Source organism: Wolbachia endosymbiont (group A) of Limnophora tigrina, assembly GCF_964263225.1.
GTDB lineage: Bacteria > Pseudomonadota > Alphaproteobacteria > Rickettsiales > Anaplasmataceae > Wolbachia.
The window spans coordinates 634388-692058 of sequence record NZ_OZ181654.1; the positions used below are offsets into that span (position 1 = coordinate 634388).

The window sequence follows — 57671 nt, forward strand, 5'->3', positions numbered from 1 at the left end:
GTAAATACAATGCTATTAGCAATTCAAATCCACCTTGTTGGCAACATATTAGCTCTAATTATCCAAAGTGCAGTTTATCTGCCTGTGGAACTGATGTTGGATTACCAGAAGGCCAAATAGGCAATTCAGAAGTTGGTCACATGAATATTGGTAGCGGTAGAGTGGTAATGCAAAGCCTTCAGCGTATTAATCAAGCAATCGAAACGATAGAAAATAATACAAATCTACAGAATTTTATTAATGATCTAAAAAGTAAGAATGGCATATGCCATATAATGGGATTGATATCAGATGGCGGTGTTCATTCGCATCAAAAGCACATTTCAGCTTTAGCAAACAAGATATCACAGCGCGGAATTAAAGTTGTAATACACGCATTTTTAGATGGCAGAGACACACTGCTAAATTCAGGGAAAAGATGCATTCAAGAATTTACAGAAAGCATAAAGGAAAATGATATAAGAATCGCCACTCTCTCTGGGCGTTATTATGCTATGGACCGTGATAATAGGTGGGAAAGAACAATTGAAGCTTATGAAGCCATCGCATTTGCAAAGGCGCCTCGTTATGATGATGCAGTATCGCTTATTGATGAAAATTATCAAAATAATATAACCGATGAATTTATCAGGCCCGCAATAATAGGCGATTATCAAGGTATAAAACCAGAAGATGGATTGCTATTGGCTAACTTTCGTGCTGATCGAATGATACAATTGGCAAGTATTTGTCTTGGTAAAGCAGGCTATACTGAAGTGGCAAAATTCTCTTCAATTTTAAGTATGATGCAATATAAAGCGGACTTAAAAATCCCTTATCTCTTTCCTCCTGAATCTTTTGCCAACACTTTGGGACAGATAATAGAAGACAATAAATTACGGCAACTGCGCATTGCAGAAACTGAGAAATATGCGCATGTGACTTTCTTTTTTAATTGTGGAAGAGAAGAACCTTTTTCTGGTGAAGAAAGAATACTCATTCCTTCACCAAAAGTTAAAACTTATGACCTGCAGCCTGAAATGTCAGCCTTTGAGCTCACAGAAGAGCTTGTAAAAAAAATTCATTCTCAAGAATTTGCGCTGATAGTTGTAAACTACGCTAACCCTGATATGGTGGGACACACAGGTAATATAAAAGCAGCCGAGCAAGCTGTGCTCGCTGTAGATGATTGCCTTGCAAAAGTACTCAGCGTTGTCAAAGAAGTGGGTAATACTGCACTCATTGTTACAGCAGACCATGGTAATGTGGAATGTATGTTCGATGAAGAAAATAATACACCTCACACAGCTCACACTTTAAATAAAGTGCCATTTATTATATCTTGTGACAATTTAAAACTAAGAGATGGAAAATTATCTGATATTGCTCCTACTATTTTACAGCTACTTGGGCTCAAAAAGCCAAACGAGATGACAGGTAGTTCGTTAGTGCGTTCCATGTTGCTATAACTCTATTGTTAAGGGTTGAGGAAATAAAACACTGTGTATAGAAGATAGCATATCTATTTGCTGCTCTAAATGATCATGCTCAGCTTCCACATTAGAGTACCGAATATTATTCTTCCCTACATATACAGATAAAGAACCATCATCTTCAACTGCTTTGTTATTTTGCAATACTATATTAAAAATTTCTTTCTGTTTTAAAGCATCGAACCAATCTTCAACTGTCGTATAGAAAAACTCACCCGTTCCACTTTCCGGACACACTTCTGGAGAAATCTTTAGCACATCATGAGAAAGTGGTGGAGAAAAATAGCTCTTGAATGAGTAGCTGGGAGAATTGTAGTTATTGTGCAGAGCGATAACGTGATCTTGACCAGGAAGTAAAAAATCTAAAATTCTTTCTGCAAAGTTTCTAACAGCTCTCAAAGCATCTTCTGAAACACTGCCAAACTCTCTTAAGCTAGCTTCTGCACCTACATCATCAAACATGCGATTGGGATCGAATTCATACCGCTCACCATTTAAGTAAAATTCTACATTACGCGGAGTACCATCACCATGAGTAATGTATAGCATTCTTCCACCAAACTGCTGGAGTATATGCTCACCAGCCCCTTTTGAAGTTACTTCATTTTGATGCACATTAATAAAATTGATCCCACTTGTATCGCTACTTTTAATAAAAAGCTTAACCGTGGTATCACCCAACGCTAGATCATATTCTTTAGTGTCGATGTTTGACATTCCGCTGCTATCAATAATCAAAGCAAAAAATAGTACAAATTTTACTTTATGTTAGTTATAAGCTTTTATTTTTAAATTTTTTGCTGTCAACATTAATGATTCATCAAAGAAGCTATTAATATCACCAATACTATCTATATTTTTCACACTGATAGATTGGTCAATTCTTTTAACTAGATTAGATAAAACTTTGTTAGGGCCAACTTCAACAAACTTATTAGTGCCATGGCTTATCATATATAAAACCATCTCTCTCCATCTTACTCTACTTACAACTTGCTTAGCGAGCAAAGCTCTTATGATCTCTGGATCACTTTCTTCCTTAGCTGTAACGTTTGATACAAAAGGAATCGAAGGGCGAGTTATGTTGATGCTTTTTAAAAATTCCAGAAGTTTTTCATCAGCAGGTTTCATAAAAGATGAGTGAAAAGGCCCACTAACTTGTAATTTTATCATTTTCTTGACACTTGAGTTTTTGAATAAATCAGGTAAGACCTCAAGAGCCTCTGCAGTACCACTCACCACTACCTGCCCACCACCATTATCGTTTGCAATTTCACAATCAATTTGAGCTGATTTTAATATACCTTCTACTTCACTTATTTCTGCTCCAAGTAGAGCAAACATTCCACCTTTGCATTTTAGTGAAGCTTCATGCATTGCTTCGCTACGAACTTTTAGCAATTTGACCGCAGACTCAAGCGTCAATGCCCCTGCAGCACACAGCGCTGTATACTCGCCAACTGAATGCCCACAAACATACTGAACGCTGTAAAGAGATTCACCAAATACGTGCTTCATAACACGTAGCGTTGCAATTGACACTGCCATTATAGCTGGCTGAGCGTTTTCCGTGATGGTTAATTTCTCAATAGGGCCATTGAAAATCAAATGAGACAGCTTTCTACCCAATATGTCATCTACTTCATCAAATACGTTCCTTGCAACTGAAAATTCATCATATAAGCTCTTTCCCATTCCTACAAATTGGGAGCCCTGACCAGGAAAAGCAAAAATCATAAAAAATTTTTCATTCTTCATTGAGAATACTACTTTATTTATTTTTTGTCAATATTTCACAATAATGATTGACCAAATGAACCAGATTCACTAAAATCTTAGCTGGTAAGAAATTTGTAAGAACAATGGCAGAAATCGACTATCACAAAGTTACTATAGTTATGACAGATGGTCAAGAGTTTGAAACTTATTCCACTTATGGAAAAGAAGGTCAAAGAATAAAGCTTGATAGAGATCCTCTTACTCATCCTGCATGGACTGGAAGTTTGACAAGCGGTTCAGGGGAGAAGGATAGTAAAATAGCTAAGTTTAATGATAAATACGGGAGTCTTTTTTAGTTCCTCCCCTCTTTATTTAACATGTATAAATATAAAAATGTAGGCTATATTGCTTCTTCGCTACCCAAGTCTCAGGAAGTATCTAAACTACTACAGAAACTCAATTTTATCAATATAGCAGAAGCAGGTAAGCATGAAGTTGATCTGCTGATAGTTGTTGGTGGCGATGGTTTTATGCTACGCACCCTACACAACTACGTCATAGGAAATAAAGATATACATGTGTATGGAATAAATACCGGTAACGTCGGATTTTTGATGAATAAATGCTTTGAAGATCTAATTGATCATATAGAACATGCAGTTCCTACTCAGCTAACTTTACTAAAAATGGAAGCCACAGACATAAGTGGCAAAAAACACCATTACATCGCAGTAAATGAAGTGTATGTCTTTAGAAATGCAAATCAAATAGTGGAGATGAATATTACCATTAATGATAAGCTAAAAGTAGAAAAATTCAGAGGAGATGGAATTATATTGTCTACCCCCACAGGTAGCACTGCATATAACTTCTCTGCCGGTGGGCCAATCTTACCACTTAATTCAAATTTACTTGCACTGACTTCCATTAATAGCTACTACCCAAGGCGTTGGAATGGAGCGCTAATCTCAAATGATACAATAGTGCAAACTGATATCAATGATGTGAAAAATCGTCCAGCACTTGTAGTATCAGATTACAAGGAATTTCACGACATATCGCAGGTAAAAATACAGAAAGATCACGAAAATACAGTCACTCTACTTTTTGACAAAGATTGCCCTTTGAATGAAAGGATCTTTGATCAGCAGTTCTTATACTAATATTTATTCTTAAATTAGTATTCACTATATCTTAATAACTATAGCGTAATCAACATAACATTGTAATTAATTTTGGAGCGAATATGCCTGGATCAGGAAATAAAGATAACGTCACACTGGTTTCTCATACAACGGAAGGTGAAAATAGTGCAGCAACTCCACCAATACCATCACCTAGAAAGACAGCGTTACAAACAAATTCGGCTAGCGAATCAAGTTCTGATGAAGAAAGGCAAAAAGAATCGAATGTTGCAAATACAGAAACTATTTATGCATCCATAGAGCCAAATACAAAATCTTCAAAAAAGAGTTCAGATAGTGTATCAGCTAGCAGATCATCTTCTCCTCTACCATCATATCAAACAGACGGCTCTGAAAATTCTTTGCTTGGAGATAATAAAAAAACAAACAGATTTTTACAGAAAGTAAAATATACGATGCAAAAGAAGAAAGTTACAATGCCTTTCGTAGGTCTTATTACGGCATGTTGTATTACGTCAATCGTTTTAGCTGTGAAGCAAAGAGAATTCATTGGATTCATCGGCAGCATAAATCCTGTTACTATATTTGTCGGAGTATTAGCGTCTTGTTTAGTCTTGGGAATTACGTGGGAACTTATGCAAGCAGTCCGTACTAAGGAGCACAAGATTACAAAAAGAGACACTCAAGAAGTTTTAGGTGAGATATTAGATACACTTAAGCAAGATGAGAAATGCATCAAGTCTTTGGTATTAAAATATAGCAACGGTAATCGTGTTTACTTTACGTTTCACTCTCTTCCAGAAAAAGCAAAAAGTAATTCAAACATCGTAGAACTTACAGGCCAGCCAATCTATTACAAGAGTAAAGTAAATTCATTAATCAATGATAGAATATGGCTTCCTATCTTAGGAACAGTTCTTATTACTGGAAACATAACCTTCCCTTTAGCACTTTATTCAACAGGTGGTTTGAGCAATATAGTAAATTCATACACAAATCCTACTATTTACTGGCCAATCGTTGCAATTTCAGGCACTCTACTGCTTTTCACTTTAGCTTGCACAATTCATCATTGGAGCAAAACTGATTTTAAAGATTATTTGTTATTACATAAACAAAATGCTAATAGTGAAAATCCTAATGAAACAGCTATTAAAACTGTAAAAAGCAGTCAAGAAAAGATTAGTTCAAAATTGTTACAAGTAGTTGCTGAACGATGTGGCCATCCAGATATTACTTATATTATTAATTAAATCTGGCTCGTACTTCTTTTTATCGCTATTCCAGTACTGTAACTGCAACGTTTTGAAGATTTACACTTGCTAAGACCTTGCTATTTTGATAGCTTGAGATGATGAAAAGGAAGGGGTTTGTTTATGAAAAAAGGTTTAATATTTATATCTTTAGTAGCGGCTTTATTGATAGTCGTTAATTTTTTATATAAAAATAGCGGAATTGATGATTCACAAGTAGTAAACGTTTATTCATCTCGTAAAGAAGAATTAGTACATAGTTTGTTTGATGATTTTACAAAAACCACTGGCATCAAGGTACGTTATATCATTGACGATTATTCCCAATTGCTTTCACGTATGGAAAATGGCGGTGAAGCTGATTTGTTTTTAACTGCAGATGCAGTGAATTTGATTTTAGCCAAAAAAAGAGGGCTCTTATCTCAAGTGGATTCAGAGACTCTAAAAAATGCCATACCTGCAAAATTTAGAGATAATGAAGATTATTGGTTTGGTCTCACAAAAAGAGCTAGAATATTGGTTTACAATAAAGAATCAGTAGATCCTAAGGAATTAAGTACCTATGAAGATTTAGCGAATGAAAAATGGAAAGGGAAAATATTAGTACGCTCTTCCACAAGTCCATATAACCGATCATTGATCGCTTTTATGATTGCAAAAAATGGTTTTGAAAAAACAAAAGAATGGGTGAGTGGAATTGTAAGCAACATGGCAAGAAAACCAAGCGGTGGTGACACAGATCAAATTTATGCTGTAGCCGCTGGTGAAGGCAATGTTGCAATAGTAAATAGCTACTACTTTGCAAGAATCCTTTCATCAGAAAATAAAAAGAATATCACAGAAAAGTTAGGAGCTTTCTTTCCGAGTGATGGTGTAATGGTGAATATTAGTGGTGCAGCAGTAACAAAAAACGCAAAACACAGAGAAAATGCCATAGCTTTATTGGAGTTTTTTGTAAGCAAACAGGCTCAAGAGCTATATGCTAAAAAAAATCAAGAATATCCTATTGTTGAAGGTATTGAAACTTCTGATGTGTTAAAATCTTGGGGAAATTACCTACAAAGTACTCTGCCTATAAGTGAGCTTGAGAAGCATCTCTTTGAGGCTGTTATGATAGCAGATGAATGTAAGTGGAAATAAAATTTTATAGCTTCCTTCTACTTTACTTTAGAGTTGTGTAATTGAAATTAAGAAAGTAGAATAAGCTCAAAAAAGGAGCTATGGACAAGAGAAGGAATTTATTAAATATCTCAGACCTCACAATCGGTGATGTAGAAAATATAACTAAATTAGCCAACCAATACCTTGAAGAAAAAGTTGAAAATAGTCATGTTCTGAAAAATAAAATAGTCATAAACCTATTCTTTGAAGATTCAACACGTACGCTCGCATCTTTTGAAATAGCAGCAAAAAGCCTTGGAGCAAATGTTATAACTTTACCAATAAAATCTTCTTCTATTAACAAAGGGGAAGATCTAAAAGATATGATAAAAACACTAAATACAATGAATCCTGACTATATGATAATCAGGCATAAAAGTAGTGGTATTATTAATACATTGGCAAAGCATGTCAACTGCTCGCTAATCAACGCAGGCGATGGAAGCAGTGAACACCCAACTCAAGCTCTTGCAGATTATCTCGTAATTATCAGTCATAAAAAGCAAATAAAAAACCTCAAAATTGTGATATGTGGAGATATTTTGCACAGTAGAGTTGCAAGATCAAATATAAGATTGCTAAAAATGTTTGGAGCAAAAATAAGCTTAGTTGCACCACCAGCTTTGATTTGCAAGCATCTTCCTGAAGTAGATTCACTTCACTATTCATTAATCGAAGGTATAAAGGATGCTGACGTAATTATGCTTTTAAGATTGCAAAAAGAGCGCATGAATAATAATTATTCAGAAAAAGAATATTTTCACTTGTATGGACTTGATGCACAAAAACTATCGCACGCAAAACCAGATGCAATTGTTATGCACCCAGGACCAATAAATAGAGGTATCGAAATTAGCAATGATATAGCAGATTGTGTTATTTTACAGCAAGTAAAGTTTGGATTAGCAACGCGTAAGGCAGTACTGCACTATTTAATAAATGTTTAAGTTAAAAATTAATGTTTAAGGAATTTTAGACATAATGACCCTCCTATAAAGAAAAGATTTAGAAAAATATAACACACCTTATGACAGAAATTAAGCGTACGTGTACGCACTGAAGTAGACTGTGCTATATTTTTGTATCCGTTCAGCAGAGTGGTTTAAGAAACGATAGATAGAAGATTGTGAAAAGGGTTTAGCCTCCTCTGTTTCCATGTTAAGTATAACGAAATTATTTGCTCAAGGAATGAGTTTCCTCGTTCTGATTGTGTAAAATATGAATTTTTGCGATAAACGACATAATGCCGTATTTGCCGTTCAGCGTGATTATTTGTCAGCGGAGTATTTTCTGGGTCATCTAAAAATTTCCACATCATTCTTTCAGATTTCAAAATATTCTTTGCAACTCGAGACGCTCCAATTGCTTCAGGTAAGCGAGATATTTCCTTCAAATAATACCTTGTACGTTTTCGCAATTTCTTGGCACGTCTAATAAATCTTGAAACATCTATCTCATTTTTTAGTAAAGCTTTTTTCAGTGCAAATAACTCAGTGGCTACATTTCTCAAGTAACAGCCCAGAACTTTAACTTCAAATTTCCAACTATGCGCTAATCTTTCAAAATCCCTTGCTAAGTGTGCCCAACAGATTTGCCTTCTTTCATCAGCAAAGTAGTTGTATGCTGCATATCTGTCGGTTACTACCAAGCTATTACGATTGCAGCATACACTATTTTTTAAAACTTTCATTCCCCTTGACTCTGTCAACTTCACAAAACTTGCCGTATTGCTTGCAAACATCCAACACCAAGCGAGTTTACCTTTGTTATAATGGCTCGTTTCATCAATATGTAGAACTTTACTCCTACTTATCTCTTGTTCGATCTGCTCATACATTTTTTTGCATTTTGAAGCAACTCTATGTTCACTATTTGATATGCTACCGACGCTTATGTTCAAATTGAAGATATCATTTATGATGCTAGCTACTTCGCGCTTTGAATTTTTATAAAACCCACTGAGTGCTGCAACTACTGACTTAACCCTTGGGCCAAATGTATCTGGCGTAACACCCTCTGGTAACTTGCTACTTCTTCTTTTTCCGCATCTCTGACAACGGCCATGTTCCAACTGATATTCCATTACATAAGCCTTAATCTCCGGAAGATCTACTTTCTGATGAATATAAGGTTTTTCGCATATTGCAATCTTCCCTCCGCATTCGCAAGTAGGTGACAACTCTATCTTTATCACCTCATCTGCTTCCATTTTAGCACGATAATTACCCTTATGCCCAACTTGACCACCAATCTTTCTTTCGCTTTTTGGCTTTTCCTTTTTCATTTTGTATAATTCTTTTGAATTGGGAATTGATGAGTTTTTTGAATTTAAACCTAGCCTTTCCTTTAATTCAGCGTTCTCTATCTTTAAAGCCTCATGCTCTGCTTTTAAACTTTCATTCTCTCTTTCCAATCTTTCTATTTTTGCTTCTAACTTTTCTATTTTTTGCTGTAAATTTTTGCAGAGTTCTAAAAGGTTTACCATATTACCTCATATTTACCCTATGATTATCTTTATTATCTTGCTTTGTCTACCTTATTTTGCCGCTCTGCTGAACGGACACATATTTTTTATTGAGAAATTAATTGAAAAGTCTGCAGACTTGAATAAGGTGGATTTCGAGCTCTAAAATACCCTCATTTTTACTGATAATAATCAACTTACCAAATGTGTCAAGTATTTTTTTGCATTTAATTTACAACTACGAACGTTTATTTGCAAAAAATACTATAAACATAAAATGATAGATGTCATAAAAGTAGCCAGCACTGGCATCCAGTTAAATTTGTGAGTTAAAAGTTATGCTAAAATATAACGTTTCTAATGATGATGGAAAATGGATCCCAGTGTCGGAGCACTGGGATGACATTGTTTAGTACGCAAATTACCACAATGTTCATACAGCTGTATACTGATTTCTTTAATGTCCGTACAGTTGTATGTCAGCTACTCGAATGACAATTTCAGATAAAACCTAGATAAAAGAGAAAAATAAATTTTTACATAATCATACTTGTACAATAACTAAAGCACTTTTTACTGTAGATTAATCATTTGATTATAGTATCATTTTAATTAAGCCTATATTTGCAATGTTTATGAAATATAAAGCATTCTTCATACTATTAATTGTTATATCTAACCTGCTTGCTGCAGAACAGCCTGAAGAAAATAAAAATGAAAGCAGTATAAATCAAGAAGACGTATCGAAAAGCAACACTGATGCTGAAAAAACTTCTCCGCTTCTGAGCGAACTCAAAGAAATCACAGACCCAACAAATGTAATCAATGAAGAAGTACCTTCAAGTAATCAAACAAACCTACAGTCTGAAGAGGAGACTAATATAAAAGATACCAAAGCTCTAACAAGTCCTTTATCAGAAGAAAAAAAAGAAGAACCTGAAGAGAAGAAAATCAGTCACAATAATCAAACAAACCTACAGCCTGAAGAGGAGATTAGCAAAAAAGACACCGAACTTTCAACAAGCCAATTAACAGAGAAAAAGAAAGAAGAACAGCCTGACAATATAACACCTGTGAACAAAAAAAATGAAAAAAGCGAAAAATGGACAAAGCTAAACAAAGAAATAAAAAAACATAAAAGCAAGTCTATATATAAAAGACAATATGATAGCCTAAATGAGCACCTTCCTAAAACTATATTTACTGATGATTACAGTAAGCAATTTTTTTACTGCATCAAGAAGGGCAACTTAATTTGTCTAAGAGGAGTAATAAATAAGCTAGAAAAAATTGGATTAACAATTCAAGAAATACTAAGATTTAGAAATAAATTGGGTGATACTCCTCTAATTTATGCAGTGAAACAAGGTGAAATAGACACAGTTCGCTTTCTCTTATTACAAGGTGCTGATCCTAGAGTAGTTGATAATAATTTTAAGTCCCCTATTGAAATAGCAATCGAAAGGAATCAGATCAACATAATAAACGCAATTGCCGAAATGATGCCATACCTTTTAGAGGATAAAGAAATAAACAATCAAGAAAACTCAGAGATGTATAACTTTGCTATAAAAATAAAAGAAAACACGTGTGATGCAAAAGATAATTAGACTTTTGATATTAATTTTAGTTGGTCATTTATGCTATGGAGATGATGCAATCAATGATTTTTTAAGCGCTCTGCATGATGTAAAATACGTATCTTACAATACAAAAGATTTTGCTAAATTTTTAGTACAGTGTAATAAAGCCAGCATACCACAAGATTTTAAGAAAGGTTTTGGTCCTAATTTAAATGGTGCTAATTTTAGTCAATTGTATTTAAGCAAATCTATTTTTGATGGAGTAAGTTTAATTGGTGCCGATTTTTCTAACACCGATTTATCAGATGTGTCTTTTATCGATGTTGATTTACGTGGTGCCAATTTTTCCAATGCTAATTTACATGGCGTTAAAATAAAAGGCACAAATTTAAGTTTTTCAAAATTTGCTTCTACAAATTTAACAGATATCATATTTGATCAGTCTAATATCAGTTATGCTGATTTTATCAATTCTAATCTCAACAAAGTAAGTATGCGTAATATAATTGGTTTGCATACCAAGTTTTTGAATGTAAAAATGAATTTCTCCAATTTATCAAACTCAAGTGCCAGCTACATCAATTTTAGTGATAGTGAAATAAACGACACTGTTATGCAGAAAAATAATTTCGACAACGCAAGTTTCTTTGGAGTGGATGCACATAAGCTCAAGGTACAATTTTCTTCATTAAAAAATGCTAACATATATGGTGCAGAAATAAAAAAATCGGATTTTACAGGTAGCAATCTTTCAAACGCCTATTTTAATTCTTCCATTATAGTCAACAGTAATTTCGAAAAAGCCAATTTAAGCAATTCACAAATTTCCTATGTGAAAGGGGATAATTCAAACTTCATTAAATCTATACTAAATGGTTCCAAGATAAAACATGCATATGTTTTCGAATCAGACCTTCAGGATGCTGACTTATCTAATATTGATTTTAGTTTTAGTGAATTGTATAAAGTTAACGCCTATGATGCTAACATTTGTCACGGAAAGTTTCATAATACTAAAGTTGTGAATTCTGACATGAATGGTTCGTTCTTTGACCATTCATTGTTTACCTCTGCAAAAATAGAAGATTCAGATCTTTCCACAACTTCAATGTATAAGACAAAAATTCAAGACTCTCAAATTTATAATAGTACTCTTTCCCACCATAATATGGATTCGAGTGAGATAGAAAATTCAATATTCTTCAAATTATTAGCTGATAATTCGAGCTGGTCTAACTTAAAAGTCACTAATTCAAATTTTATTGAAAGTGATTTCAAATCCTCCGTGTTTTATGATAATACCTTTAGAAAGACTAGTTTTTTTCTTAGCAATTTGAGTGATTCGACAATAAGTGATATGTCTTTTCTCTCTTCAAGCATATATAAAAGTTCAATTGCTGATATTCATTTAACAGATTGCAAATTTGATAATTCAATTTTGATTGACAATCAGGGACAGAGCAAAATTACAAATCTAGAGAATGCCATAACTTCAATTAAAGATCTGCAAGAGAAAATATCGCAGGGCAAAAAATTTGATGTAAATTATTCTTACTTTGAGTTTAAGGATATGAATTTAGAAAATGCTAATTTTTCTAATTCAATATTAAGTAGAGCAAAGTTTGTAAACGTTAATTTGAATAAGGCAAATCTTGAAAAAGCCGATTTACGTTATACTGTCTTTGATAATTCCTCTCTTATTGATGCCAATTTATCAAATTCTAATTTAGAGGGCTCTAGTCTTTTAAACTTTGATTCAAAAAATACAAAGTCTTAAAAAAGCTCTATAATGTACTTGTTAAATAAAGAAAAATGACCGTAAAAAATGAGGGCATACTACTGATTCTATCCTCTCCTTCTGGAGCTGGAAAAACTACTATATCAGAAAAATTACTTGAGCAATCAACTGATTTAGTTATGTCTGTTTCTATGACTACACGCAAACCTCGTCCCGGTGAAGTAAACGGAAAAGACTATTTTTTCGTTACTGAAGAAAAGTTTCACGAACTATGTAAGGCTGGTCAAATGCTTGAATATGCCAAAGTTTTTGAGAATTTTTACGGTATACCAAAAGATTTTATAGAACAAAACCTGAGCAGTGGAATAAGTGTTTTACTGAATATAGATTGGCAAGGAGCATTTCATTTGTTTGAAATCTTAAGAGAAAAAGTTGTAAGTGTTTTTATACTACCTCCCTCAATGGAAGAGCTTAGACTGCGTCTACAAAGGCGTAATAGTGATGATGAAATTGAAATAGAGCGTAGATTAGCCGAAGCGCAAAAAGAGATAAGTAAAAGTAATAAATATGATTACGTAATAATTAATGATGATCTTGATAAAAGCGTAGAAGAGATAAAATCAATACTAAGTAAAGGAATGCTTAAAAAATTAGAAGAAAAATCAAGTTTGAAAGATCTATAAAAATATTTGTTTATCTCTTTTAGCAGCATTCACGCTTCACAGTTTAGCCACATTTATTATTTTTTAAGATAAAATAGTTAAAATAGTAGACAAGTGCTAAAGTGGGGATTTGACTATGACAATAGATTTTCTAATAGAAACTAGTTTTCTGCCTTTTCACCTATATTTCGATAACATCTAGCTCAATTTAAAAGTTTAATACAATTCGTTAACGCCAAATAGCTTTTAATATTGAGGTTTTAATATGAGTATAGATCTAAGTGTATCAGTTACTAATGCAAACAAACTAGATAAATATATAAACAAAAATGAAAAACAAGATAAAAAAGACAAGCAATTGTATAATATTATAGAGAGAAAGGTAAAAAAAGAAAAACATCAGCATGAAAAACCAGGAAGTCGAGATGGAACACTCAAGGAATGTAAAAGGTTATTTAAGGAAGGCGCTAGTCCTGAAGTATTAACTAAATTAGAAGAATCGCTTAGAGAACAGGAAAAATATCACAGATATTATGTCCAATGTTTCCTTCCAGTGCTAGGTGAAGTAATAGAACGATCGAAAAGAATATCAAATGAAACAAAAAAACAAGTAATTTCTGAAGTCACTAAAAGTTGTTTTAGTAGGCACAGCGAACAAGACAGTGGCTACGGTAGCGATTTTGAAGATGAAATAAACGGAATATCAGATTCTGATAGCGATTTTGAAGATGGAATAAACGGAATATCGGATTCTGATAATGACGTTCAATTACTAAATGCAATCCAAAATGGAAACAACAGGAAATTTAGAAAATACCTAAAAGATTGCACAAATGTCAGTGGCATAACAGATGAAAAAGGAAATAATATTTTACACCTTATTGCATCGCTCAAAAAGAAACAAAAGCTTAAGTTTCTAGATACCTTGATAAAAATAGCTAACGAGAAAAATTTAGTACAACTTGTTGATAGTGAAAATCAAGAAGGAAAGACTCCTTTTCAGGTAGCACTAATTAACAAGATAATAAAAGGGAAACATGAGTCTAATACAGTTAGAAGTAGCGATAATACACTTAAGTTTCTTGCAAAATTGTTAAAGTATGGAGCCAAGCTAAGCTTACCTACAGAGGATTTAGAAAAATTATCTAAAAAGCAAAATGAATACTATCTTAAATTTTTAGAGAAATTGGCTGAGCGAAAACCAGAAATAAAAACAAAAGTTGAAGAAGTTATAGCCCATACCATAAATACTCCAGATAGTAATGATAATTATCAATTACATTTAGCAATTAAAAATAAAGATGAGAAATCCTTTAAGGAGTTATTGCAAAAAGGAGCAGATATTAGCCTGAAAGATACAGATGGTAATAATGCTTTACATCTAATAGTTTTAGAATTAAAGCAAAAACGAAAGTTTGAATTTTCAAATATAATATTAAATGTAAGTAAGGAGGAAGAAAAAGAGTATCTTAAAGCACAGTTTAAAAAAGCTATAAATGCTGAAAATACAGCAAAACAAACACCTCTTTATTATTTATTCCAGCATATAAAAGAAAAAAATGAGGATCGATCATGTACAGATAAAAAATTTGAAAAAACAAATAGATATAAAGCCTTAGAGTTATTTCTCCAAAATAGTGCAGACATTACTGCTCAAGACAAAGAGGGTAATAATGCTTTGCACTATATTGCTTCGCTAAAAGGAGAACAAAAGGTTGCATGCTTGGAGTTGATTTCCAGTTTAGTAAAAGAAAAAGAAATATCTGAAGATCAGTTAGGTAAGGCCATAAAGGCCATTAACGAAGAAGGAAGAACACCGCTACAAGTATCATTAACAAAAAAAGCAGAAAAAGGCAACCACCTTTCGCAAATGAAAACAATTTTTGATCTAGGGAAAAAGTACGACAATACAACAAAGTTTTGTGCAAAGCTGCTAGAAATAGGTGCTGATTCCCGTTCTCTGAAACTAAAAGATCGAGAATTTCATACTGAAAAATATTATTGCACTTTACGTAATTTAGAAAATTACTCAAAAACTCCACAAGAAGGAAAGGTAAAAGCTAAAGAACTAAGGAAAAAACTTGAAAAAAAATATAACGTTAGAACTTTTTCAAAAAAATGTCAGCATATTCTACACAAAACAGGAGATGGCCTAAAAGCTGCATGGAAATGCATTGATCCGGGCAGGAGAGCTAGTGTATTGTTAGCAATCACAGTAGCAACTACTATTATTACAATGGTAACACTTTCTTGCTTCCAAGGACAAATTGCAATTGGAGCAGCGTTACCCATCATAGCTATAACAGGAGTGGTCTGTCTGATATTCACTTTGGGACTTAGCGGCATTAGGAAGTCTGTTAAGGAATTAACCAACGATAAGCAAAGCCGTAAAGATGATCACCTAGCTGCAAAACAACCTGAAAATATTACTGAACAACAAAATTTAGCTAACAACTCAGCAGAGCAAGAAGTACAAAGATCGTCAAATCAATCGGAGCATAAAGAAAGCCCAGCTACTCAAATGAGCTATGTATCAATACTACGTCAATTTATAAATAAACCAGATGGGTTAACTAATAAATTCTCTTTTCCGGGGCGATGAAATCAATCTCATCGCTCAGAGTTTTTTCAGCAACTTTTTTATAGTCAATTTCTACACTAACTTGGCTTTTCTCTTCTTTAAGCCATGCTATAGTATGCTTCATCCAGTTTTTATCATCACGTTCAGGGAAATCTTCACGAGCATGAGCACCCCTGCTTTCCTCGCGATTAGCTGCGCATTCCATGGTAATAACTGCTTGTGGAATCATATTGGCAAGCTCCAGCGCTTCAACCAAATCACTATTCCATATCATACTGCGATCTTCAACTGCAATGTTAGGCATCATTTTTGCTACTTCTTTTATAGCTTTTTTACCTTCCTCTAAAACTTCAGCAACACGGAATACCGATGCATATTTCTGCATAGTGTGCTGCATTTCACTTCGTATTTTTGCTACTTTGAACTCTCCAGAAGCAAATCGCATTTTATTAAATCTATCTACTATCAAGTCTGTGCAGTCTGAATGCAATTTTTTATGTGGTGTATCAGGTTTCAATTTTTCTTTTGCCCTAAGCGCGGCAGCTCTACCAAAAACCACAAGATCAAGAAGCGAGTTGGAACCTAGTCGATTTGCACCATGTACAGAAACACATGCTGCCTCTCCTATTGCAAATAATCCTTCTACCACTTCTTCTTTACCTTCCTTCAGTGTTATCACTTCCCCATGATAGTTGGTTGGAATACCTCCCATGTTATAGTGAACAGTTGGAATAACAGGTATCGGATCTTTAGTAACATCAACTCCTGCAAAGGTCTTTGCTGTTTCACTAATACCTGGCAATCTGAGCTTTATTACTTCCGGATCAAGATGAGCTATATTCAAGTACATGTGATCTTTCTTTGGCCCAACTCCCCTTCCCTCTCTAATTTCAATTGTCATTGCTCGACTTACTACATCACGAGAAGCCAAATCTTTTGCCTTTGGCGCATAACGTTCCATAAACTTCTCACCCTGAGAATTAACGAGGTACCCACCTTCACCGCGGCATCCTTCCGTCATCAAGCACCCTGAGCCATATATTCCTGTTGGATGAAATTGCACAAATTCCATATCTTCAAGTGGCAACCCAGCTCTCACCACCATGCCATTACCATCACCTGTGCAGGTGTGTGCACTTGTTGCAGAAAAATAAACACGTCCATAACCACCTGTTGCTATTACCACAGAATGTGCACGAAATCTATGCAACGTACCATCACACAGCGACCAAGCTATCACCCCACAGCATGTCCCTTTGTCCATAATCAAATCGATTACAAAATATTCGACAAAAAATTCAGCGTTAAATTTAAGACATTGCTGATATAGAGTATGAAGAATTGCATGCCCAGTTTTATCTGCTGCTGCACAAGTACGCTGAGCCGATTTTCCTTTACCAAAGTGAGTTGTCATTCCACCAAAGGCACGCTGATATATTTTTCCATCTTCCGTACGAGAAAAGGGTACACCAAAATTTTCAAGTTCAATCACAGCTTTGGCAGCATTTTTACACATATACTCTATTGCATCTTGATCGCCAAGCCAGTCTGAACCTTTTATTGTATCATATGCATGCCAGCGCCAGTCATCTTCAGCAATATTACTCAAAGCTGCACTAATTCCTCCTTGCGCTGCAACTGTATGACTTCGTGTAGGGAAAATTTTAGAAATGCAGGCAACTGAAAAATTAGTTGCAGCCATTCCAAGTGTTGCTCTAAGCCCTGCTCCACCTGCACCTACTATCACCACATCATACTCATGCTCTATGATTTCATACGCTGACTTATCCATATCCACTTATTTTATCATCACAGGCTTATAATATCACAGAAGTAGAAAAAATCTATACAAGTTTTCTGGATGTAAGCTTCTGAAACAAATCTATAGTAAACGATGTAATAACAATCATAGGGCGTCATGAAAGTAGCTGAAATTGGAATGACACTATCATAAAGGAATAAGTGTAGTTATTTGCATAACATTGATGACTTATGCCTATTTAATTAGATCTAAAATTAGATAGAAAAAGGTAATCTTGATAAAACTCATTTACAACAAGTTCTCTCGCACTTGAATTTTCCGTTTGCACTTTTTTGTATCCTAATTTATGGCTTATTGAATCTTTATATGAACTAACTGCTTTATATATCTTACTTACCTCTCCTGGAAAGATACCACCAACAATTATAACGCATAACCCTGCAACTGTTGCAAAAGCTAGAGTTAAACTTTGCCTCCAGCTAGCTTTTTTTTCTTGTATACCAGCAGGGCACAATTCACTTGACATTTCTTTTAGATACTCATGCCACATGTGATTGCAGTTTGTACATTTCACTTTTCTTCCAGATTCACCTATTTGCCCACGAGATACTAAGTAAGTTTTAGTACAATTATGACATTGTATTTTCATAGTGCTTACGTATAAAATAATATAAATTTGATATCAATATGTATATAATAAATGAAAAATTTGCAACTAAAAAATTACAAGATGAGATAGAAAATATTTGGAAAGATAAAGAAAAACTTAACGACTATAATCTAAAACACGAAGCAAGATTAATAATCAAAGAGGTAATTGAGTTACTTGACAGTGGTAAAATTAGAGTAGCAGAAAAGCTATCAAGTGGAGAATGGATAGTACATAAGTGGATAAAGCAGTCAATATTATTACATTTCCTCACTGAGGAAAGCAAAATAATAGACAACACCAATTGCTGGTTTGACAAAATCGGTAGTAAGTTTAGTGAATGGAATGAAGAAAAATTTTACCATTCAAAAATTAGAGCAGTTCCTGGGTGTTTTGTCCGCCAATCTGCTTACATAGGTAAAAATGTTGTTCTAATGCCAAGCTTTATCAACGTTGGTGCATACATTGATTCTGGCACAATGATAGACACTTGGTCAACAGTTGGTAGTTGTGCACAAATAGGGAAAAACTGCCATATTTCCGGTGGAGTGGGAATAGGCGGAGTTCTCGAGCCCATTCAAGCTTCTCCAGTCATTATAGAGGATAATTGCTTTATTGGAGCGCGCAGTGAGGTAGCCGAAGGTGTCATAATAAGAGAAGGATCAGTCCTTAGTATGGGGGTGTTTATTGGAGCATCAACAAAAATTATTGACAGAGAAACAAGCAAGATATTTTATGGTGAAGTACCACCTTACTCTGTAGTTGTACCAGGATCTACTCCACCTAAAAATAACATTTCAACCTATTGTGCAGTTATAGTAAAAAAAGTGGACGAGAAGACGAGATCAAAAACTTCTATAAATGAAATATTGAGAACCTAACTACTTGCAGTCATTTTTTTTATCATTATTACTAACTACAGTAATAGCATATGCGCATAATTCTGGAAAAGAGATCCCGTTTTCTTGAGACAGCTTGTATAATTTTTGCAAACTTTCTTTAACTTTATTAGGAATGTTTCCTCCACGCTCCTTTGCAAGCCATGAATCTTGATGGTGAATTGGATGAGTATCACCCTTTGGATTTCCTATATATACTGCAAAAGGTGCATTCTGTCCTTTGAAATCACACTGTACAGTAAATTTTTTTATAGACTCAGCCATTTAAAGACCTCTACTTTTCTTTTTAACCGATTTTATAGAAGATACAAGAGGTGGTTTTTTGATAAAATCTTGCCTATTAAACACACTTTCTTTGCCTTCTAAAGCTCGACGAACATCGGCTCTGCTTAGCTGTGACTCTTTTGCTAACCTCATTCCATGCTTTACCATAATATTAGCATATGCTAACACTTTTTTTACTAACTCTAGGTCACCATTCAGCATTTTAACTAATGCTTGAAATACCTCCGCTAAAGTTAATTCATCAGCACCTACAACCTTATTTTCTACAAAATTGACAACTTCTTCAAATTTATATTCAACACCATCATCTTGAGGTATAAGGGTAACATAATCCGTATCTTGACTATTCATAACCAAAGCACTATCGCCTTTAAACTTATATTATATATATAAATACTCCACTATTTTATAGTATGGCACGCTATAGTTAAACATTTATTAATAATATGCTTACTTATATACACGAATTAATTGATAAAAGCCAAGGATCAATATCCATCAGTAATTTTATGAATGCTGCTCTATATCATAAAGAGTACGGCTATTACATGAATAAATTACCACTTGGCAAAGATGGTGACTTCATTACTGCACCTGAAATTAGTCAGCTATTTGGTGAAACAATTGCAGTGTGGATAATGAATACATGGGAAAAATTAGGAAAGCCATCAAAATTTTCTCTAGTTGAACTTGGGCCAGGTAAAGGAACACTCATTCATGATGTAATAAGAGTCACCAAAAAATATAGCTGTTTTTTTAGCTCAATGGACATTCATCTAGTTGAGATAAGCCCTATTTTACAGAAAATACAAAAGGAAAAATTAAAGGGATTAGATATTAATTGGCACACAGATGTCGACAACTTACCAAATCAGCCAACTATTTTTTTTGCAAATGAGTTATTTGACGCCCTTCCAATTGACCAATTTATTTATCGTGATGAGCAGTGGTATGAAAATAGAGTAATAAAACAAGATGATGGCAGTCTTTCATTGTCACTCCAGTGCTTAACCAGACCAAAAACTGGATTCCAGACTGGAATGACAGGGGGTTTCAATGGTGCAGTAGTGGAAGTATGCCTAGCCGGAATCGAAATATTAAAGAAACTTGAGAATAAGATAGTCAATAACGGAGGAGCTGCCCTGATTATAGATTATGGTTATGTATATCCTGAATATAAGAGCACTTTGCAATCGATAAGGCAGCATAAATATACTAATTTTCTTGAAAACGTCGGTAATAGTGACATCACTGCACTTGTGAACTTTCAATCATTAAAAGATTCATTAAAATACTTAAATTGTGAGATTTTAACTCAAAGAGAATTTTTATATTTGTTTGGTATAAAGGAAAGAGCGCAAGCTTTAATGGAAAATGCAAGTAATGAACAGAAGAATAAGATCTTCAGTGAATTTTTAAGGTTAACTGAAAATATGGGTACTCTCTTTAAGGTAATGCTGATTCACCATTTGTAGTCTTGTGTAGTTCTTATGTTAAACATACAAATACTAAAAAATTTACAGAATAAAAAAGGTAAAAGAAACGTATCTGTTCAGCAGAGTAGCAAAATAAGATAGACAGATAAGACTATCATAGGAACAAATAGGTGTCATGCAAGTAGCTGACACTGGCATGACAACAAAAAAGTTACTCAAATGACACCCTTTTGATGCACAATTTTTGGTGCATCACGTACTGATTTTCATCCAAGACGATGTCATGCAAGTAGCTGACACTGGCATCCAGCCTTTTCGCGCAAAAAACGTTGTAAAGTGTTTACCAACTTAGTTGGATCCCAGCTGGAATGACACTTGGTTATGCAAGAAATCTATTGTCAAAAAAAATTACTTCCGCATATTTTGAATCTGATTATAATGACAATTAGAGATATTTTAAGAGCTCAAAATCTATCTTTGTCTGCAGACTTTCAGTTAACTTTTCAATAAAAAACGTAGCGTATCTTTTTCAGCGGTCTGTCATATGTGCGCTGCATTTTTTTCTAATCTTTTTATACAGGAGGATTTTATGTCCAGAATTCCAGATACTTGACCTTTACTTTAGCTAATAACAGGCGCCTGTGATTTTTATAAAGAAAGTGTAGGAAAAACTGTTTCCAGGCATAAATTTGCCATGTAACCTAAAAAGTAATTATATTAGCATAATATTCATACTTATATGCCAATATTAATATTCTTTGAATGGAATACGAAATTAATGTTGAAAAAATATGTACCAAAAAATTTATGGGGGATCTATGCCGAAGCTCAAATTGCATGACACCATTTATTTTTATGGTTTTGTCTATTTTATTTTGCCACTCTGCTAAACGGATACATTTAATTCCATTTTTATCGAGCAGATAATTGTCATATATTAGCTTAGTTCTCCTGTTATACTTAAATATAAATCAGCATAGCCCTAATTTTTTTATATATTTTACTTCTTTCTCTATATTCAATAATAGGCTTGAAAATAAATGGTAAACCTATAATTGTTAAGCTTAGAGCTAGGATTGAAAGTACACAAAAGGCTTTGTGTTTACTATGTAGCTCTTTCAAGTAAAGCATCAAAAACCTACAAAATTTTTTGTAATTTTCTTCAATATTTTTTTTGCTATGAGCCTTGTCAATAAACATATCTATTGCAGTATAATCATTACTACAATTAATTGCCCCTTTTTCTATTAATAGCTGAGCTATATCAAAATAATCCTTTTGAATAGTAAGATGCAGAGGTGTAAAACCTTGTTGATCACAAATATTCATATTGGCTTTTACTGCTAACAACATTCTTACAATTTCTACATGGCCTTTTTTAGCTGCAAGTAGCAGAGGAGTTCTGTTGCATCTAGTGACGGCATTAACGTTTACCTTAAGCTCCAATAAGAACTTAACTGCTTTAGTATCACCATTATAGCTAGCTTTATGTAACCTGGTGTTACCGCTACAATCTTGGTCATCTGCTTCTATTCCCTTTGAAACAAGAAATGTTACCATTTGCCTATTATTATGCTTAATAGCGCAATCCAGTGCATCAAAACCATGTTTATTTTTTGTGCAAATAAACTCTTTTAACTTAGCTTTTGCTTGCTTTACAATAAGCTTTACCAGTTGCATTTTGTTGTTATATGCTGCTAGAAAAAGCGTAGTATTATTTTCTGCATCTTTTGCTTCTATGTTTGCACCTTTCTTTATCAGATATTCTATAATCTCTGCTCTACTTTCATAATGTGTAGTACATTGATAAATGGTCAAAAATAAAGGAGTACGAAAGTTATTATCTTCACATTCAAGATTTGCTCCGCTATCAATTAAAATCTGGACGCTCTTTTTAGAACCGTATAATGAAGCTATGTGAAGAGGAGTATAGCCTTCCTCAGCATCTTTTTCATTAACTTTTGCGCCTTTTGTTATTAAAAAATCCATTAATTCTGTGTCATCTTGTAGTGTAGCAAGGTGAAGTGGAGTAAATCCATTTTTATCTCTAGAATTAATTGTCAGTTGATTAACAAGAAGTTTAGCAATTTTTTTGTGTCCATGCATAATAGCATAATGCAGTGGATTTCTATTTTCATTGTCCACAACATTAAAGTCAGCTTCGTGCTCTAATAATGATTTTACTCCAACTAAATCGCCTTCTTTTGTAAACTTATGCAAGAGAGTGACTCCGCTTACATCTTTTGAGTTAATATCAAATCCACTTTCTACCAATTGATGTATGTCTTCCTCACACGCCATACCATTTTAATTAAACCCTTTTCGCATTAACAATACTCCCACTTAATTAAGTTTGAATGAATCTGTAAGAGATATATCACAATTTATTGAAGTTACTAAATTCCGATATATTAAAGTCCACAATTTCCTGAATAAAGCCCTGACGATATTTTGCACACATCCATCCGCACACGCTCTCCAGGTACTTTACAGTTATAACGCTTGACCTGTTTGCGATAATGACGTTTAACATGCAGAAGACTTACATCATGTTTTTTGAAAATTTTGTGTATAGTAGCCAATGACAAGGATAAATCATATAGACGTCTTAACTCGGTTTGAATACGCCTTGCCCCTAGCTTTCTAGTTTGTCTTAGATGAAGAATAAGCTGCTCATCTGATTCATTGATCTTTTGCAAAGGTGAAGTTTTAGGCTTACTACTGAGATCTACTAATCCTTTTTCACCTAACTCTTCATAACGTTTGTACCATTTGCGTAAGGTAAAACGTGAAACACCATAATGCTGACATACCTTTCCTGCATGACCCAACTCTTTGTATAGTTTTATCCAACTCAGACGTAGTTTAACCCTAGATTAACTAATTTATCCTTTGCAATTGTAATAAGGTCTATAAACTACTGCAAATCCAAATTTCTATTTGATCTTACATTCTTATTGTAATAACCTCTATGGATCACACAGCATTAGTCGTGTATCTGAACAGATACTTTTGTACATGGATCAGCTTTATGTGTATCAATTCTGTCTACTTCAAGTTTCCAGCAAAACTACTTTCTAATGTATTGCTTTCAATCAAGTTCTTTGTTAAGCTCACTGTTAGTGGATGTTCAATTATCTTAACATAAAAATCAAGGCAGCTTTAGGTATAAATACGAGTAACTCGTATAAGTAAAGAGGCTATAAGAAGTTTCTTACCATTCTATTCAAACGGGTTTTAAACTTTTGAAATGTCATGACATTGTTGATACGTTTGTCAAGAAACGACAGGGTATCTGCAAAATCTTCTGAATAATCATTGATAAAAAAAAGTATCGTACTTAAGTACACTCCAGCTAATATTGCTCTTTTTGTATAGTAGTTAAAATCTGTTGATTGATCATGAATGCCATACCAAATCGCGCTAACAGTTCTGTACAAGAGTTTACTAGAAAAATATGTATTTTGGGGTAATATAGAGAATGATAAAACATTTTTTAAAAACTCTCTGTAATTTTGTAACTTAGCATAGTTTGAAAGGCGTATTTGGACAGCTAACTTTATCCGCTCTCTTACCTTCATATCTTCTAAATTGGAATTCCAAAGTTCAGTTTCCATTGAGCTATTTAAGTCCTCTGCTATGTACTCCAAAGCACTATATATTCCATTTTGAAATTTACAAAAACTATTGGCTAGGTTAAGGTTCGTGCACACTTTCAATAAGGTTGCATCACTTATTCCTTCAAATGGAATAACCTTAATCAGCTCATCTACTATTAACTTTTGTTCCATACAATACTATACTAAACATCACATATAATTGTACCTGAGATTTTCAAACATTCTGCAAAATGCTTCACCGCGCTCTTCAAAATTTTTCCACTGATCAAAAGAAGAACATGCAGGAGAAAGTAATATCGCTACTTCTTCTTTGCTATTTATGGCCTCTTCAAAAGCCAGTTTAAATGCGTTTTCTAGATTATAGCACTTCATATAATCTATTTTGTTCTCCATAATGTTTGCAAAAACTTCAGTTGATTCTCCAATAAGAAAAGCTTTTCTAATCTTGGTGAAATGCTTGCTTAATGATTCTATTCCGCCTTTTTTGCTTTTTCCGCCAACAATCCAATATATGTTTTTATAAGATAAAATTGCCTTTTCGGTCGATTCTGAATTGGTTGCTTTGCTATCGTTGATAAAAAGTACATTATGTATTTTGCCAAGAAATTCATTTCTGTGTCTTAGCCCTGGAAAGGATTTGATTTCATTGACAATAGTGCTGCTATCTACTCCAAGTAACTTGCACACAGCGTGTGCAGCTACTATATTTTCTACATTGGATACTAGGTTTACTTTCATATCACTCATTGATAAGTTGTGATTCTCTAGTTTTAGCGAGATCTCCTGAATCTCAGCACTCCTTTTGTCATCCAAGTAGCTGACACTGGGATCCAGATAATTTCGATCTATACCAGTAATCTGTTCACTATAATCAAGCAAATTGTTATCTGCCAATGATATTAGATCTCTTGCACTACCCTCTATCATCTGAGTAGTTGGCAATGGTTTTTCTTTTCTGGTCATGCGCTGGAATGACACCAGGGAATATGTTACTGAGATTGGAATTTTGTTCCCAGTGAATTTATTGAATACATCAGAGGTAATTTTGTTATCACATCCTATCACGGCAATCTTGCTACCGTTTATCAATTTTAGTTTAGTTGCTATGTAGTTATTCATACTTCCATGTCTATCTATGTGGTCTGGTGTGATGTTGAGCAATACAGAAATGTCTACATTAATTTTATTTATTAGCTCCAATTGAAAAGAGGAGAATTCAATTACATAAATTTCTGCATCTCTTTCTAAATCCAAAATAGGCACACCTAAATTCCCGCCAATAGCTACTTTTTTCCCTGTGGATTTTAATATGTGCCCTATTAGTGACGTGGTGGTTGATTTGCCATTTGTTCCGGTGATGCCTACAACCTTCTGGCTTGTAGTTTTAGTTTCAAGAAATAGCTCAATGTCTGATTTTATTTTGCAGTCAAAGCTTCTTGCAAGTTTTACTACCCAATGCGTTGGTATTGGCACTCCAGGGCTCAAAATTAGTGTGCTTATCTCATGCCAATTATACTCATTGGGATGAGTAAAGTTACACTCTTTATATATCTTTTTTGCATTTGCTATTTGCTCTTTATTATCATCCCATGCATATATTTTTGCACTGCTTTTTGTTAGAGCATTAATAACGGACAAACCAGTTTTACCAAGGCCGAAAACCGCAACACTTTGATTTTTGTATTTGTTTAGTTGCACTTCTAGATAACTTATGCGAACCATTTTATAAAGATATAATACAAATTATAATGACTTCTTCCATAGTTTTTGGCAGTGCTTAACTTTATTGTCACAACCTTAGCCAATAGAAAACTCCTTGACACATTTTGCCAACTCCCTTGCCATGATATGTATAACAATGTTACAAAAAATAATATCATAGAATTCAGTAGGATAATTCCTAGAAAACCCCTACATACTAAAAAAAGCAAAATGCTGTTAAAATGAGCTTAAGAATAAATAGCAAACATCTAACATAACAATTCTATTTGTAAATCAGGTGAGGCTTATCCTATAGAAAGCTTTCGAACTACGCAAGCGTATCTTTTGCCTTTAGTATTTCTTTATTGTTTAAGATAACTGTCTGAGCTCCTCTGCCTTAGCATTATATCTCCACTTTCTGCAAGTTATTCCATTAAGTAGTAAAAATATTAGACTTGCCGCAAAACTAAGAAAAAAAGACCAAAGATAGAGCAGATTGAACTTACAGTAAAAATAGAACAAAAAAACTCCAACAATAAATTATGCAAACTTCATCAGGTTAACTTTAACTTAAGAAAACATAAATCAAATTTTCTTGCTCAAAGACCTTGCTTTTTCTCCAACCTTACTCAAACGTACTCTAGCTTAATGCATAATTTTACCCATAAACAACCTTATCTTTGGTACTTTTATTAGTTACAAGTCATCTAGAAAACCCAGATGCTCTACGAAGCCCACCAATCAATATCAGATCCTGCTCTTGTCCTACAGCATTTAATATAGCGTATAACAAAACCATCGCATCTCCCCCAGTAATACGCTTGCATCCTCCACAAAATTCGTATTCACTTAACTGTCGATTTGCCTCCACCCTTTTTCGTTCAACTTGTTCTGCGGTGTTAGCATACTTCAACTCTATTCCAATTGGATGAGTATCATCATTTTCCGCAGATTTTGATAATACTAGGTCTATTTTCCTTCCTCTCTGTAGCTGGAACTCAATAATTACCTTGGCAGGATTATCGCAACTTTGAAATATCCCACGCAACAAAGCCTGAAATTTAGCTTCATTGTTCACGAGTAGACGGTTTCCATTTAATAACGGAGACAACAGACGAGAAATCTCATTAAATAAAACTTCATACCTAGCCCTGTACTCACCATTAACATTACCATCATTACCAAAATTAGGCTCAGCACTCATCAACTGATCTGCAAGTTGATGTAAATTCCTAACATTACCCATTTGTTCTGAAAACCTTCCCTCGAAATAACCTTCACTATGAGAACGTGAGTAAGCACGTAGTGATTCGAATTTCTTTGCAGAAGCCACTTCCAGATGACCCTGGACATCTACTTCACAAAGTACTTGACGCACCTTAGCATCATCTGTGGCTTGAGGCAGTAACGACAGGTTCAATGCTTTGTCTGGTAAAGTCTGCCACTTTAAACGACGAAAAATGTGAAGCACAACAAAACCAATATTTGATAAAAATAGAGCTAAAGTTAACGCATGGCTTACAATATCTGCTGCATCTCCCCTACCACCTGTACGTTTCATTTTCTCTCCCTGAGAGTGGTTAAATAGATACTTGGTAACCCTTACCTCCCGCCCATCATTTGTTTCTAAGTCCCTCCTTGTAGATAAAACATTTCCAAAAACAAACGATGACGTACAGGAAAAAGTGTTACAATGAGGCGATTGAGTGAACTCTGATGCTATGGGTTGTAAAAAACGTTTTACATTTCCCCTAACTCCATTTCCATGAGGATGTAGTAAACCCGGTATTAAGGAAAGACCACCTTCTGAAAAGGCCTGCACAGAAGTTCGGAGACCAGCACCTCCACGTAATTGAAAATTTAACGCTACACAAACAGCACTTGGTGATGAGGTATGAATAGGCAAAGACGAAACAGAACAACTTTTAGCATAATCTTTAGCTTGCTCTAATCCTTCCTCATCACCAACCTTCAACTCAATTATAATTGGAACCGAATCATTTGTCTGATCAACACCACGAACAAGCAAAACAACATCTGCATAACCTTTTCCTATAAGTAGCTCTGGGTAGAAATCAGCCACAGCTCGGTATCTAAAATTTACTAAAAACCCACACAGAAAACCGTGGTAATCAGACTCTGCACGAAACACTAAGCTATCTTCATGTTCATCATGGATATCAATAACATATTCCAAAATTCTTTTAACATTAGTACGCACTTCTCCTGTATCATCATTTGCCAACTCACTCATCAGGTCTAACAATTCACCTTGTTCTCTGATTGGGTTAATTTCATGAAAAATTGGAGCTCCAGGTTCATCACGTTGAGGAAATCTATCTATTTCATGAATAAACCTACATTCTTCTCCAAACCGAAATATTTTATACTCTTCCCAATCCAGATCCTTATCTTCCTGTAATTCTTGTGGAAGATTCTCTTCTACCTGCTGCTTCTCTTCTGCACTAAACCTTGACCCAGGGCTGTTCTCATTATCAGCAACAGTATAACACCTGACTATTCTTCTATTTTCTTTATTAGTGAGAACAGCAACTTTTAGATTTCCATAATTGTCAAAACGAAAATAGACTCTTTCATCTTCAACTAATATACCTGCATCATGTGCAGTAGAAAACATACCAAAAAAGAATGTAGGAAAAAAGCCAGGCTTATTAGCCGAATGCAAAAAAGATGGACAGTTGTTTAAAAAACCTACAAATTGTCTACTAAACTCATCACAACCTCCACTTAATAAAGCCCTAACTAATTCACGATCTTCATTATTACCATGCATAAATACTCCTATTTGTTAACAACTGCAGCAGGCGAAATACTAACATTAGTACCCACTAACGTAGATTGAGGACCTTCAGTGCTAGCAGAGAATAAATTCAAATTTCTCGCTGACTTACACAACTCTTCTATTAAATTGCAGGAGCTAGTTGCATCTATCATCTTAGAATTCCTTGTTTTATCTAAACTATTTGCTATCCTCTCTTTTAATGATTTAAAGCTTTTGTCTGAACAACAATCTTTAGCAAACTTTAAAATACTCAAGACCAAATCAACTTTTTCACCATCGCCAGCACTTTGAGTATCCTTGCTGTTCTCCTGATCTACAATCAAATTTGAAATTGCATTTTCCATTGCAACAAACGCAATCCTATCTTTAAAAGGATCGACAACATTTATTTTATTTTGGTTAAATACACTAGATTCCCAAAGACTGCTAATAGCTGACCTTGCTTCATTCCTGTTATCCAAGTCATAATCTTTAGAAACTACAACAAATGAAAGCGATGAGAGAAGATGTGCATATCCTCTAGGTGAAAGCATTTTCTCTACTTCAGATCTTGAACATCCCTCGCTCAAGTACTGGATAACATACTTAGTTGTGCAAAGAAAACCGTGCTCTACTAAGTAACTAAGAGGACGATAGATCACACCCCTATCTTTCTTATTCGGTAGCCCAAGTAGTGACTTATGATCTACTTTTGCGCTTATGACTTTACCTAGAAGGGAACTTAAGGTAGAAGCAAGTTTATAGCTAGATTGCAATGGAGATAATTTTGCAATAGCAGAAACTAGCAATTTTTCTCTCTCTTCTTTCACTAATTTTTCTTCAGAACACAGACGATTATAGAAGTGTTCCACTCCCTTACTCCACTTGAAATCTACAGCCTTATTAAATCCATCTTCTGCTTCTATATTTTCTCTAAGGTTACCTGATTCTTGATCAATCCAGAAATTGAAAACAGGATCACGTCTTCCCATGGAACTTAACAATTCAACTCTTGCAAGCTTATCACTGCAAGCTAAATTCCTATCTTCCTCACATGCACCTTTATGAGATAAGTCAGATCTAAAAGACTCTAACGCCTTGTCAAATAATTGCTTAATTTCACTCTCTACACACTCAATACATGCTATTTTATATATAGCAAATGGATTCAACACACCTGATTTAGCTAATTCTCCTACCAATTTAGCAACATCTAGTGTCGCACCTGACCAACAAGATTCATCACGAAACGCATTACATAAGAGGTCCGATTGCTCAACGGTTAGACCCTCTACTGTTACAGGGTGAGCCTTGACCCATTCCTCAATAGCTGAAGTTCTATCACCTTTAACAACATCCTTCAGCTTACTTATTACTTTGCTAGAGATAATCTCTTTATTTTTTTTAGGATCAGAACTGAGACGAGATCTTTTGCTTGGGCCTGCATTACCCTTCAAATCTTCCGTTCCACGTTTAGTTTTACTTTTTGGCATCTAATTACCTCAAAATCAAATATTCAATGAAGGTATTATACAAGCATTAAAATAATATACAAATCGAAAAATTAGTGTGCACCTAAATTTAAGCAGTAATTATAGACCTGCTGCAAAAGAGGAGATATTAAAGAGAGATGTAGCAAGAGGGAATGAGCTTAAATTATCAAATTAACGTTATTCTACTTTACCTCACTAGCATTTTCCTTACCTTGAGCCTTACTATTACTCACAAATATAAACGTTCGTTACATAGCTCTTAATATGTCTAAAGAGACGAAATTTCCCGAATTATTTATAATGAACCCTTACGATCACATTCTGGGGACGTACATCAGAAAACTTTTATATTATTAGTTTTGTAGTAAAATTATATGAGTACATCGTATCTATTAAATCAGAAGCTTTATGGATTACAGATTGAGAGCTTATTTGTTTGGGGTTATCTGGTTTATACTTAGCTTACTTAGTAGTGTAGCTAATGATACTATATCAAAATATCTAAGTTTACATCTTCAGAGTTTTGAAATAATTTTTTTCCGCTTTCTGTTTACCACTATTACCCTTGTACCTTTTATGTTTTACTATGGAATAGAAACTTTTAAAACAAGTCAAATATCTACTCAAATAACCAGGGGTGGGTTGTTGTTTTGTGGAATGACCTTATGGACTTACGGGTTGACTGTTTTCCCCATAGTAACTGCAACGATTATAAGTTTTTCTATACCATTATTTGTTATACTTCTTGCAATCCCTTTACTAAACGAAAATATAATTTGGCAAAGATGGATAGTAACTATTATTGGTTTTGTTGGTATTGCTATTACCACCAAAGCTCATAGTGAAGACTTTAATCCTAAAATTCTTATTTTTATTGTATCTGCGTTAATCTTTGCTATATTAGACATACTTAATAAGAAACTTGTGATAAAAGAGTCAGTAATAAGTATGTTATTTTATTCAGCTCTAACGACAACTATTTTTTCTACTCCACCTTTGTTATTTTATTGGCATATGCCTTCCTTGTTGGAGTTAGTATTACTGCTGATTTTAGGAATAAGTTCAAACCTAATTCTGTTCTTCATGTTAAAAGCTTTTGCTCTTACTGATGCTACTGCACTTGCACCGTATAGATACATAGAGCTAATAATTTCTGCAATAGTAACATACGTTATATTTAATGAATTACCTGATAAAAGTGCTTTATATGGTACTTTGATATTAATACCATCAACCTTATTTATAGCTTATTCGGAAGGTAAGGCAATTAAGAAAAATAATGTAACAACAAAAGTTTATAATTGTTAATGGTATTTATTTTAGATGCTAAGCTACATTTTTAAGGTGATAGTAAAATGCACATAACTATTATAGGAGTAGGGTATGTAGGCTTAGTATCTGGTACAATGTTATCGGAGCAGGGCCATAAAGTTGATTGCATTGACATAAATACTGAGAAGATTGAACTTTTGAAATCAGGGAAAATTCCTCTATATGAACCTGGATTAGCAGATTATTTAGAGAATAATATAAAGTCACAAAGGATAAGATTTTTTGATTCGTATTCTCAAATAAATCCCAATACAGAAGTAGTATTTGTAACTGTAGATACTCCATCAGACTCCCTAGGAAATGCAAATTTAAAGAATGTATATAATGCAGTAAGTGAAGTTTCTGAGAGGGTTAATCAAGATTGCTTAATAGTGATAAAGTCAACTATTCCTCCTGGTACTGCAGAAAATATACATAATTATTTATCTAATAAGGGCTATAACTTTGATTTGGGAGTTAATCCAGAGTTTCTCAAGCAAGGCTCTGCAGTATCAGATTTTTTATACCCAGATAGGATAATAATAGGAGTAAAAACTAAGCTAGCTAGGGCAAAACTAGAAGTTATATATAGATCATTTATAGATAAGAATATTCCGTTAATAGTCACTGATACAGTTACTGCTGAAATGATTAAATATGCTTCTAATGCTTTTCTAGCAACAAAGGTTGCTTTTATCAATGAGATGGCAGGTTTATGTGAGCTATTAGGAGCAGACATTGACCTTTTAGCTAACAGTATGGGAATGGACCATAGAATAGGTAAGGAATTTCTCAAAGCTGGTCCAGGATTTGGAGGATCATGTTTTCCTAAAGATTTGTCAGCTTTAATAAGGCTTGCTGAAGATCACAATGTCAAGCTACAAATTTTAAATTCAGTTAAGGAATCTAACTATAATCATATAACAAACATTGCTAAAAAGGTAGAATATGTATTAAATGGAGTCCAAAATAAAAAAATAGCGATATGGGGGCTAACTTTTAAGTCTGGTACTGATGATGTAAGAAATAGCCCAGCTATAGACGTTGCAAAATTGCTAGTGAATAACAAGGCTAAAATTACTGCATATGATCCAATGGGGATGGATAATGCTAGGCAAGTTCTAAAGGATATAGAGTACGCGGACAGCGCTATAGGAGCTGCAAGAGACGCGGAAGCCTTATTATTATTAACGGAGTGGAAAGAATTTAAAAATCAAGATTTTGCAAGTTTAAAGAGTATTATGGCTGCACCTAATATTTTTGATTTCCGTAATTTATTAGATAGCGAGCTATTACTAAGATATGGTTACCATATTTATTCCTTGGGTAAAAAATCTATCTACAAAGTTTAACTGTTGAGAAATTTTTTTTACACCGCTTTACTTAGTTTTTTAAGATCTTTGCTTGATAGTATGGAAAAGCAAACGAGTGCAACAACAGAGCAAATGGAAAAAAATGAAAACATAATACTGTTACCACAGTGCTTAACAAGTACTCCTAAGAGCAGACATGAAAATATTGAACTTGCAATATACCCAAATAATCCTGTTAAGCTTACAATTGCACATACATTATTTTGTGGAGCAATTTCTACAGCTATAACACCTGTCAGTACTTGAACTCCAAATATAAAGAATCCTGATAAGATTGCACCAAGGTTCATAAGAATTATGTTTTGGCCAAAGTTCATTGCAATAAAAGTGAGTGCTATACCCAACATGTAAAGTAATGCCAGCAAGCTTCTATTTTGAAAAAAGTACATATCACTAATTCTTCCTGTGATTAAAGTTCCAAGGATTCCACCTAAATCATATACGCCTGTTATTAGTGAGGATTGTACAAGAGAAATTTGTAATTTATCCCTTAAAATTATAGGAAACCAAAAGAAGATTCCCATTTTTATAATATAAGCACAAAAAGTAGCACAACATAGAAACCATATGGAACTTTTCACTTTGACACCTATCTGAGATTTCTGCACCTTATAATAGGTAGTAAAGTTGGCACTTTCTTTGTAATATGCTTTTAATATTATATAAATTCCAAAAAGTAAGCATAAGAGACCAGAGTACAAAAATGCACTTTTTGCATCATATATTTTAATTATACTTGGTAATACAATTAAAGTAATACAAGAACCAAGTTGCTGAGATGCGCTCATAACTCCCCATGATGATGCAATTGAAGAGATGCTAGAGTTTGTAACCATAAACTTGGTAATAGCTGGCCAACCTAACCCTTGTGTCCAAGCTAATAATATTAATGTTAACAGTAATAAAGTTAGATTATTATATGATAAAGTTATACCAATGGTTAATAATCCAGTTGCAATATTGCATAGCCCAAACATAAATAATGGATTATTTTTGGAGTCCATGATTATTCCATTAACGAATTTTGATACTCCATAAAAAAAAGAAAAGCAGGCAAAAAAATAGCTTAATTTTACATGGTCAGTATCTATTAACAGTGGTAGAGCAATTGGTATACTTTGTCTTGATAAATAAAGCAGCATATATCCACAGAAGAATAGCAAATATTGAAAGAAGACAAAGTTCACACCTATTCCCAAATAGCTCTATGCAGATGCTAGCATAATACTATATTGGTATAATATTGTTTGACAAGAAGTTTGCAAACAATTAGTGCAGAAAATTACTTACTTAGTATCTTTCTTATAGCAGATACAGTAGTATTAATATCTTCATAGCTTATATCTCTATGTGTTATAGCTCTGATTTTACCTCTTATGTTAGCCATTCTAATTCCATAATTTGTAACTAGTACGTTTATTAATTCTTGAGTAGATATACAATTAGTACGTAATGAAAAATACGCTATATTAGTTTTGTATAGGTCGATATCAATTATAACTTGATCTATGGAGTCTAGGCCTTCTATAAGGTGCTGCATCTTTTTATGATCTTCCTCTAAACAATTTATATTATTATGTAAAGCATATAAACATGCAGCTGAAATAATGCCAGCTTGGTGCATACCTCCGCCAATTTGAAACTTATAGTACCAAGCTTTTTCAATAAACTCTTCACTTCCAAGCAATATTGCGCCCATTGGAGCACCTAATCCTTTACTAAAATCAATGAATACCGAATCAAAATAACTTGCATACTCTTTTGGAGATATTTTAGTATGAGCACAAGCGTTGAACAGTCTTGCTCCATCTAAATGAGTGAATACGTCATTCTCTTTGCAGAGACTTGAGATCTCTTGAATATATTCTAAAGGCCACACAGCTCCACCACCAAAATTTGTCGTTTGTTCGATAGAAACAAGCCCAACTCTCGGAATATTTCTTAAACTAGGACGAGTAATAAACTCAACAATTTGTTCTCCAGTAAATATTCCTCTCGTACCTTTGATGGGCAAAGGAGTGGCATGTGCCTGGGCTGCGATCAAGCCAGATTGTACTATGAGCGGATGTGAAGTTTCATCAAGCAGCAAGTAATCACCAGGTCTTTGAATGTGTACTTTATAAGCAATTACATTGGACATCGTTCCTGAAATCAAAAAGATTCCTGCAGGTTTACCTAATATTTTACATGCGGTTGCCACTAATTCGTTCACAGTTGGATCTTCACATGCAGCTTCGTTTCCAACTTTTGCTTTAGCCATCGCTTCCCTCATTTTAGCTGAAGGGTCAGTGTTTGAATCGCTAAAGAAATCTATTTTTATTCTCATATTAAATTTAACACAACTTCCTTTATAATTTCAGCAGCTTTCATGATGTCTGTTTCCTTTGTGCCAAGATGGGTAACTGCTCTTATATGAGACTCGAGCCAAGGAAAAAGCAATAAACCATAAGCTTGGCACTTACTCAAGAAAACCTCATTAGTTACATTTAGTGCTTTTATACTAAAGCTTACTATATTAGTTTCTGGATAAGGTAGTACCAGTTTTATGTGTGGAATTTCTTTAATCTTATCTGCAAACAATTTAGCGAGCTTATTATCTTCTTTAAGCCTAGAGATATTATTCTGTAGTACGTATTTTGCTGCATTAGCACAATACCCTATCTGATGATAACCACTACCTAGCCAAACCTGTAGCTTTTTAGCCCTTTCAATTATCTCTCTTTTACCCATAAGCATTGAACCAAAAGGAGCGCCAAGTCCTTTAGTAAAAGAAAAGCTCATTGTATCCACATATTTAGCATAATCTGCTAAAGCAATATTTGTTTCGATATGAGCATTAAATATTCTTGCACCGTCTAAATGAAGATTTACATTGTGAGCTTTTAAAAAGTGATATAACTCGACTTGTTTTTCAAAAGGATAAATTTTACCATTAAACCCATTTATACTATTTTCTATAGAAACAAGACTCACCTGAGCAAAAATTTTATACCTCGGCTTAGAATTAATAGCATATTCTACTTCATCAACATCTAAGATTCCGCTATTATTTCTAATACAATTAAATACGATATTATTTACTTTTGCATTGCCTGCACTATCGAAAAAATTAATGTGATAATTATAATTAGTTATTAGTTCATCACCAGGACTTGTTTGAATGGCAATGGCTAATCTATTTGCAAGCATACCGCTGGTTACAAATAATGCTTCTTCTACTTTGAATAATTGTTTGCAATATTCTGATAAGTCATTACAGCTTTTGTCTTCACCATAAGCAAAATCTCCAACAGTTGCATTACTTATTGCATGTATAACGTTGGAGCTCTGCAGAGTTGTAGTGTCACTTCTCAGATCAATAATTTTTTCCATCTTATTTCTTGCCATTCAAACAACCAATTTGAGCATTCCAAAGTTCCTTGTAAAGACCTTGCTTAGAAACTAATTCAGCGTGTTTACCATCTTGGACAATTTTTCCTTTGTTAAATACTATAATTCGGTCCATGTGTAAAAGTGTAGAAATACGGTGTGCTATAGTAATCGTAGTTTTATTTTTCATCAATTTGAATAAACTCATTTGAATTGTTTTTTCTGTTATAGAATCTAACTGACTAGTTGGTTCATCGAGAAATAATATTGGAGCGTTTTTTAAAAATGCCCTTGCTATTATTATTCTTTGTCTTTCTCCTCCAGATAGCTTGATGCCTTTTTCTCCAACTGTAGTTCCATATTGATCTGGTAGAGTCATAATGAAATCGTGAATACCAGCCAGCTTTGCAGCTCTCATTATTTCTTCGATAGTAGATTGAAGTTTACCATATATGATGTTTGCTAAAATAGTATCATGAAATAACAATGGGTCTTGAGGTATTACAGATATTTGTTGCCTCAAAGAACTCTGTGTAACTTCTGATACTATTTGATTATCAATCTGTATATTACCTTTTTTAACATCAAATAGCCTTAGAATTAAGTTTATAAAAGTAGATTTACCACCTCCAGAATAACCAACTAGACCTACCTTTTCGCAAGGATTAATGGTAACTGAGAAATCTTGAAATAATGGCTCCTGACCTTCATAAGAAAAAGAAACATTGTTAAACGTTATTCTTCCACTTAATAAATTTAATTCTTTAGCATTTTCCTTATCTTGAATTTCTGGTACGGTAGTCAAGATTGGCAATGCATCTGAAACTTTGCCGAAATGAGTAGAAAATTGGGTAAGATTCCTAGTTAGATGGTTAAGAAACTCTATAATCGATATATTAATTCCAAGTACAAGAACAATATCTCCTATTGCGATTTTGTTCAATTGATAATCATGAATTAAAAAATACAAGTTTACTGCTTGGAGTATATCAAATGAATAGCCGTATATAAACCAAAGCCAAAAGTATGCCCATTGTAATTTTCTCTCTGCAATAGTTCTTTTCTTGCATATTTGAAAAAATTTGTGTCTCTCATGTGCTTGCTGAGAAAATAACCTTACTGATATAACATTTAAAATACTATCTGCTATACTAGCTATTACCTGTGAATTTTGTTTAGAGTAATTATCAGCTAATTCAGTAAGCACACGAAAGCTGAAAATCGAGACTAAAATAAAAATGCTTACCCAAGTGAATGTAGCGATTGCAAACTTTATGTTTACTAATGATAAGGTATAAATAGCTAAGACTAATGCTATACTGTAACCGAAAAAACAATCTATAAGCAATCTTATTAACTCTATCACACTATCCATTAAGCTACTGACCTTATGTACTAAGCTTCCAGATAAATTGTTCTGATAATAGGAATGGTCTTGTTGGAGTAGCCTACAAAAAGATATATCAGCTATCTTTTGACGCATTAAGGTAAACATTTGAATGTCAACAAAATAGCCATAGAATCTAAAAGCAGTAGTGATAAGTAATGCCATACCAAGATAAGCGCTTACAGGTAATAAAAGATTTTCAATTACATTACCTTCCTGATATTTTACAGCTGTATCTAGAATATTTTTTACTAAATACTTTCTAAAAGACAAATCAACAGCTACCACCAGGGCAACTAAAGACATTATAAGTACATTAAGTTTGAATTTAGATGCTATATTCAAGATGAACATCAATACACATTTGAAGCTATCAACTCTACTTCTGTTCATTTATAATGCTAGCTCCACTACGTTGACTTTTTTATTGAGAAATACAAGTAGTGAAAACCATAAATTTTTGTATATTTTTCCTGAGATGTCTCCAGCATCATGTAGTGCTGATGCTTGATTGAGAATAAGTAGCTTATATAAATCTCGCTTAGCCTTAGTAGTGTCGATCTCAGAAATATTTGTAGTTGTGTCTGTAATAAAGGCTAACCAGCTCTTGATAAGTTCTTCCATGTTTTTTGCTTTTACACTTTCCTGGTAGCCAAACAATGACAAGCATTCTCTCAGTACAGATTCTGTTAACTCACCACAATTGAGTATACCAAAAACTGAAGGCTGAGGTTTTGGCACATAGGGAAGATCTTGATCTTTTATAATCCACCTTGTTACATAAGCAAATCTATCTTTAGCATCTGTATTCTTATCACTACCATGCCATAACCGTGAATCAAAAACTATTGCATCTCCTGCTGAAATAGGTAATGACTTAATTTTGTAATTTTCCCGATTATTTGAGTACTGATCAAAAAAATATGGGTACCAAAAATCAACTAAAGGCTGTATTTCCCATTTATGACTGTTTTCTATAATTTGCAGTGCACCTGAAGTTTCACTTACATTATTCAAAGCTAACCAAACAGAAAAGTGGTAAGGATCATTGAAACTATAGGAGATGTCTTGATGGAAGGGAACTGCATCTATTAAATCAGCAGTTTTACATATAACATTTGATTTTTTCTGCAGTATCTGACACTGAAGTGACTTTTCAAGGTAATTTTTAATAATTTTATCTAATGCTTGAGAGATAATTCTAGTTACTCGAGATGACGTGCCCCATCTGCCGGTACAGTTTAAGTAGTCAGAAGTTGAAACACTTAGTTCTTGGGATAGCTTTGATATCTTATTTGTTATATCACTTAAAGACTGAGTTATTAGCTCTAAAGGAACCAGATTTTTGATAATAAAAAAACCATTTTTTTGTAATGTTTCCATGTGATTAACACCTGACATCAATAACTGATAAGTAATCTGTTAAAGGTAAAACAGCAAAAATTTTGAATCCTTTTACTTGTTTGAGTATTTTTTCCCAATCGTTTAATGTTCTTAGTTTACCTCCTGTTTCAACCATGACATTAATATCTACAGAGCCTCCAGTTGGAGAGCGGTAATCTAAAATAGTTTCTATCAATAAAATACGAGATATTCCTTTGACCAATTTTAAATAAGATAATACTTTATCATCATCATAATGCTGCAGAAAGCGGCAAAAGACACCTAATTCATAATTTGTAACTGATAGTTCTTCCTGAGTTATAAGTTTGACTTTTAAATTTTCTACTAACTGTCTTGGTACTTTATGTTCGTTATATAGGCCTATAGAACCTTTATTGTGTATATCAGAATAAGCAAGAAATAAAGAGTGTACACCAAATAGCAATATATTCTTAGCACCATCTATATTAATCCTAGAATTAAACTCTTTAGTATCAAATCTAGAATATCCTAGCAATGCTTGGTAAAACGCTATTTTCTTATCTTCTGATGCTTCTCTTTCCTTAAAAGATTCAAATGAAGAGATGGACTTCTGTTTTAGTATATCGGCAATCTTTAACCAATTCTTTTCAGCGGCAACTCTTGCCCACATCGTTGCTGCTTTTGGCAAAAATGGTATTTCCTTAAAACACTTACCTTTTGATGATAGTTGCCATAAGTCCTTGTCCTTATCGTAATCAATAAACCCTATTTCCCACAACGCCCTTAACAGCCTTTCTAGATTTGGTACGATAATGTTTAACTTTTTAGATAAAAACGGCACAGTTGCAGGTAAAATATTTAACAAATCAAGTTCAATAGCAACGCTTGTTAGGTAAGTTTTCCAAAAGGCTGAAAGTTCTGCAGAAATCCTATGCACTTGAGATTCTTTACCTAAATCAAAAATACTAAACTTTACATTTCCGGTAATATTGATTTGTCCTAACACACCTTCAAAAGTTTCAACCTTTGCCATGCCATTATAGAATGCTTCTACCATTTTAAATCTCTGCTGGTAAACAGGATCACCATTAATATCTATATGAAACCAACCATGTTGATCTTCTGCAATAGAATACCCTTTATGAAAAACATTAAGTTTTTTATACCATTTATTATGTACTAACTTTCCATGATGATTAATATGTGTAGCTTTACCATCCTTATAGACTACAGCGATACCATCCTTAAAATCTCCAACATAATCATATTCCTCCTGATAAATCCTGTTGCCATTTAAATTAATATGAAAACATTTATCATGTCTTCTAACTATACAAGCATCTTCCTGATAATTTCCAATCCATTGATAAGACTGTTTGTATACTCTACATCCAGATGGATCAATGTGATAACACCCTGTATCATCTTCTACGGCCGCTCTATTGAAGTAGAATCCAAAAGTTTTTAGAAATCTATGATGATAAACTGCTTCTCCTCTTACATTGATATGATAAGCGCCTGTCTGATCATAAACCGGTGCAAGACCGGGCTCATGAAATTTACCAGCCTTTATAAACCTATTTTCATACAAAGGATTTCCTAGTAATTCGTGAAAGCTCTCACACGGTGAAATTTTAATAGATCTAAGATTATCTTTGATTAATTGATCAAAGGTTTTCTCATGTTGCATGTTTTGCATAATTTGTAATTTAAATAATTCTTTTGTAAGCTTAGGTACTCACTACTCTGCCATATTTCCTCGAGTTTAACCTCATTAACATTACCAAAATTTCCTAATGTCTTACGGAGTTCATCTGGAGCACAGCAAGGACTAAACTTTCCTTCATTGTTTATCCATGCTTCTTTACCTAAAAATGGGCATTGACCACCTGGAGCCAAATCCTTAATACCTTCTTGAGAAAGGATTGTGAAATTTTCTAATTTTATCTTTTTACCATTTGGCAATAGAATATTATCTCTAAGTTCGTATAACCTTCTCACCTCCGTGTTCCATCTACTAATTGCTAACTCATCTCTTCTCATAGATAGATCCTTAATTTCCTCAAAATGTGCCCAAAGATGATGTCCTTTAACTCTATCTATGCCATTTTTTATGGCCATCTTAACTATGTCATAGAGTTCATATAAATTACTTTCCAAAAATGTTAATTGTAAAGTAACGGTACACCTTTCACCTGTATTGCTAAAGTATTTATCTCTAACTTCAAGGAAAGTTTTTAAATTTTCTGTCACTACTTCCCATTTTGAACCTTTCATGATTCTTTCATGAGTTTCTTTAGTTGCCCCATTCCAGGAAATCTTAACATCAGACAAAATTGGCACCAATAATTCAGCCCATTTTCTAGCTCCTTTAATAGGAAAAGAACCATTGGTCGTAAGATTAAGCTTCAGGCCGAACTCATGGCACAAATTGATTATTTCATCAAAGCTTTTATACATTAAAGGCTCACCCATAGTAGAAGGAATGATTTCCCTTAAAGGTGTGCCAGCTGCTTCCTTAATTACTTTTCTGATAGTTTCTATCGACAGTATCTTAGGTTTTATTCCTTTAGCTTTCTTTTCTTCTTTAACTTTGCTGTATGGTGAAAAACATTCGCACATTATACAAGCAAAATTACAGTAATCTGGATTAGTATCAAAAGTAATTCTCCAAGGACCGGGTTTAACAGCTACTGATTTGCCTTTCTTTTCAATAGCATCACGGTAAATCTTGTTAAGTTTTTCAGTATGCTCACTTATAGAAGGTATATTTCCATTTTCAGTATAAGGATAGCCTTTTTGGGTAAGTTTATTGTATAACTCCTGATTTGTAGATAGGACTTGCATTTTTTCTGACAAACTACTTGCATCTCTGTGCTTAAACAATAGTCCATCTCTTACATATTCTGCCATGCCACCATAATCGGCTGTTATAACTGGTATTCTAAGTTGCTGTGCTTCATGTATTACTAACGGTGAATTTTCACCCCAAATTGAAGGAACGACTATTGCATCAACTTTATTAAATACGTCAGTAACTATATTCTTATTATCATAACCTCCCATCCACTCTATTCTTTCTTTCACAACAGGTGAAAACTGATCGGCAATCGCTTTTAAAGCTTTAGTTTCTTCTCTTGCTGCTCCCCAAATTCTAAGTTTTGCTTTAGATGATAAGTGAGAAAAAGCTTTCAATAATAGATCAACACCTTTTTCGGGAGTATGAGTACCAATATAACCGAAAATAAACTCTTTTTCTTGTACTCTATTTCTATTCTTAAGACGATTGAGATCAAAACCATAATCAAGATAAGAAATTTTGTTTATCGGAACATTAAAATCCTGAGTAAATTTGTCCATCAAGAATTTCGATGGGGAAATAAAGTAATCTATATAGTCTATTATTTTCCTTGTGTGCTTCATTCTAGTTGCAACCCATTGTTCCCAATAATTTATGTCTAAATTCAGGAATTCTTCATCTCCTGTAAAATATCCTTTGTAACATTGGGTTGCACATTTTTGATCCTTTTGTCCATCACAAAGCTGTAACAAATCTTCAGAATTGCGTTGAATAAACCTTCCTCTTGGACACATTAACCAAAAGTCATGTAGCGTAAAAATTGTAGGTATATTTTCTTTAAAAGCAATTTCTGGTAAAGTAATTGATAGATGATTAAGATGACCAAAATGTATAAGATCTGGCTGAAAGTTATCTATTACTCTTTTAAATTGTATATCTACTTCTTCATTGATAAATTTGTAACGATATTTAGCTGTGGGTATATTAATTAAATGCAGTAAGATTCGAGAATCACTACGATCTAGGACTGTAGTGTAATAAAAATCAGGTAAAAAGCTATTTTCATACCTAGTAAATACTTGTACCTCATTGTTATTTGCTAGTTCATGAGCAAGAGTTTGGCTGTAAACCTCTGAACCAGCACTATAATAAGGAGGGTAACCATGAATAACTTTTAATATTTTCATATATTACCATATCTATATTGTTAGGATACTCTTGTATATTGTTTTGTAGACTTTTCATAAAATTGCTTAATCCTACCTCTAATGAATGCTTTGGAGACCAACCAAGTAGCTCTTTAGCTCTAGTAAAATCACCATGGAACTTAGTTACGTCAAAATTTCTTGGAGGATAAAAATCAATTCTAGAATCACTTTTCGTGACTTTTAATATTGTTTTTGCTAAGTTTTCTAAAGTACATGGGCTATTAGTAGTAAGATGAATAGCAGGAAGAGAAGATTTTTCACTTTGTAAATATTTAACAGTTAAGCATATACCCTCTATAACATCATCCAAGTAGGTAAAATCAAAAACGCATTCTTTACCTTCTATTTTAATTGGATCACCTCTTAATGCATTAATACAGAGTGCAGGAATTACTCTACTGTTATGATCTAGTAAACCACCGTATACATTTGAAAAGCGTAATATTGCTACATTAAAATCTTTTAAACTTGTTATTTGTTCCTCAATAAATGCTTTACCTTTGGCATAATTATTTATTGGATCGATACTAGCAGATTCTGTAACCGGCAGTTCCTTCTGCTCTCCATAGACTTCCCTACTACTTGCATATATAAACCATGGTTTATTTGGAAGTGACTTACATAACCCTAAAAACTGCATTGTACCATCAACATTAATTTTTCTACACAGTTCAGGATAAAGTTCACCATGTATAACTCGAGAAATTGCAGCCAGATGAATAATTCCTGTACACTGAGCAAGTAGTGGTACTATATCTTCTGAAAAAAAACTGAGTGGATTGTTGTGAAACCTAATATCACAGCTTATTACTTCATGGCCCTGGTTTTCTAACTTTTTCACCAAGGTTGACCCTATCAAACCTGCAGCACCTGTTATTAATATCCCCATGTATACCCTCTCACTACAACTAGGAAAATTTGTCGTACCAATTATCTTACAAGTAAGAATCAAAAGGTATTATAAAACCAGTATAAAACAAATGTCAACTTAAATTAATGAATAAGAAAATGTAGTTATGAAAGAAAAGTTGGCCGCCTTTTTTTTTGAAAATAGTGTTCGGCTTTAATCAAATCCTCTTTATTATTTACTCCCATTGCTTCTCTTTCATCAGAAACTACATAACCTACACTCAAGTTATTGTTTGCTGCAATGGGTACTATATCATTAAGACAATATTCATTGGTCGAATTATTAAATTTTATTTCTTTTACTAAGGTAAAAAGATCTTTAGCATATGAAACTATTATTCCAGAGTTTGCAAGAAGCATTTTATCTCCATTTTTTAGGATTTTTTGAACATTTCCGTAATTATCAATTACTAATCTTCCATATTGTTCATCTTGACTATTGAATCCAAGAAGAACTAAATTATTATACTTTAAACAATCAGTCATTTTCATAACTGTATCACTAGATATAAAGGGAGTGTCTCCATACTGTATTAAAACTATGTCTTGATCAGATAACTCCTCCAGATTTTCTAGAGCAATTTTAACTGCAGTGCCAGTACCTGTAATATCTTCTTGAATTATTAGTTTTATATTGTATTGATCGATTATACTTTTTAGGGTATCAAACTTTTCTAAATCTTTTAGAAGGGAGTTGTTAACAACAATTGATAAGCTTTTTAGACTCAGCAATTTTGCATTAGAAATTATATGTTCTAAAAGAGTAAGATTTCCCACTTGGTGCAACGCTTTTGAATATTCAGAATTCATTCTACTGCTCTTTCCTGCTGCTAATATTATCAAAATGTTACTCATACATAACTCAGGAATTGATTAGGTAGTAAGTTAATTTATAATTAGTAAGATGTAAAGTCCACTGTAATTTTTATATATTTTCTAGATCTTGGCACCCTCATTAGAGTTTCATTTAAGAGAGCTATAACTTTAAACTCTTTACTCGATTTTCTACGCTGACATCTTGTAAACTCTGATCTGGACTTTTTAATATTTCTAATAATCTACTTGCAAGGTTTGAGTGTTTATTGATTACTGCAACCTGGATTAATGACTTGTCTTGATCATTACGAGCATTTGTTACAGCTACGCGCTCATCAGGTTTTATTGCTTTCAGCTTACTGATAATTTCAACATTACCATTTTTTGCATTCTCAAACAGCTCTTCTACTAATTTCAATAGGTTAGTAATATTTTGGTCTCGAGAAAGATCAAGTGGTGCTTTACCTTCTTTATTCTTGATGTTATAAATTGCACCATGTTTTAATAAAGATTTTACAACTTCCAAGGAGCCACCTTTAGCTGCAACATGAAGTGATGTAGTACCACTAGAAGTAGTTTTAGCATTAATAAAATCACTCAATTTATTGTGGCTTACACGTTGTAACAAAGCTTCAATAATTTCTTTATGACCTTTGGAAGCAGCAGTGTGTAATGGTGTATTACCCTTGTTAGTAACTTGAGTAGCATCAGCTCCATTTGCTAGCAAGATATTTACAACTTTTATGTGCCCATTATTAACAGCATAATGTAATGGCGTTCTTCCATCCACGTTCTTCGAATCAATGATTGCTCCATCTCTAATGGAACTCTCAATTCCTAAATAATTATTATCTTCTATAGCCTTAAATAACTTCTCAACCAATTTTAGTAATTTTATTACTTCTGGGTTTCCTCTTCTTTCCGCAAAGTGTAATGGTAAAACATATCTACCTCCTTCAGCTCTAGCATTAAAGTATGCTCCGCTCATAAGTAGAGACCTAACTATATCTAAATTACCAATTTGTGCCCCTAAGTGTAAAGGCGTAGCATTTTTATCCATTTTTGCATTAACATCCGCTCCATTTATAATAAGAGTTTTAACTACCTTAGGATGACCATATTGAGCTGCAAGATGTAGGGCTGTGCCTTTATTTTGATTTTCTTTTACATTTACATCAGCACCATGTTTCAATAGAACGGTTGCTATCTGATCATAACCTTTTTCTGCTGCAAAATGTAAAGGAGTCCAATTTGTGTGATCTAAAGCATTAATATCTGCTTCCTTTTCTAAGAGCAATTCAACCACCTCTAAATGATCATGGTCTACTGCAAAGTGTAGAGGTGTAGTACTTTTAACTGTTTTAGCATTAATGTCTGCTCCTTTATCAAGCAAAGATTTAGCAACTTCTAAATTACCATCATATGCTGCACAATGTAGAGGAGTCCAACTTCTGTTATCTAGAGCATTAATATCTGCTCCATTTTCAATCAAGAAATTCATTATTTCCAAGTGATTATGTTCTGCTGCCAAATGTAGAGCTCTTCTACCATCATCCATCTTTGCATTTATATTTGCTCCTTTTGCAATTAAGCTCTCTACTATTTTTAAAGAAAAACCATTATATGCTGCATTATGTAAAGGAGTCCAATTCTGATCATCCACGGTGTTAATGTTTGCTCCATTTTTAATTAAAAAATCACTCACCTCGAAATGACTTTGCTGAATTGCTAGATGCAAAGGTGTAAAACCTTCGTTTTTTTTAGCATTAACATTGGCTTTTTTCTCTATTAGTAGCTTCACTACTTCTAAGTGACCATTCTGAGATCCTATATGTAAAGCTGTGGAATTATCGTGGTCCTTAGCATTAACATCAATTCCCCTTACGAGAAGAAGAGACTTAACTACTCCAAAGTGATTACGTTCTGCTGCTAAATGTAGAGGTGTAAGATTCTCATAATCCTTAGCATTAACATTAGATTTTGCTTTTAGTAAAATGTCTACTAACTCTAAAAAGCCATTTTGAGACGCTAAATGTAGAGGTGTAATCTTATCATCTGTTTTTGCATTAACGTTTGCTCCCGCTTCAAGCAGAACTTTAACTATATCTAACCTACCAGTTTGTGTTCCCAGATGTAAGGGTGTAATGTTTGCATCAACTTTATGATTACCTATGCCTGAAGATCCAGCGTTAATATTAGACCCTTGTGAAATAAGAGCTTTAACTACTTCGAGGTTACCATTTTGTACTGCAGAATGCAAAGGTCTTGCTCGATCATTATTTACAGCATTAACATCTAATCCCTTTTCAATAAAAACATTTACTATATCTAGATGACCATTCTCTGCTGCTAGGTGTAAAGGTGTATTAAGTTTATCTGTTTTAGTACTAAGATCTGCTCCATTTGCAATCAAGGTGTTGACTATATCTAAATATCCTTGCTGGGATGCAAAACTTAAAGGTGTAAAGCCTAGAATGGTCTTATGGTTTACATCTGCTCCATGAGCAATAAGAAAGTTAACCATCTCTAAGCGATTTTTTGCAATTGAAAAATACAGTGGCGTAAAGCCATCGTACTTAATCTCTGAATTAATATCTAAACCTTCTCCTAATAAAGTGTTGACTAAATCCAACTGACCATTTCCTGCTGCTAAATGTAGTGGTGTAAGACTAAGATGTTTCTGAATTTCATAATTTTCATTTAAAAACTCTACAAAAAATTGCAGCTGATCCAGATTATTAGATATTCTATTAGTAAACATAAAGGCCTCGCATGAAGAATTTATATAAAATATAGTATCTACAAGTTTTTAAGCAAGATAAATCTTCTTCTTAAAAAAGATACTGTAATCCAATCTGTATGCTTATAACTTCTTCATTTGATCATGAGTAGATCAGTTGTCTCAGCTGCAATAGAGACACCTGCCTTAAGTAGCTACGTCAATTTTCTCTGTTTTTGCCCCTTTTTTTTCTGATGAAGATGTCTTCATTCTTCTCAGTAGCCAATATTCTTTTTAAAGAATAATCGTTACGTGCACCAAGGAACTTAGAAAGAACAATAGGAAATCCACTTAAAAAGCATTAATAATTATACATAATTCTAATGATCTTCATGAAAGGGCTTAGAATAGAATTTAATAGACAATCTGATTTTAATTGATATTAAACTGATCAGACTGAGAGTTGAAAATATGGCAATAATTCTTTTAGACACAAAAACTATAAATCGTATAGCAGCGGGAGAGGTAATAGAAAGGCCAGCGAGTGTAGTAAAGGAATTAGTAGAAAATGCAATAGATGCTGGAAGTTCAGAGATAGAGATCAAAATAGAAAGTGGTGGACGTAACCTTATAACTGTGACAGATGATGGAAATGGAATAGAAAAGGACGACTTAGAACTAGCGTTTATGAGGCATGCCACTTCAAAATTAAGCGATAGTGAGTTAATAGAAATCAAGCACCTTGGGTTTAGGGGAGAAGCTTTACCTTCAATTGCAGCAGTAAGCAGAATGAAATTATCATCCAAGGCAAGTGGAGCAAAGGAAGCATGGTCTATAAGATATGAGGGAGGAGAAAAAATAAGAGAGATTACCCCTTGTTCTTTGTTGCAAGGTACATATATTGAAGTTCGTGACTTATTTTTTGCTACACCAAATAGACTAAAGTTTCTAAAAACCGAAAGGGCAGAAACACAAAGTATTGTTGATATTGTGAATAACTTAGCGATGATTAATTATAGTATTGGGTTTACTCTCACTTCTGGTAATAAAAAGCTCTTAAAATATGTTAAGCAAACTTCGCTGTTCAACAGATTATGTGAAATAGAAGAAGAATTTCAAAGCAATTCACTGGAAGTTAAAGAGGAAGAAGAAGGCATCAAACTTAAGGGACACATCTGTAACCCTAATGTCAATCGTGGCAACTCAACTCAGATTTATACGTTTGTTAATGGAAGGCCAATAAAAGACAATCTACTTGTTGGTGCAATTAGATATGCGTATCACGATTTTATTCCAAACAATAGGTATCCTTTTGCAGTGTTGCATTTAGAAGTACCATATGACCAAGTAGATGTAAATGTGCATCCAAATAAATCGGAAGTAAGATTTCAGAATAAAAGGCTAATATATGAAATAGTGAGAAGAGGGATAATAAAAACACTATCAACGAGATTTGCAGCGGGTGATCAAGGTATTGAAGAGGAGCTAATTTTTAATGATAGTAAAAGCCAAGAGCAGGTTGATAGTCAAGAGAAAAAAGATCAAAAAGAGTTTTATGAAAAGAGACCAAGTCTTTTAGAAAATCGTCTAATGAAAGAATTCAATGCACCAGATGAAAGAAGGCAAAGCTTACCAGAAACTTTTAAGTATGGAGAATCCCCAGCCCAAAAGGGAACGATGGTTTTAGAAAGGAAGCAAATTGATTTGGTAGAGGATCATCCCCTAGGATATGCACGTTGTCAGGTCCACAATACTTACATTATTGCTGAGGCTGGAGATAGGCTGATTATAGTAGATCAACATGCAGCCTATGAGAGGTTGATATACGAGTGCTTAAAGCAAAAATCAAGCATAAAAAGACAAAAACTTCTTCCTGAAACAGTTGAAATTAAAAACCAAGCTGGAATGGGGATGGTTAAAACTTATAAAGATGAGCTTTTTGAAATGGGTTTTGATATTGAAATACAATCAGAAGATAAAGTAACGATAAAAGAAATACCTGCAATCTTGGGAACAATAGATATAAAAGAGATGCTAGTTGATATAGTAGATAAGTTAATGGAAATGGAAGATACGTTGCCAATAGAGGATAAGGTGAATAAAATATCAGCCACAATCGCTTGCCATGGAGCAGGAAGAAAAATGAAATTGGAAGAGATGAATGAGATACTAAGACAAATTGAGAAAACTCCATATTCTGGTCATGAAAGACCAACGTATATAGAAATGAAACTAAGTGATATAGAAAAATTGTTTGAAAGGAGATGAGTTCAGTTTGTCAAAAAGGTTCCCAATTAAGTATACGTAACAGCTCTTCTGGTTATGGAGTATAAAATGTGAAAAAAGAGAATAAATGCTCTAATTTTTTAGATTACAAAGTAATAGGACAGGAAGTAAGAAATCGTAGATTAGCAAAGGGATATACTCAAAAAGATTTAGCAAAAAAAATCGGAACAACATATCAGGTAATACTGCAATATGAAAAAGGAACACGCAGAATTTCAATTAAGAAGTTATATGAATTAGCAGAAGCATTATCAACAACTGCTAGAGATCTAGCTTGCGGACAAGAAGTATCAAATGAGGAAAGGTATGAGGAAGAAGAGATATTAAATCTAGTAAGAAGACATAAAGAGATTAAGGACCAAGAATTACGTGAAACGTTTTATTTATTAACTAAATTCATCCGTATTAGTGAGGAAGAAAGTGGAAAGGCAGTAAAAGTAGAGGTGGCAAAGGGTTTAGTTAAGGAAGGAGTTTCTGCTCATGTTATCTCTCAAACGACCAGTTTATCTATTGATGAATATGATAATGATGAGAAAAAAATTTCCATTCCGTATAAAGTAGGTCAAAGAGTAAAAGAATGGAGGTTGAGAAGAGGATACACTCAGGAAGATTTAGCAAGTAAAGTGGGCATAATAAATCAAAGAATATATGAATATGAACAAGGACGAGCTGCTGTTTCACTTGAAATGTTAGATGAAATAGCAAAGATGCTATTAATTAATATTACAGATCTGCTTCCAGAAACAAGAGAAAATGAGAATAGTGAAGTGGAACTATCAAGGTTAATAGAAGAATACAAAAAGATTAAAAGCCAAGAATTACGTCATGTACTCATAAAATCTCTGTTTGAAAGCATACAAGTTTGCAAAGAGAAAGTGAAGAGAGTAGAAAAGATGAAAATTGCAAAGAATTTAGTTAAGGAAGGAATTTCTATCAATATTATTTTAAAAACAGTGGGCATCTCTTTAGACGAAATTCAACAAATTTAAAATAAAAAATCAGTATCTATTAATATCTTTACTTTTTGATGAAAAAATAAGTAAAAAAGATTGAAAAATTGATTTGACTTCACTCAAAAGCTATGGCCTTATGCCAATGCTGACAAAAAACAGCAGTAAATATATAAAAACATTTTGTTATTAGTGAAGGGTAATTTTTATGAATAATAAGAAAGATCGTAGAGAAGAAATAGAATTCAGAGCATTAGAAAGCAACGGTAAAGCACTACTTGATCGTGAAGTAATAGAAACGTTTCTAAGTGCAGTGCATGACAGGGAAGAAGCTCGAATTATTGCTAGAAAGCTAATAGATAGTTTTGGAATAGGAGGAGTTTTAGGCCAGGAAATAGATGACTTGAAAACTATAGAAGGGATAACTGACTCTACAGTAGCAGTAATTTTATGCCTAAAGGAAGCTGCAAAGAGAGTACCAAGAGAAGAGTTAAAGAAAGGACCTGTAATGGATAACTTGGAAACCATAGTAAAATATTTGAGGGTGAGTATTGGTTATTCAGAGGAGGAAAAGATGAAAATAATATATTTTGATCAAAAGTGCCGTTTAAAGGGGGAAGAAGTGTTCACTGGTACAGTGGATAAGGTACCTTTTTACATAAGAGAAGTAACAAGAAAGGCATTAATAAGAAAAGCGACGTCAATAATAATATCGCATAACCACCCAGAAGGAAGGTTAAAGCCATCTGATGAGGATGAAGCTGTAACTAAAGACTTGGCTAAAGCTTGTCAGACTATAGGGATTAGGTTGCTGGATCACATTATCATCACAAGTGTTGGGTATTTTAGCTTTAAAGAGCAAGGACTGTTATAAAGCAGATGTTTGAAGATTTTCATGAGCTGTTTAACTACTTGAATGAAGAAAGTATTTGCAAATACATTAATTGTTGCTTATAATTAATGAGAAAGTATATATTGAATTAATAATAAAGTAATAAAGTCGGTTGTAGACTTAGTAAAGTATATTTAATAGCGGAGGCTAATATGAGTAATAAAATAATTGTACCTTTTGATGATCAAGAAGGAAGTACTTACGAGTTAAACATTGATCTTGATAGATTATCGAAAGGTGAGATGTTAAATGCGATTATAGGAATTGGCCGTACTAAGGAGCAATCCACCTTTGTAAGCAAAATTAATAAGGCTAAAAAGTTTGGAGAAGTGCCCTTCCCTAATAGAGACGTTCAAATCAACTACGGAAAAGGGCTTGACTACATATATGGCACAAAACCTTTGAGTAATCAAGCAGATTATCCAGAAGGGTTGAATCCATTTGCTTCAGCTTTGCAAAAAATAAAGCCAAGTGCAGAAACTTTGAGCTGGTTAAAAAGTGAAGTGGTAGAGGCAAAGAATGTAAATGAATTGCACAAAGTTATAGACAAAGTACTAGCTTCTGGAGGAAGGCTAAATGCATGTAATGATGGAGAGTGGAGCTTTGCTGAATATGTAGTATTGGGTACACATTTTCATAAATTAGAAAAAAGTGATCGAAAAAAGATAATGCGTAAATTAATGCTAAGCGGTGCAGAGTTTCATGATACTTTATTGGAGAATAAATTGATAGGTGAAATCTATAATGAGCTACAACCAGAAGTTCAGCCACAGATAGAGAAGCAACTAGAAGAACTAGAAAAAGCTGGCGAAAGTGCTGTTCAAGAAGGAGAATTAATAGATATCGAGATAGACAATACAACATCGTATATAGAATTTTCTGATAATAGCAAGGTAGAGGTAGCCAAAATACTGGAAGCAAACAGAAAGTTAGGAAGTAATATTTTAAAAATTGGTAATGATGCAGTTGAGGTTAAAAGCGAGAAGGGAGGTATAAGAAACTATATCGATATGTCAGATGAAAGCTCTATTATATTACAATTTCCTACAAGCATTGGTCAGCTAAATATTATATTGTACCACGATGTAAAAAAATATGATCAAGTACAAGTCAGAGTAGAAAACAAGGAAATGTGGGCTGAGTTACAAAAAAGAGGCGAAGAAATAGGAAAAAACTGCCTTTTTGGGGGAGTGAAACTTCAAGAAGCAGTAGAGAAAGGTAATTTCACTAGATGTGGCATATGGAATGAAAAGTATGCTATAAAAGAGATTGGCAATGATGAAGTATTGTCTTCATGGGTAAATAGGGTATGTGGAGGTAGTAAAGAAACCTTTAGGGAACTTTAATTCATTTATTTTAAGGTTCCAGAGTTTACTGGAGCCTTTGAGCTATAGTAGAAAATATTATATATATGGTTTTTTGCGTGGAAAAAAGTCTAGATTATGAAGTAGGACAAAAAGTAAAAAGTTGGAGGTTAGAGCGAGGTTATACTCAGAAGGGTTTAGCTGAGAAAATTGGTGTAAAGTACTGGGTAATACTGCAATATGAGAAAGGGAACCGTAAAATTCCAATTAAGAAGTTATATGCCATAGCAGAAGCATTATCAGTAAATGTTAAAGGTCTAGTTTGTGGAGAGACACTACCAAATAAAAAAAGATATTTTGAAGATGAAGAAATATTAAATTTAGTAAAGGGGTATAAGGATAAAGAATTAAGCGAGGTATTTTATTTATTAACCAAATTTATTCGTTTGAGTGAGGAAAGAAGCAGAAAAGCGGTAAAAATGGAAGTAGCAAGGGGTTTGATGAAAGTAGGAGTTTCTGCTCATGTTATCTCTCGAACAACTAACTTATCTATTGGTGAGTATGAGGAGAACAAAATTCCCATTCCATACAAAGTAGGGCAAAGGATAAAAGAGTGGAGATTGATACGAGGATATACACAAAAAGATTTAGCGAATAAAGTTGGCATAACAAATCAAGGAATATACGAGTATGAACAAGGGAGAGCTGCTGTCTCACTTGAAATGTTAGATGAAATAGCAAAGGTATTATCAATCAGTATCATAGATCTACTTCCCGAATCAGATGAGGATAGTGAAGCGGAAGAAAAGCTATCAAACTTGATAGAAGAATACAAAAAGATTGAGAGTCGAGAATTACGCGATATGCTAATCAAGTCTTTATTTAAAGGTATACATGTTTGTAGAGAAAAGGTCAGAGAGGAAAAGAAGATTGAAGTTGCAAGGAATTTAGTGAAAGAAGGAATTTCTGTTGATATTATCTTGCAAACGACAGGCTTATCAAATTATATGATTGAGAAATTTTTGTGATTTCATAAAAACTTAGCCAATAGTGGATTTTTTTGTGATAGAATATATGTTTGCTTCTGTAGGAAAAACAGCTTTTAGAGGATTTATCTATGATAATTCAGAGCATATTGGCTCAGCAAGCTACGAGCTGGGGAAAAAAATAGAAGGTTGTAGGATAGTACAAGGGTATACTCAGGCAAAATTAGCAAGCAAAATTGGTTTAACACATAAGGAAATACATAACTTTGAACTAGGGTGCAAGGCTATTACAATCAAAGAATCGTATATAATAGCAGGAGCATTGTCAGTTAATGTTATAGATCTACTTCCAGAACCAACAGTACTAAGAGAAAACAGTTGGTATGAAGATGAGGATAAAGAAATAGTCTATCTAACAAAAATACATAGAGAAATTAAGGATCAGGAATTACGCAAGAAGCTGTATCCATTAGTAAGGTTTGTATATATTAGCGAGAAAATTAGCCAAGAAGAAGCGAAAATAGAAGTAGCAAAGAATCTAGTGAAAGAAGGAGTTTCAGTTGATATTATTTCCCAAGTGACTCGCTTATCTACTTATGAATATGATGATATAGAGAAAGAAATTTGTACTGATTCTATACTCTACAAAGTGGGGAAAAGGATAAAAGAGCAGAGATTAATACGGGAATACACTCAGGAGGACTTGGCAAATAAAATCGGTTCAACACCTAAAGAAATACACGACTATGAACGAGGATATACAGACATTCCAATTGAAATATTATATAAGATAGCAAAGACATTATCAGTTAACATTAAAGCTCTTGGACTAACAGAATATGAAAATGAGCCAGTTTTTGGGTTTATAGGTAAATGCGAAAAAATTGAGGATCAAGAATTACTGGATACGGTAGCCAGATCTTTATCTGAAGGAATGCAAACTGGTAAAGAAAAGGTTAAAAAAGCAGAGAAAATCAAGATTGCAAAAGATCTAGTTAAGGAAGGTGTTGCTATTGATATTATTGTGCGAGCAAGTGGCCTAACTGCTGATGAGTGTGAAAATTGAATGTGTTTAAGATATAAGTAAAGTTAGTTAATGATTTAACCAACAGAATTTGCTAACCAACTTTTTTGGCTCAGTTGAATTTTGCTTGGTATAAATTAAGATATGAAATCGCAAAGTTTATCTATTAATTTCTGGTTGTCCTCTATCATTGCATTTGCCTCTTGCTGAAGAGATTTGATATTTTTGAGTGTAATATTGTCCATCTCAGTCGATGCTACTTTCAATTGCGATTGTATTCTTATATATTTATCGTCTATTACTTGTTCTAGTTGATAATCAACGCAATCCAATCCAGAGGCAAACATCACATTCAGTAGTGGCTTGATCCACCCTATTTTGCCAAATTTCCTTGAGTTAGCATACTTTATACTTCTATCTGTTCCACCAGTGCCTATTGATAGCAGTATAATCTCATCATTTGGAAATAACCTCTTACCACTTGCATATGCACAAGCCGCTGGATTATTTGCAAACACTCCACCATCTATCAATACTCTCTCTGTTTGGCTAATTTTCAGACGTTTTGGTGTGAAGTACGTTGGAGCAGCTGTTGTAGCTCTGAGTGCATCTTTCAACTTAATGTTTTTTTCTTTCCAACTTTTGAAGAAAAATTCACAACTATTCTGAATGTCATAACTTGTATCTTGTAAAAAGCATCTAGTGTTTTAAGCTTAAGCATTAGGTGGAGAAGGGAAGAACTCTGAGTCATAACTTAGATATAAAATCTGTTGACCAGATAAGAGTCCCCCTTCTCAAAAGTATAGGCTGGACGGTATCGTAGAAAGACCTCAATGGTTCTAATTCTGTATTCACAAGGTAAGCATCGGACAGATATAAAACCTGTCAAACCAGAAAGAAACTCCTATTTTCTACTTTTTTGAATATAATTTTACGGAGAAGCGCTTCTGCAGTTATAGCCGAATAGGCAATGGTGCCTTAGTGCCCGTAGGTTAGCATGGTTTTGGAAGGAACGATCAAACCACTGATGGAGTCTTTGAGACTACCTCGATTAGAAGAGCGTATAATTCAACCGTTCCAAGCTGAAGTGCTTTTCAACTATTATATGATGGAGGTTAGAAATGGCAAAAACAAAAAGTAAATTAGAGGTAATGAACCCTGATGCGGCAGGAATAGATATTGGTTCATCTGTGCATTATGTATGTGTACCAGAAGGAAGAGATAAACAGAATATACAAAAATTCTGCTGCTTCACAGAAGATCTTTATAACTTAGCAAAGTGGTTAAAGAGGTGCAAAGTTACTACAATAGCCATGGAATCAACAGGAGTGTATTGGATCCCTTTGTTTCAAGTACTTGAATCATATGGATTTGAAGTAAAATTAGTAAACGCAAAATATGTTAAGAATGTGCCTGGAAGAAAATCTGATGTTCAGGATTGCCAGTGGTTACAACAACTGCATAGCTATGGACTGCTTCAAGGGTCATTTAGACCAGATAATCAAATTTGTGTATTACGCAGCTACGCTAGACAACGAGATAACCTAATAAAAAGTGCAGCAGCACACATTCAACGTATGCAAAAAGCGTTAATTCAAATGAACATTCAATTGCATAAGGTGATAAGCGATATAACAGGAGTTACTGGCATACAAATTATTAAAGCAATACTTGAAGGTGAAAGAAATCCAGAAAAATTAGCTGAATTAAGAGATGGACGAATAAAAAATGATAAATCTACCATTGCAAAAGCATTAGCAGGAGACTATAGAGAGGAACACCTGTTTACACTAAAACAAGAGTTTGAGCTATACAATATTTATCAGGAAAAAATAGCAGAATGTGATAGAAGTATTGAAGGATATTATAAAACATTTGAGACAAAGTCAGGTGGGAACAAGCTATGTAATAAAATAAAGCGTAAGTCTACAAAACATAGGCCAAACTTTGCTATACACGAAGAACTGCATAGAATTACAGGTAGGGATTTCACAAAAGTTCCAGGACTTGATGTAGTAACCATACAAACAATAATTTCAGAAACTGGCATAAACCCTAATAGATGGCGGACAGAAAAACACTTTTCATCGTGGTTAGGGCTCAGCCCTGCCAATAAAATTACAGGAGAAAAAGTGTTTAGCACAAGAACGCGTAAAGTCATTAATCGTGCTGCAAATGCATTTCGAATAGCTGCTCACTGTGTATCAAGAAGCAACAGCGGAATAGGTGCGTACTGTAGAAGAATAAAGAGACGACTAGGTGCACCAAAAGCAATCACGGCTACCGCAAGAAAACTAGCATGCATTTTTTATAGTATGCTAAAGTATGGGCAAGAGTATGTTGAAAAAGGAATGAACTATTATGAAACACGTTACAAAGAGAGAGTTAAAAAAAACTTGATCAAAAAAGCACAGGAATTTGGCTACATCTTAGTTCAAAAAGATGAACTGGTTGAGGGAGTTTCTTAGAAGCCTTACTTTTCATTTTAAAATAGTAACGTATGGAGTTATATATGATCAACAACTTTCTTGGTATAGATGTTTCAAAAGAACGCTTTGACGTTTTTC

44 protein-coding genes and 2 pseudogenes (2 of these 46 running past the window's edge) are annotated in these 57671 nt (G+C 33.7%); 22 read left to right on the plus strand and 24 right to left on the minus strand.

Annotation, left to right across the window (positions count from 1 at the left end):
• Positions 1-1448: the 3' portion of a 2,3-bisphosphoglycerate-independent phosphoglycerate mutase gene (gpmI, locus tag ACE38P_RS02945; RefSeq protein ID WP_374699466.1), read on the plus strand. Its footprint begins 61 nt before the window's first position; only the last 1448 of its 1509 coding nucleotides appear in the window; its start codon lies off the left edge, out of view; it ends in the stop codon at positions 1446-1448.
• Here gpmI and ACE38P_RS02950 read toward each other — a convergent pair.
• Positions 1443-2189: a hypothetical protein gene (locus ACE38P_RS02950; protein ID WP_007302088.1), complete on the minus strand. Its 747-nt coding sequence runs from the start codon at positions 2187-2189 to the stop codon at positions 1443-1445. The two genes, gpmI and ACE38P_RS02950, sit on opposite strands and share 6 nt — an antisense overlap.
• Before the next feature lie 51 nt (positions 2190-2240).
• A complete protein-coding gene (gene fabD, locus ACE38P_RS02955) occupies positions 2241-3209 on the minus strand; it encodes an ACP S-malonyltransferase (protein ID WP_264704653.1) in 969 nt (322 codons plus the stop codon).
• A gap of 125 nt (positions 3210-3334) precedes the next feature.
• On the opposite strand from fabD, the gene rpmE reads away from it, so the two are divergent.
• The 5 genes from rpmE to ACE38P_RS02980 all read left to right on the plus strand — a co-directional run bounded on the left by rpmE (position 3335) and on the right by ACE38P_RS02980 (position 7697).
• A complete protein-coding gene (rpmE, locus tag ACE38P_RS02960) occupies positions 3335-3547 on the plus strand; it encodes a 50S ribosomal protein L31 (RefSeq protein ID WP_006013575.1) in 213 nt (70 codons plus the stop codon).
• A gap of 21 nt (positions 3548-3568) precedes the next feature.
• Complete coding sequence (locus tag ACE38P_RS02965) at positions 3569-4354, plus strand: NAD kinase (RefSeq protein WP_374699467.1); 786 nt, start codon at positions 3569-3571, stop codon at positions 4352-4354.
• An 83-nt stretch (positions 4355-4437) separates the two neighbouring features.
• On the plus strand, positions 4438-5589 hold the full coding sequence (locus ACE38P_RS02970; RefSeq protein ID WP_374699468.1) for a hypothetical protein: 1152 nt from the start codon (positions 4438-4440) through the stop codon (positions 5587-5589).
• A gap of 123 nt (positions 5590-5712) precedes the next feature.
• Entirely contained in the window at positions 5713-6729 is a 1017-nt protein-coding gene (locus ACE38P_RS02975) for a Fe(3+) ABC transporter substrate-binding protein (protein WP_007302093.1), read from the plus strand.
• A gap of 80 nt (positions 6730-6809) precedes the next feature.
• Positions 6810-7697, plus strand: a complete 888-nt coding sequence (locus tag ACE38P_RS02980) for an aspartate carbamoyltransferase catalytic subunit (RefSeq protein WP_374699469.1) — start codon at positions 6810-6812, stop codon at positions 7695-7697.
• Between the two features lie 155 nt (positions 7698-7852).
• On the opposite strand, the gene tnpC is transcribed toward ACE38P_RS02980, so the two are convergent.
• Entirely contained in the window at positions 7853-9235 is a 1383-nt protein-coding gene (gene tnpC / locus ACE38P_RS02985) for an IS66 family transposase (protein WP_374699286.1), read from the minus strand.
• A 614-nt stretch (positions 9236-9849) separates the two neighbouring features.
• On the opposite strand from tnpC, the gene ACE38P_RS02990 reads away from it, so the two are divergent.
• From ACE38P_RS02990 to ACE38P_RS03005, 4 genes are all read left to right on the plus strand, one after another.
• The gene (locus ACE38P_RS02990; RefSeq protein ID WP_374699470.1) at positions 9850-10824 is read left to right on the plus strand and encodes an ankyrin repeat domain-containing protein; all 975 of its coding nucleotides are present in this window, start codon (positions 9850-9852) and stop codon (positions 10822-10824) included.
• The gene (locus tag ACE38P_RS02995; RefSeq protein WP_374699471.1) at positions 10808-12574 is read left to right on the plus strand and encodes a pentapeptide repeat-containing protein; all 1767 of its coding nucleotides are present in this window, start codon (positions 10808-10810) and stop codon (positions 12572-12574) included. The genes ACE38P_RS02990 and ACE38P_RS02995 overlap by 17 nt, the downstream gene beginning before the upstream one ends.
• 35 nt (positions 12575-12609) lie before the next feature.
• A complete protein-coding gene (gmk, locus tag ACE38P_RS03000) occupies positions 12610-13218 on the plus strand; it encodes a guanylate kinase (RefSeq protein ID WP_010406904.1) in 609 nt (202 codons plus the stop codon).
• A 244-nt stretch (positions 13219-13462) separates the two neighbouring features.
• Positions 13463-15799 (plus strand): ankyrin repeat domain-containing protein, encoded by a 2337-nt coding sequence (locus ACE38P_RS03005; protein WP_374699472.1) that lies wholly within the window; start codon positions 13463-13465, stop codon positions 15797-15799.
• On the opposite strand, the gene sdhA is transcribed toward ACE38P_RS03005, so the two are convergent.
• Both sdhA and ACE38P_RS03015 read right to left on the minus strand, forming a co-directional pair.
• Positions 15771-17570, minus strand: coding sequence for a succinate dehydrogenase flavoprotein subunit (gene sdhA / locus ACE38P_RS03010; RefSeq protein WP_374699473.1), 1800 nt, complete (start codon positions 17568-17570; stop codon positions 15771-15773). The two genes, ACE38P_RS03005 and sdhA, sit on opposite strands and share 29 nt — an antisense overlap.
• A 208-nt stretch (positions 17571-17778) precedes the next feature.
• Complete coding sequence (locus tag ACE38P_RS03015; RefSeq protein ID WP_264374967.1) at positions 17779-18189, minus strand: zinc-ribbon domain-containing protein; 411 nt, start codon at positions 18187-18189, stop codon at positions 17779-17781.
• 38 nt (positions 18190-18227) lie between these two features.
• Between ACE38P_RS03015 and dapD the strand changes: the two genes are divergently transcribed.
• Positions 18228-19070 carry a 2,3,4,5-tetrahydropyridine-2,6-dicarboxylate N-succinyltransferase gene (dapD, locus tag ACE38P_RS03020; protein WP_374699474.1) on the plus strand — a complete coding sequence of 281 codons (843 nt, stop codon included), beginning with the start codon at positions 18228-18230 and terminating at the stop codon, positions 19068-19070.
• On the opposite strand, the gene ACE38P_RS03025 is transcribed toward dapD, so the two are convergent.
• Entirely contained in the window at positions 19071-19352 is a 282-nt protein-coding gene (locus ACE38P_RS03025) for a DUF2610 domain-containing protein (protein WP_264686579.1), read from the minus strand.
• Positions 19353-19724: a hypothetical protein gene (locus ACE38P_RS03030; protein ID WP_264375712.1), complete on the minus strand. Its 372-nt coding sequence runs from the start codon at positions 19722-19724 to the stop codon at positions 19353-19355.
• Between the two features lie 95 nt (positions 19725-19819).
• On the opposite strand from ACE38P_RS03030, the gene ACE38P_RS03035 reads away from it, so the two are divergent.
• Positions 19820-20848 carry a class I SAM-dependent methyltransferase gene (locus tag ACE38P_RS03035; protein ID WP_264686580.1) on the plus strand — a complete coding sequence of 343 codons (1029 nt, stop codon included), beginning with the start codon at positions 19820-19822 and terminating at the stop codon, positions 20846-20848.
• 921 nt (positions 20849-21769) lie between these two features.
• Here ACE38P_RS03035 and ACE38P_RS03040 read toward each other — a convergent pair.
• From ACE38P_RS03040 to ACE38P_RS03065, 6 genes and pseudogenes are all read right to left on the minus strand, one after another.
• A complete protein-coding gene (locus ACE38P_RS03040) occupies positions 21770-23110 on the minus strand; it encodes an ankyrin repeat domain-containing protein (RefSeq protein ID WP_353281229.1) in 1341 nt (446 codons plus the stop codon).
• A gap of 110 nt (positions 23111-23220) precedes the next feature.
• Positions 23221-23670 (minus strand): annotated as a pseudogene (locus tag ACE38P_RS03045) (helix-turn-helix domain-containing protein); the annotation flags it as partial.
• A gap of 339 nt (positions 23671-24009) precedes the next feature.
• Positions 24010-24600: a COQ9 family protein gene (locus ACE38P_RS03050; RefSeq protein ID WP_007301970.1), complete on the minus strand. Its 591-nt coding sequence runs from the start codon at positions 24598-24600 to the stop codon at positions 24010-24012.
• Positions 24601-24618: 18 nt separating this feature from the next.
• Entirely contained in the window at positions 24619-26151 is a 1533-nt protein-coding gene (gene murD, locus ACE38P_RS03055) for a UDP-N-acetylmuramoyl-L-alanine--D-glutamate ligase (protein ID WP_374699475.1), read from the minus strand.
• A gap of 682 nt (positions 26152-26833) precedes the next feature.
• The gene (locus ACE38P_RS03060; protein ID WP_226079617.1) at positions 26834-28924 is read right to left on the minus strand and encodes a PD-(D/E)XK nuclease domain-containing protein; all 2091 of its coding nucleotides are present in this window, start codon (positions 28922-28924) and stop codon (positions 26834-26836) included.
• Positions 28925-28932: 8 nt separating this feature from the next.
• Entirely contained in the window at positions 28933-30405 is a 1473-nt protein-coding gene (locus ACE38P_RS03065) for a hypothetical protein (protein WP_077188281.1), read from the minus strand.
• A 408-nt stretch (positions 30406-30813) separates the two neighbouring features.
• Here ACE38P_RS03065 and ACE38P_RS03070 point away from each other — a divergent pair, with 408 nt between their 5' ends.
• Together ACE38P_RS03070 and ACE38P_RS03075 are read left to right on the plus strand one after the other, a co-directional pair.
• Positions 30814-31713, plus strand: coding sequence for a DMT family transporter (locus ACE38P_RS03070; RefSeq protein WP_226079616.1), 900 nt, complete (start codon positions 30814-30816; stop codon positions 31711-31713).
• Positions 31714-31760: 47 nt separating this feature from the next.
• Positions 31761-33068, plus strand: coding sequence for a UDP-glucose dehydrogenase family protein (locus ACE38P_RS03075; protein ID WP_019236556.1), 1308 nt, complete (start codon positions 31761-31763; stop codon positions 33066-33068).
• A gap of 17 nt (positions 33069-33085) precedes the next feature.
• Here ACE38P_RS03075 and ACE38P_RS03080 read toward each other — a convergent pair whose 3' ends face one another.
• From ACE38P_RS03080 to ACE38P_RS03125, 10 genes are all read right to left on the minus strand, one after another.
• Positions 33086-34231, minus strand: a complete 1146-nt coding sequence (locus ACE38P_RS03080; RefSeq protein ID WP_019236557.1) for an MFS transporter — start codon at positions 34229-34231, stop codon at positions 33086-33088.
• 140 nt (positions 34232-34371) lie between these two features.
• Positions 34372-35415, minus strand: coding sequence for a threonine aldolase family protein (locus ACE38P_RS03085; RefSeq protein ID WP_019236558.1), 1044 nt, complete (start codon positions 35413-35415; stop codon positions 34372-34374).
• Entirely contained in the window at positions 35412-36461 is a 1050-nt protein-coding gene (locus ACE38P_RS03090; protein ID WP_026097216.1) for a threonine aldolase family protein, read from the minus strand. Before ACE38P_RS03090 ends, ACE38P_RS03085 begins: the two co-directional genes overlap by 4 nt.
• Position 36462: 1 nt before the next feature.
• Entirely contained in the window at positions 36463-38238 is a 1776-nt protein-coding gene (locus tag ACE38P_RS03095) for an ABC transporter ATP-binding protein (protein ID WP_019236560.1), read from the minus strand.
• The gene (locus ACE38P_RS03100) at positions 38239-39228 is read right to left on the minus strand and encodes a phytanoyl-CoA dioxygenase family protein (protein WP_374699476.1); all 990 of its coding nucleotides are present in this window, start codon (positions 39226-39228) and stop codon (positions 38239-38241) included.
• A 4-nt stretch (positions 39229-39232) separates the two neighbouring features.
• Complete coding sequence (locus tag ACE38P_RS03105) at positions 39233-40909, minus strand: WG repeat-containing protein (protein ID WP_374699477.1); 1677 nt, start codon at positions 40907-40909, stop codon at positions 39233-39235.
• Complete coding sequence (locus tag ACE38P_RS03110; RefSeq protein ID WP_374699478.1) at positions 40870-43197, minus strand: glycosyltransferase; 2328 nt, start codon at positions 43195-43197, stop codon at positions 40870-40872. The genes ACE38P_RS03105 and ACE38P_RS03110 overlap by 40 nt, the downstream gene beginning before the upstream one ends.
• A complete protein-coding gene (locus tag ACE38P_RS03115; RefSeq protein WP_374699479.1) occupies positions 43154-44107 on the minus strand; it encodes an NAD-dependent epimerase/dehydratase family protein in 954 nt (317 codons plus the stop codon). The genes ACE38P_RS03110 and ACE38P_RS03115 overlap by 44 nt, the downstream gene beginning before the upstream one ends.
• A gap of 125 nt (positions 44108-44232) precedes the next feature.
• The gene (locus tag ACE38P_RS03120) at positions 44233-44982 is read right to left on the minus strand and encodes an NTP transferase domain-containing protein (RefSeq protein WP_182183378.1); all 750 of its coding nucleotides are present in this window, start codon (positions 44980-44982) and stop codon (positions 44233-44235) included.
• Between the two features lie 121 nt (positions 44983-45103).
• Positions 45104-47704: an ankyrin repeat domain-containing protein gene (locus ACE38P_RS03125; protein WP_226079609.1), complete on the minus strand. Its 2601-nt coding sequence runs from the start codon at positions 47702-47704 to the stop codon at positions 45104-45106.
• A 429-nt stretch (positions 47705-48133) separates the two neighbouring features.
• Between ACE38P_RS03125 and mutL the strand changes: the two genes are divergently transcribed.
• The 6 genes from mutL to ACE38P_RS03155 all read left to right on the plus strand — a co-directional run bounded on the left by mutL (position 48134) and on the right by ACE38P_RS03155 (position 55146).
• Entirely contained in the window at positions 48134-49930 is a 1797-nt protein-coding gene (gene mutL / locus ACE38P_RS03130) for a DNA mismatch repair endonuclease MutL (RefSeq protein WP_374699480.1), read from the plus strand.
• 68 nt (positions 49931-49998) lie between these two features.
• Positions 49999-50937, plus strand: coding sequence for a helix-turn-helix domain-containing protein (locus ACE38P_RS03135; protein ID WP_374699481.1), 939 nt, complete (start codon positions 49999-50001; stop codon positions 50935-50937).
• A gap of 169 nt (positions 50938-51106) precedes the next feature.
• Entirely contained in the window at positions 51107-51772 is a 666-nt protein-coding gene (locus tag ACE38P_RS03140) for a RadC family protein (RefSeq protein WP_262986252.1), read from the plus strand.
• Between the two features lie 170 nt (positions 51773-51942).
• Positions 51943-53136 (plus strand): hypothetical protein, encoded by a 1194-nt coding sequence (locus ACE38P_RS03145; protein WP_374699482.1) that lies wholly within the window; start codon positions 51943-51945, stop codon positions 53134-53136.
• Between the two features lie 65 nt (positions 53137-53201).
• Positions 53202-54122 (plus strand): helix-turn-helix domain-containing protein, encoded by a 921-nt coding sequence (locus ACE38P_RS03150; protein WP_353281234.1) that lies wholly within the window; start codon positions 53202-53204, stop codon positions 54120-54122.
• 46 nt (positions 54123-54168) lie between these two features.
• Complete coding sequence (locus tag ACE38P_RS03155; RefSeq protein ID WP_264377706.1) at positions 54169-55146, plus strand: helix-turn-helix domain-containing protein; 978 nt, start codon at positions 54169-54171, stop codon at positions 55144-55146.
• 95 nt (positions 55147-55241) lie between these two features.
• Here ACE38P_RS03155 and ACE38P_RS03160 read toward each other — a convergent pair.
• A pseudogene (locus ACE38P_RS03160) lies at positions 55242-55787 on the minus strand (patatin-like phospholipase family protein); the annotation flags it as partial.
• Positions 55788-56225: 438 nt separating this feature from the next.
• Here ACE38P_RS03160 and ACE38P_RS03165 point away from each other — a divergent pair.
• Together ACE38P_RS03165 and ACE38P_RS03170 are read left to right on the plus strand one after the other, a co-directional pair.
• A complete protein-coding gene (locus ACE38P_RS03165) occupies positions 56226-57572 on the plus strand; it encodes an IS110 family transposase (protein ID WP_353280896.1) in 1347 nt (448 codons plus the stop codon).
• Positions 57573-57616: 44 nt separating this feature from the next.
• Positions 57617-57671: the 5' end (the start) of an IS110 family transposase gene (locus ACE38P_RS03170; RefSeq protein WP_341816137.1), read on the plus strand. 959 nt of this gene lie beyond the right edge of the window; only the first 55 of its 1014 coding nucleotides appear in the window; its start codon is at positions 57617-57619; its stop codon lies beyond the right edge, outside the window.

What these genes read in the sequence shown, in the direction of transcription:
- ACE38P_RS03100 (WP_374699476.1), bottom strand. Translation starts at nt 39,228, where the DNA reads ATGGAAACATTACAAAAAAATGGTTTTTTTATTATCAAAAATCTGGTT.
- ACE38P_RS03015 (WP_264374967.1), bottom strand. Translation starts at nt 18,189, where the DNA reads ATGAAAATACAATGTCATAATTGTACTAAAACTTACTTAGTATCTCGT.
- ACE38P_RS03150 (WP_353281234.1), top strand. Translation starts at nt 53,202, where the DNA reads ATGGTTTTTTGCGTGGAAAAAAGTCTAGATTATGAAGTAGGACAAAAA.
- ACE38P_RS03125 (WP_226079609.1), bottom strand. Translation starts at nt 47,704, where the DNA reads ATGTTTACTAATAGAATATCTAATAATCTGGATCAGCTGCAATTTTTT.
- ACE38P_RS03145 (WP_374699482.1), top strand. Translation starts at nt 51,943, where the DNA reads ATGAGTAATAAAATAATTGTACCTTTTGATGATCAAGAAGGAAGTACT.
- ACE38P_RS03030 (WP_264375712.1), bottom strand. Translation starts at nt 19,724, where the DNA reads ATGAATAGTCAAGATACGGATTATGTTACCCTTATACCTCAAGATGAT.
- gmk (WP_010406904.1), top strand. Translation starts at nt 12,610, where the DNA reads ATGACCGTAAAAAATGAGGGCATACTACTGATTCTATCCTCTCCTTCT.
- ACE38P_RS02965 (WP_374699467.1), top strand. Translation starts at nt 3,569, where the DNA reads ATGTATAAATATAAAAATGTAGGCTATATTGCTTCTTCGCTACCCAAG.
- ACE38P_RS03065 (WP_077188281.1), bottom strand. Translation starts at nt 30,405, where the DNA reads ATGCCAAAAAGTAAAACTAAACGTGGAACGGAAGATTTGAAGGGTAAT.
- ACE38P_RS03035 (WP_264686580.1), top strand. Translation starts at nt 19,820, where the DNA reads ATGCTTACTTATATACACGAATTAATTGATAAAAGCCAAGGATCAATA.
- ACE38P_RS03110 (WP_374699478.1), bottom strand. Translation starts at nt 43,197, where the DNA reads ATGAAAATATTAAAAGTTATTCATGGTTACCCTCCTTATTATAGTGCT.
- ACE38P_RS03120 (WP_182183378.1), bottom strand. Translation starts at nt 44,982, where the DNA reads ATGAGTAACATTTTGATAATATTAGCAGCAGGAAAGAGCAGTAGAATG.
- ACE38P_RS02995 (WP_374699471.1), top strand. Translation starts at nt 10,808, where the DNA reads ATGCAAAAGATAATTAGACTTTTGATATTAATTTTAGTTGGTCATTTA.
- ACE38P_RS03070 (WP_226079616.1), top strand. Translation starts at nt 30,814, where the DNA reads ATGGATTACAGATTGAGAGCTTATTTGTTTGGGGTTATCTGGTTTATA.
- ACE38P_RS03140 (WP_262986252.1), top strand. Translation starts at nt 51,107, where the DNA reads ATGAATAATAAGAAAGATCGTAGAGAAGAAATAGAATTCAGAGCATTA.
- fabD (WP_264704653.1), bottom strand. Translation starts at nt 3,209, where the DNA reads ATGATTTTTGCTTTTCCTGGTCAGGGCTCCCAATTTGTAGGAATGGGA.
- ACE38P_RS02950 (WP_007302088.1), bottom strand. Translation starts at nt 2,189, where the DNA reads ATGTCAAACATCGACACTAAAGAATATGATCTAGCGTTGGGTGATACC.
- ACE38P_RS03005 (WP_374699472.1), top strand. Translation starts at nt 13,463, where the DNA reads ATGAGTATAGATCTAAGTGTATCAGTTACTAATGCAAACAAACTAGAT.
- dapD (WP_374699474.1), top strand. Translation starts at nt 18,228, where the DNA reads ATGTATATAATAAATGAAAAATTTGCAACTAAAAAATTACAAGATGAG.
- ACE38P_RS03075 (WP_019236556.1), top strand. Translation starts at nt 31,761, where the DNA reads ATGCACATAACTATTATAGGAGTAGGGTATGTAGGCTTAGTATCTGGT.
- ACE38P_RS03165 (WP_353280896.1), top strand. Translation starts at nt 56,226, where the DNA reads ATGGCAAAAACAAAAAGTAAATTAGAGGTAATGAACCCTGATGCGGCA.
- ACE38P_RS03025 (WP_264686579.1), bottom strand. Translation starts at nt 19,352, where the DNA reads ATGGCTGAGTCTATAAAAAAATTTACTGTACAGTGTGATTTCAAAGGA.
- mutL (WP_374699480.1), top strand. Translation starts at nt 48,134, where the DNA reads ATGGCAATAATTCTTTTAGACACAAAAACTATAAATCGTATAGCAGCG.
- ACE38P_RS03090 (WP_026097216.1), bottom strand. Translation starts at nt 36,461, where the DNA reads ATGGAAAAAATTATTGATCTGAGAAGTGACACTACAACTCTGCAGAGC.
- ACE38P_RS02990 (WP_374699470.1), top strand. Translation starts at nt 9,850, where the DNA reads ATGAAATATAAAGCATTCTTCATACTATTAATTGTTATATCTAACCTG.
- ACE38P_RS03105 (WP_374699477.1), bottom strand. Translation starts at nt 40,909, where the DNA reads ATGCAAAACATGCAACATGAGAAAACCTTTGATCAATTAATCAAAGAT.
- ACE38P_RS03095 (WP_019236560.1), bottom strand. Translation starts at nt 38,238, where the DNA reads ATGAACAGAAGTAGAGTTGATAGCTTCAAATGTGTATTGATGTTCATC.
- ACE38P_RS02975 (WP_007302093.1), top strand. Translation starts at nt 5,713, where the DNA reads ATGAAAAAAGGTTTAATATTTATATCTTTAGTAGCGGCTTTATTGATA.
- ACE38P_RS03085 (WP_019236558.1), bottom strand. Translation starts at nt 35,415, where the DNA reads ATGAGAATAAAAATAGATTTCTTTAGCGATTCAAACACTGACCCTTCA.
- ACE38P_RS03050 (WP_007301970.1), bottom strand. Translation starts at nt 24,600, where the DNA reads ATGGAACAAAAGTTAATAGTAGATGAGCTGATTAAGGTTATTCCATTT.
- ACE38P_RS03080 (WP_019236557.1), bottom strand. Translation starts at nt 34,231, where the DNA reads ATGCTGCTTTATTTATCAAGACAAAGTATACCAATTGCTCTACCACTG.
- ACE38P_RS03115 (WP_374699479.1), bottom strand. Translation starts at nt 44,107, where the DNA reads ATGGGGATATTAATAACAGGTGCTGCAGGTTTGATAGGGTCAACCTTG.
- ACE38P_RS02980 (WP_374699469.1), top strand. Translation starts at nt 6,810, where the DNA reads ATGGACAAGAGAAGGAATTTATTAAATATCTCAGACCTCACAATCGGT.
- sdhA (WP_374699473.1), bottom strand. Translation starts at nt 17,570, where the DNA reads ATGGATAAGTCAGCGTATGAAATCATAGAGCATGAGTATGATGTGGTG.
- tnpC (WP_374699286.1), bottom strand. Translation starts at nt 9,235, where the DNA reads ATGGTAAACCTTTTAGAACTCTGCAAAAATTTACAGCAAAAAATAGAA.
- ACE38P_RS02970 (WP_374699468.1), top strand. Translation starts at nt 4,438, where the DNA reads ATGCCTGGATCAGGAAATAAAGATAACGTCACACTGGTTTCTCATACA.
- ACE38P_RS03155 (WP_264377706.1), top strand. Translation starts at nt 54,169, where the DNA reads ATGTTTGCTTCTGTAGGAAAAACAGCTTTTAGAGGATTTATCTATGAT.
- ACE38P_RS03040 (WP_353281229.1), bottom strand. Translation starts at nt 23,110, where the DNA reads ATGGCGTGTGAGGAAGACATACATCAATTGGTAGAAAGTGGATTTGAT.
- rpmE (WP_006013575.1), top strand. Translation starts at nt 3,335, where the DNA reads ATGGCAGAAATCGACTATCACAAAGTTACTATAGTTATGACAGATGGT.
- ACE38P_RS03060 (WP_226079617.1), bottom strand. Translation starts at nt 28,924, where the DNA reads ATGCATGGTAATAATGAAGATCGTGAATTAGTTAGGGCTTTATTAAGT.
- murD (WP_374699475.1), bottom strand. Translation starts at nt 26,151, where the DNA reads ATGGTTCGCATAAGTTATCTAGAAGTGCAACTAAACAAATACAAAAAT.